Genomic DNA, 55872 nt, shown 5'->3' with positions numbered 1-55872 from the left:
GAACAGCCAGCGGGGAAAGTAGTCCAGGCCCGAGGTCACCAATTGCACGAAGCGCAGGCCGAAGGGCCAGCCCGCAGGCGGCTCTGGAGCATCACGAAAATCGGCATGGGGCGCCGCCAGCAGCACCTGAACATCCCCGGGCAGATCACTGGGCAGTCCTCGGGGCAGGCTCAGCACCTCGACGCCTGGCAGCGACTGGCGCAGTTGCTGGTTGAAGCCCTCGTCGAGCTGGCTGGCAATGCGCGTCACACCTGGGCTCCCCGGCTGGGCAAGGCAAAGGCGGCGCGGCCCACGGCGCCAAGGATCGCGTCGTTCTGCGGCGTGTGAATCCGGCTGCACAGCACATCACGGTAATGCCGCTCGATGGGGTTGCCCCGGGCCAGCCCGGGATTACCGATGGCCTCGATGCCCAGCTCCACGGCGCTGATGGCGTTACTGGTCACCAGGTACTTGATCTGGGTCGCCTCGCCCGGGGCGATCCGCCCTTCGGCGGCGGCATCGAGCAGCACCCGATTATTGAACAGCAAGGCATCGATGCGCCCGATCAGTTCCTGGAAACGCGGCAGGCTCGACAGCGGCGCGCCAAGGTTGGCCGGGACGCGCTGGGCCAGCCAGCCCAGCAGCCAGTCGCGGGCGGCCCGGGCCACGCCGTCATAGATCGCCGACAGCAGCACCGCCAGCCAGAGCACACCCTTGCTGTCCAGTTCGGAAGGACGAGGAACGTTGGCCGGCTGGATGTCCACCGCCTGCTCCAGGGGCACGAACACGTCGTCGAAGATCACGTCGTGGCTGCCGGTGGCGCGCATGCCCAGGTGGTCCCAGGTTTCCTCGACGCGGATGCCGGGGCTGTCGCGGTGCACCAGCCAGGTGCCCACCTGCGGCTCGGCATCGTCGCTACGAGCCCAGACCGCCAGCCAGGTCAGCCCGGGAATGCCGGTGGAGTAGATCTTGCGCCCATTGAGCCGCCAGCCACCTTCGACCCGCTGCGCCAGGGTCGCGGGCAAACCGCCACGGGCCGGGGTGCCGAGGTCCGGCTCGACCCGCAGCGCATTGATCAGGGCGCCCTCTTGCACCGCCTCGCGCGCCACGCGCTGGCGCAGGTGCAGGGGCCAGGCGCTGTTCTGTTGCAGGCGGGTGTGCTGCAGGTACTGCATCACCAGCACCAGCGCGGTGGAAGGTTCGCCCCGGGCCACGGCGCCGATCACCCGCCGCGCCTGGGCCAGGGTCGCCTCGCTGCCACCCAGGGCCCGGGGCACGGTCAGGGCCAGCAGGCCATGCTGGTGCAGGCGCTGCAGGTTAGCGTGGGGAAACTCGCTGTGGCGATCGTAATGGGCCGCGGTGGCGGCGAACTCCTCGCTCAACTGCTGCAGCAGGTCGGCGAACTCGCTGGAGTCCGGATCAGGGACGGGACGGGACACGGACGAAGACGGTTGCACGCTGGAAAGGCTCATCGGCTGGCAGTCCTGCTCAAGGGGTGGGAGATGTCGACGGCCGGCTCGGCCTCGGTTTCCACGCCCAGCAGTTGCAGCAACCGCGCACGCAGCGGCTGGAACCCCGGGGCGGACACCTGGCGCGGACGCGGCAGGCGGATCGGCAGTTGTTCGGCGATTTGCCCGTTGGCCAGCACCAGCACCCGGTCGGCCAGCAGCAGCGCCTCGTCGACATCGTGGGTCACCAGCAGCACCGCCGGGGTGTGCGCCCGCCACAGGCGGATGATCAGTTGATGCATGCGAATCCGGGTCAGGGCATCGAGGGCGGCGAAGGGTTCATCCAGCAGCAACAGCTGCGGCTCGCGCACCAGGGCCCGGGCCAGGGCCACGCGCTGGGCTTCGCCGCCGGACAGGGTGCCGGGCCAGGCGCCCAACCGATGGGCCAGCCCGACCTCGCCCAGCGCCGCCTCGGCCCGCTCGCGGACCCCAGCCCCACGCACGCCCAGGGCAACGTTGCGCCACACGCGCTTCCAGGGCATCAAGCGTGGTTCCTGGAACACTGCGGCCATGGCCGAAGGCACCTGCAACCGGCCCTCATCGATGGGTTCCAGCCCGGCCAGGGCCCGCAGCAAGGTGGTCTTGCCCGACCCGCTGCTGCCCAGCAGGGCGACGAACTCCCCCGGGGCGATGTTCAGGTCCAGGCTGTCGAGTACCGCCTGCCCGGCAAAACGTCGGGTCACCCCACGGCATTCGACGGCGGCGCGCACGGGGCCCGGCTGGGGCAATGACACAGTCATGGTCAGTTCCTGATAAAGGTCGGGCGCCAGGCCAGGGCGCAACGTTCGAGGCCGCGCACCAGCCCGTCGATGCCCAGGCCGAGCACGCTGTAGACCAGGAGGCAGATGACGATCACATCGGTGCGCATGAAGTCCCGGGCGTCATTGACCAGGTAGCCGATGCCGGCGCTGGCGTTGATCTGCTCCACCACCACCAGCCCCAGCCAACTGATGCCGAAGGCGTAGCGCAGGCCGACGAAGAACGCCGGCAAGGCCCCGGGCAGGATCACGTGGACGATCAGTTCCCAGCGCTTGAGGCCGAGCAGGGTCGCCGCCTCCAGCAGCTTGGGGTCCAGGCTGCGGATGCCGGAAAACAGCGTCAGGTAGATGGGAAAGGTGGTGCCCAGGGCAATCAGGGCGATCTTCGGCGTCTCGCCCACGCCGAACCAGAGAATGAACAGCGGCACGATGGCCAGGAACGGCAGGGTGCGCAGCATCTGCATCGGCGAGTCGATGGCGATCTCGCCGCGCCGCGACAGCCCCGCCAGCAGGGCCAGGACAGTGCCCAGGCTGACGCCGATGGCCAGGCCGCTGAGGGCGCGCTTGAGGGACACCCACAGATGCCCGCCCAGCTCGCCACTGCCGAGCATCTGCCACAGGGTGTCGCCGATGGTGCTGGGGGCGGCGATGATCCGCGCCGGCAACAGCCCGCTGCGGGAAGCCAGCTCCCAGAGCAGCAGCAACAACAGCGGGCTGATCAGGCGCAGCGACAGATTGCCGAGGAACTTCACTCCGGGACGCTCGGTCCAGCGGGCATACAAGGAAAGCGGGGCTTGCGCAGGCATTTCAACATCCCTATTTCAGCGCGTTCGAGCCCCATGCTAACTACATAAAAAACGTCCGTGAAATTCGTTTTGGTTCTAACTTAATATACAAAAATTGCATTCAGCAAATAGATATATATGCAAACAAAGGATAAACCCGTAGACGTCGGCTTGCCGGCGAAAAGGCCGTAGAGCCTTGTGCCGCCTTTGCCGGCACCTTCGCTGGCAAGCCAGCTCCTACCGCCGATTTGTGCCGCCCCCGCGGCTAGCCGACGCGAGCGGCGACCATTTCGCCGAACAGACTCACCGGCTCCTGCAGGTTGCCGAGGAAGCGCGGGTGGATCAGCCACAGGTCGATCACCGGCTTGAAGTCGCTGACCGGGACGATCTCCAGCTTGTCCCGGTGGCTGCTGTTTTCCAGCAGCGGCAGCGGCACCAGACCGTAACCCAGGCCATTGGCGATCAGCCCCAGTTGCAGCTCGGTGCCGAAGGTTTCCAGGTTGATCTGCAAGGTCAGGCCCTGGGCGCTCAAGGCCCGTTGCAGGCCGGCCCGGAAACCGCAGCCATCGGGATTCAACACCCAGCCGCGCTGGTAACAGTCGGCCAGCTTGCACGAGCGCTTGCGCACCTCGCCCTTGGCCGCCACCACCACCAGGTTCATGCTGCCCAGGGAGCGCCCCACCACCCCTTCGGGGAACACCTTGCCGGCGGGAAACAGCGCGGCCACCACGTCCAGCTCACCGTTCTCGACCTTGCTCAGCAGGTGGCTGCCCCAGCCGGTGGCCACTGAGGTCTGCAACTGCGGATAGAGGTTCTTCAGCTGGCTCAGGGCATCCAGTAGCACCACGTCGCCAATGGTCTGCGGCACACCGATGCGCAAGGCGCCGCTGGGGGCGCCGTCATTGGCCACCAGCTCGTTCAGGGCATCGATGCTGCGCAGCACTTCCAGGCACTGGCCGTAAACCCGCAAGCCCATGCTGGTGGGCTTGAGCGGCTTGGTGTTGCGGTCCAGCAACTCCACCCCCAGGGCTTCCTCGAAATTCTGCACCCGGCGGGTGATGGCCGGCTGGGTCAATTGCAGAGCATCGGCCGCTTGGCTGATGGTCTGGCAGCGGATCACCGCCACGAACGCGTTCAGATCATCTATCTTCATTCTTTTTTCGCATAATAAATGACTGGAAAAATGTTCGAGAAGAATAATACCTTTTAGCTCGCCCGTGTAGTTCGCGTCATTTGCCTTGTGTCCACGGAGGGAGCCCATGCCCCACAACGCCGCAACAGTCGCTATCGATACACCCAACTTCGCCCGCCTGCGGGACTTCATCGCCGCCCTGGCCGAGCTGCTGGACGGCCATCCCGACGAGGCCCGAATACTGGAGCACGGCGCCGACCTGCTGCAGCGCCTGGTGAGCCAGGACGACTGGCTGCCCGATGATTTCGCCCAGCCGGACCCGCAGCGCTACCAGCAATTCCTGCTGCATGCCGACTCGCGCCAGCGCTTCTCCATCGTCAGCTTTGTCTGGGGTCCGGGGCAGCGCACGCCGATCCACGATCACCGGGTCTGGGGGCTGATCGGCATGCTCCGCGGCGCCGAAGACTCCCAGGGGTTCGAACGCCTGGCGGACGGCCGCCTGCAACCTGCGGGGGCTCCGATTCGCCTGGTACCGGGGCAAGTGGAGGCGGTGTCGCCGCGCATTGGCGACATCCATCAGGTGAGCAACGCCTACGCCGACCAGGTGTCCATCAGCATCCATGTGTACGGCGCCAACATCGGCGCGGTACGACGGGCCGTGTACACCGCCGAAGGTCACGAGAAGCCCTTTGTCTCCGGTTATTCCAACCGCTTGCTGCCTAACCTCTGGGACTTGTCGAAGGAGCCCCTGCAATGACCGATTTCCCTACCCGCAGCCCGGCGCAGATCCGTCAGGCCCTGCTCGAGCGCCAGGAACTGGCGCTGATCGATGTCCGCGAAGAGGCGCCCTTCGCCGAAGCCCACCCGCTGTTCGCGGCCAATATCCCGCTGTCGAAACTGGAGCTGGAGGTCTATGCGCGCATCCCCCGGCGCGACACCCCGATCACCCTCTATGACCAGGGCGAAGGGCTGGCCCAGCGCGCCGCGACCCGCCTGGGGCAACTGGGCTACCGCGACGTCGCCCTGCTCGAAGGCGGCCTGGAGGGCTGGCGCGCCGCCGGTGGCGAGTTGTTCAAGGACGTCAACGTCCCCAGCAAATCCTTTGGCGAACTGGTGGAAGCCGAACGTCATACCCCATCCCTGGCCGCCGAAGAACTCCAGGCGCTGCTCGACCAAGAGGCCGACCTGGTGGTACTGGATGCCCGGCGCTTCGACGAGTACCAGACCATGAGCATCCCCGGCAGCACCAGCGTGCCCGGCGCCGAACTGGTGCTGCGGGTGCGTGAGCTGGCCCCCGATCCACGCACCCGAGTGGTGGTCAACTGTGCCGGACGCACCCGCAGCATCATCGGCACACAGTCCCTGGTGAACGCCGGCATTCCCAATCCGGTGGCGGCACTACGTAACGGCACCATCGGCTGGACCCTGGCCGGACAGAAACTGGAGCACGGCCAGAACCGCCGGTTCAAGGCGGTGAATGAGGACCAGCGGGCGCAGGCGCAAACAGCAGCGCGGGCGGTCGCGGATCGGGCTGACGTGGCACGCATTGACCTCGCCCAATGGCGGCGCTGGCAGGCCGATCCCAAGCGCACCAGCTATCTGTTCGATGTACGCACTCCGGAGGAATTCGCCGCCGGACACCTGCCGGGAGCTCGCTCCACGCCCGGGGGACAACTGGTGCAGGAAACCGATCACTTCGCCAGCGTTCGCGGTGCGCGCCTGGTGCTGGTGGACAACGACGGCGTGCGCGCCAACATGAGCGCGTCCTGGCTGGCCCAGATGGGCTGGCAGGTGGCAGTACTCGACGGCCTGCGCGACAGCGACTTCAGCGTGCGCGGTCCCTGGCAGGCGCCGCTGCCGGATACCTCGCCGGCCGAAGAAATCAGCCCTCGGACCCTCGCCGCCTGGCTAGAGAAACCCGGCACCCTGGTCCTGGATTTCACCGCCAGCGCCAACTACGTGCAACGTCATATCCCCGGCGCCTGGTGGGCCCTGCCCAGCCAACTGCAGGAATCCCTGGCCCGGTTGCCCCAGCCCGAGCGGTTTGTCCTGACCTGCGGCAGCAGTCTGCTGGCGCGCTTTGTGGTGCCACAATTACAGGCCCTGACCCAGCGTCCGGTGTTTCTCCTGAGCGGTGGCACCGCGGCCTGGATCGACGCCGGCCTGCCCTTGGAGGAAAGCCGCCAGCAACTGGCCGCGCCACGGATCGACCGCTACCGCCGGCCCTATGAGGGCACCGACAACCCAAGGGAAGCCATGCAGGGTTACCTGGACTGGGAGTTTGGTCTGGTAGAACAACTGCGGCGCGACGGCACCCACGGTTTTTTCGTGATCTGAGCCTTAGTGGGGGCTTTCGCTGGCACGCCAGCTCCTACAGGCCTGCTTCCCCTTGTAGGAGCCGGCTTGCCGGCGAAGAGGCCGCAAGCCTGGCATCGCTCGCCAGGTCGCCTTCGCTGCAGGCCCGCTCCTGCGAAGAGGGGTATTTCGGACGCGTAGGCGGTGCCGGTTGATCGTCAATCTGCCCAAGTGACAAATAGCAATAATTCTCGATATCATTCGCGACCTTGTGCTCACCGCGTCGTCAAGAAGGATATCCATGTCTCGCTCCAAGACCGACTCTGCGTCGGCGGACTCTGTTCGCGGGTTCTATGCGGACATCCTGCATTTCCTGCGTAAACGCACGGACAACGCCAGCGACGCGGCGGACATGACCCAGGACGTGTTCACCCAATGGCTCGATTACCGTGATCGGGCCCAGGTCGAGCAGCCCCGGGCCTTCCTGTTCCAGATGGCGCGCAATCTGTTGCGCGATCATTGGCGGCGCCAGCAAGTGCGCTCCAAGGTGCACCACGAGGCCCGCCACGAGGAAAATTTCGACAGCGAGCCCCTGGCCGACGAACAGCACGAGCCGCTGCCCGCCGCCCAGCGCCTGCAACGCCTGGAACAATTGAAAGAAGTCCTCGCTCAACTCTCGCCGCGCCGCCGCGAAGCCCTTATGCTGCACCGCTTCGAAGGGCTGAGCCAGGCGCAGATCGCCGAACGCATGGGGATTTCCGTGAGCATGGTGGAGAAACACATCGCCTTTGCCCTGCTGCACTGCAAGCAGCACCTACAACGAGAAAATGGCAAGGAGCAGCCTGAATGACCCGCTTTCCCGGCACTCACGACGACCTCGACAGCGAGCAGATCGATGCCCAGGCCGCCAGCTGGTTCGCCCGTAACCGCAATGATCCGGACCGTGCCACGCGCAAGGCCTTCGAGAGCTGGGTCAGTGAACCGGCCCATGCCCGGGCCTACGCCGAATTCGAGGAGCTGTGGGACGACCTGGCGCAGCTGCAACAACTGAGCCGCCCGGTGCCACTCCCCCGGCGCAAGGCGCCGCTCTGGCGCCCGGCCCTGGCAGTGGCCGCTGCTTTGCTGTGCGCGGTACTGGCGGCCAACCTGGGCACGCCCCAGGCCCCCTACCGGCAGCAGATCGCGGCCCAGGAACAGGGAGCGCGAGCCTTCAAGCTGCCGGACGGCAGCACTTTGTACGTCAATGCCAATACCCAGGTGAGCGTCGATTTCAGCGCCCATCAGCGCAACATCTACTTGCAGGCGGGCCAGTTGTACCTGGAAGTCGCCGCCGACAAGGAGCGTCCGCTGTGGGTGCACAGTGGCGAGGCCAAGGTCCGGGTGGTGGGCACCGCTTTCGACGTGCGGCGCGGCCAGCGCCAACTGGTAGTCAGCGTAGCCCACGGCCAGGTGGCCTTCAGCCCGGACGGCAAGCCCGGGGAGCTGACCCTGCTGGGCGCTCGGCAACAGGCCACCTATGACCTGCAAAAAGGCACCTTGCGCCAACAGACCCTGGACCGCGACGAGGTGGCCGACTGGCGCAGCGGGCGCCTGGCCTTTCGCAACCGCGACCTGGCCAGTCTGGTGGACGAGTTGAACCTGTACCGCCAGCAACCGGTACAACTGGCCGAGGGCCCGCTGGCTGCCTACAAGGTTTCCGGCAACCTCGACGTCAACGATCCGGATGCCCTGGTCAAGGCTCTACCGGCCCTGATCCCGGTGAAAACCCGGGTCCAGGCCAACGGTCAGCTGAAGATCGAAGCCCGCTAATTTTTTATATGAGAATATTTTGCATTCGCATATGAGGTTTTTTTTCACTGCCGCGTCTTCCTCCTGTCTGCGATCTGTCCGCAGCGCCTTTTTGGCCTTTAAGCCGCTCTGGGGGAAGTCATGTTTCGCGCGTTCTTGCCTGTTCCGTTAGTCCGTACCCGCCCGACCCTGCTCGCCGCCTGCCTGGCATTCAGCCTGCAGGCCCATGCCGGGCCGCTGCATTTCCAGTTGCCGGCGCAACCTCTGGCCGCCTCCCTGAGCCAGATCGCCCAGCAGGCGAAAATCCAGCTGCTGTTCGATGAACAACTGCTGCGCAATGCCAAGGCCCCGGCCCTGCAAGGCGACTACAGCCCGGAAGAGGCGATCCGCACCCTGCTGCAGAACGGCCAGTTCAATCTGATGAAGGTCGACAACACCTACATCGTGCGCCCTGCCGAGACCAGCCTCAGCAGCGGTTCGGCCCTGCAGTTGGGGGCCATGAGCGTGATCGGCAACGGCACCGAGGTGGACGCCGCCAGCGTTGGCCGCTCGACCCTGAACCAGGCGGAAATCGATCGCCATCAGTCCAACAACGTGGTCAGCCTGATCGACACCCTGCCCGGGGTCAGCCTGGGCGGCTCGCTGAAACCCGGCGGCCAGACCATCAATATCTGGGGCCTGGGGGATGCCGAAGACGTGCCGATCACCGTCGACGGCGCCACCAAGAGCGGCTTCGAGCGCTACCAGCAGGGAGTGATTTTCATCGAGCCGGAACTGATCCGGCGGGTTGAAGTGGAGAAAGGCCCGCACTCGCCGAAGACCGGCAACGGCGGTTTCGGCGGCACCGTGCACACCGAGACCAAGGATGCCCCGGACCTGTTGCAGGACGGGCGCAATGTCGGCGCCATGGTCAAGTACGGCTACAGCAGCAACGACCATCAACAGGCCTACACCTCGGCCGTGTATGGCCGTTCCGATGACCATCGCTTCGACGCTCTGGCCTACTGGACCAAGCGCGACGGCGACGACATGAAGCTGGCCAGCTCCATTCCCGATCCGCGCAACGAGTACCTGATCAACCCCAAGCGCCAGCCCAACACCGCTCAGGACCTGGATGGCGAACTCTACAAGTTCAACATGCAACTGACCGACGAGCATCGCCTGGGATTCAGCTACATGCGCTCCAACAGCGACATCTGGGCGCCCTTCTCGGCCAAGACCTACCCAGCGCCGCCCAGCAAGGCCAACATCGACAAGTACGGTTATGACGGCGCCACCAAGCGCTACCTGGCCCAGCGCAACACCATCGACACCACCTGGCTGACCAAGTACGAGTACCAGCCGGTGGACAACCCCTGGGTCGACCTCAAGGTCCAGTACTCCAACTCCAAGACCGACCAGACCGACGAGCGCGGCCCGACCGCCTTCTATCAACCGGTCACTGGCGGGCGCAAGATCACCGTGGGCTACGAGGACAAGATCCTCGAAGTGACCAACATCAGCCGCTTCAGCACCGGTCCCCTGGAACACGCCTTCACCACAGGTGCGCAGATCCGCAAGCACACCCGTGAGGTGGACATGTGGATGCCGGGCAAGACCTATGAAGTGCCCAAATACAACTACGGCCACTACCAACCGGGCTTCATGCCCCACGGCAAGGTCGACAACAACGCCTTCTACATCCAGGACGCGATAACCCTGGGGGACTTCACCCTGACTCCATCGCTGCGCTACGACCATGTGCGCAACCGTGGCGAGCAAAACGACGCGCCGCTGTACAACAGCACCAGCCCCAAGGACGGCCATGACTACGGCGACAAGACCTACACCGGCTGGTCGCCGCGCCTCTCGGCGTTCTGGAACGTCAATCCGAACCTGGCGCTGTTCGCCGACTACAGCAAGACCTGGCGCGCACCGGTAATCGACGAGCAGTACGAGGTCCAGGCCCCCGGCAGCACGCGCTCGGCCACCAGCCGCAACCTGGACCCGGAGCGCATCACCGCTTTGCGCGCGGGGACCCTCCACAACTTCTCCAAGGTGCTGACCGACAACGACAACGTGCAGATCCGCACCACGGTGTTCCAGAACAAGATCAGCAACGAGATCCTCAAGGCCACCGGCATCGGCTGCGCGGAACAACTGAGCACCGGCAAGAGCATCGCCCAGGTGTGCAAGGAGTCGCCGATGTCGGTGTATCGCAACATCGGCGACCTGACCATCAAGGGCTTTGAAGTCGAGAGCTACTACGACTCCACCTACCTGTTCGGCGCACTGTCCTACTCGTGGATCACCGGCAAGCACCAAGGCGCCTACACCAACCCCTGGGGGCCGAACGTCTGGGCCCGGGACATTCCGCCGCGCAAATGGGTGGCGACCCTGGGAGTGAAGATTCCCCAGTGGGATGCCCAGGTCGGCTGGCAAGGCCAATGGGTACGCCAGACCGACCGCCTGCCCAGCGACAAATACCCCAGCGGCCCGGCCAGTAGCCTGGGTGATTCCTACTGGGACCAGTACGGCAATGATCGCTACAACGTGCAGGGCCTGTTCGCCAACTGGAAACCCCAGCAGGCCTATCTCAAGGGCACCGAAGTCAACTTCACCCTGGATAACATGTTCAACCGCGACTACCGTCCGGCCCTCAGCGGCGACAACGCCTACAGCGTCGGGCGCAACGCCAAGATCAGCGTGACCCGCTTCTTCTGACGGCCACTGGCTGCGGTGCATCGGACGCACCGCAGCAGGCCAGCCGTTGGCCATCACCGATGTATTGCAAGCCGTTAGCCCGGCCCTGCCGCCCGCGCCTGCCGGGCTAAGATCGACTCCCCCCCTGAACACCGCTGAAAGGCCGTTGGGCGCTTTCAGTCAACGTCCCATTGATTACGTACGACGACTGTCGTACAACCGAGAACGCATCATGGACAGAGGCTTCAGGAAGGTCAGGCGGGACCTGATCAATGCACTACAAAGCGGCAACTATCTGCATGCCGCGCGCGGTTCGATCGAGGTCAAGAACCTGCTGGCCACTGGCGAGGTTTCGGCTGGCCAACTGATCGAGGTCATCGGCGCCTGCAAGGGCTCCGACCACCATTGCAGTGCCCACCACAGCGTCCCGGACCTTGCCGTCCATGTGCTGAAGAAGGCGGGCTGGTACATCAAGTTCTACTTTATCGAGCCAGAAACCTGGTTCATCAGCGTTCACCGATGAGGGCAACCCATGAAACTCTATCTGCAGGGCGACCGGGGCAAGGCGCTTTGTGAGCATTGCCAACAGGTCGTGGGCATCACCTACACCCGCCGCGACGTCCCTTTCAGCGACGGCAACGGCCAGGCCCGGGAGGTCCTGGTGGGGGTCTGCGACCTGTGCGCCACGGTGGTGGCCATCCCGCCCCAGTCGACGCCGGCGATCAAGGAAGCCCGCAAGCAGTCATTGACCTCCATCGAGGCGCGGCTGCCGGCGGTCTACCTCGATGTGCTGGATGCCGCGATGCACTCGGTGGCCGAAGACGCCGGAGTACAGATGCGCAAACTGTTCTTCAGCTACTACTTCAGCGCTCCTCCGGCGTCTTCCCTGGAGCAGGTGCATGAGGGCTTCGCCGCGTACCTGGCCGAACAGGCCGAGGCCCGCCAGTTGCCGGCCGTACCGGCCATGAAACGCCTGTCGCTGAAGGTCAACCACTATGTGGCCGAGGATCTCGCGCGCCTGCTGCAAGCCACCCGTATGACCCAGACCGAGCTGCTGAAATCGCTGATCGCGCAGATGCGCCTGGATGTGCTCGAAGGCGGCAACCCGGCGGTGATCGCCGACCTGCGCCAGCTGGCACGCCTGGGGCTCTAGCCCTCAGCCTTTGCCGCGGCCCTGAACCTTCGCGAACACCTGCAACGCCTCAAAGTGCTGTCGGTGCTCCCTGAACCGGAACCACCTGGCTTCCTCAGCAAAATCAGCCTGTAGCCGCTGCCGAGCCCGCGAGGCTGCGCAAAGGTCCGCAGGACCTTGCTTGGCGATCGCCCGCCAAACCTCCGGCGGCCTTCAGCCCCCCGCGCCCCTGCGGGCCGTTCGCAGCCTACGGCAGCGGCTACACAAATCCCGACCCGGCATCGACCCTGTAGCCGCTGCCGAGCCCGCGAGGCTGCGCAAAGGTCCGCAGGACCTTGCTTGGCGATCGCCCGCCAAACCTCCAGCGGCCTGCAGAACCCCGCGTCCCTGCGGGCCGTTCGCAGCCTGCGGCAGCGGCTACACAAATCCCGACCCGGCATCGACCCTGTAGCCGCTGCCGAGCTCGCGAGGCTGCGCAAAGGTCCGCAGGACCTTGCTTGGCGATCGCCCGCCAAACCTCCAGCGGCCTTCAGCCCCCCCGCGTCCCTGCGGGCCGTTCGCAGCCTGCGGCAGCGGCTACAGTGCGTTGCGCCGCACCAGGCTGAGATCGGGGGCGGTGGTGCGGCGCTGGCTCAGGTAACGGGTGCAGCTGACCCGCAGGAAGGAGGCGAAGTTCACCACTTCGCCGCGATAGTCCATGACCTCTTCATAGAGTTTGGCGATCAGCTGGTTGGTGGTCATGCCATCCACTTCGGCAATTTCGCTGAGGATGTCCCAGAACTGGTTTTCCAGGCGCAAGGTGGTGACCACGCCACAGATGCGCAGCGAGCGGGAACGGGATTCGTAGAGAATCGGGTCGGCCTTGACGTACAGCTCGCACATGGCGTGGTCCTCGCTTACAGGGTGATTTGGGTGCCCAACAGGCCGAGGAAACCCGCCAGCCAGCTGGGGTGCGCCGGCCAGGCCGGAGCGGTGGCCAGATTGCCCTGGACGTGGCCTTCGGTCACCGGGATATCGATGTAGGTGCCACCGGCCAGCCGCACTTCCGGGGCACAGGCCGGGTAGGCGCTGCACTCGCGGCCTTCGAGAATGCCCGCCGCCGCCAGCAGTTGCGCGCCATGGCACACCGCGGCAATCGGCTTGCCGGCCTGGTCGAATTCCTTGACCAGTTGCAGGACCTTTTCGTTCAGCCGCAGGTATTCCGGAGCACGTCCGCCGGGGATCAGCAGGGCGTCGTAATCAGCGGAGCGGACCTGGGCGAAGTCGTGGTTGAGGGTAAACAGGTGACCCGGTTTCTCACTGTAGGTCTGGTCGCCCTCGAAGTCATGGATCGCCGTGCGCACGGTCTGCCCGGCGCTCTTGTCGGGGCACACCGCGTGCACCTGGTGGCCGACCATCAGCAGGGCCTGGAACGGCACCATCGCTTCGTAGTCTTCGACGTAATCGCCAACCAGCATGAGGATCTTTTTCGCGGCCATGGAGTGGACTCCTATCAGGGAAATACATGGGCAGAAGGAGTACTCAAGGTAGCCCCATTCCCGCGGGCCGGGTAATAACCCGGTACTACAGCGGTAAGCTTCAAGCGGTAAGTGGACGCCTTGCAGCCTGTGGCCTGCAACTGCCCCCTCCAACTGTACGGACAACTCTGCCGCCAGCTGTAACAGCCGCACCGGCCGGCTTTATGGCTAGATGCAAGCTCCTGTGTCCCTGTACGAATTCTGGTAGCCCCTCATGTCCTCGCGCGAAAACACCGGCATGGCCCTCGGCCTGCTGGGTGTCATCATTTTCAGCCTGACCCTGCCCTTCACCCGGATCGTGGTGGAGCAGATGCACCCCTTGCTCAACGGCCTGGGCCGCGCGCTGTTCGCGGCGATCCCGGCGGCCTTGCTGCTGCTCTGGCACCGGGAGAAGTGGCCGACCTGGAAACAGGTCAAAGGCCTGAGCGTGGTGATTCTCGGGGTAATCCTCGGTTTTCCGGTGCTTTCGGCCTGGGCCATGCAGACCCTGCCCGCGTCCCACGGCGCCCTGGTCAATGGCCTGCAACCGTTGTGCGTGGCGCTGTATGCGGCGTGGCTGTCCCACGAACGGCCGTCGAAGGCCTTCTGGGCTTGCGCCGCCCTGGGCAGTGCGCTGGTACTGGGTTATGCGCTGCTCAGTGGCGCGGGCAGCATCCAGGCCGGTGATGTGCTGATGCTCGGGGCGATTGCCGTGGGCGGCCTGGGTTATGCCGAAGGTGGCCGGCTGGCGCGGGAGATGGGTGGCTGGCAGGTGATCTGCTGGGCCCTGGTGCTGTCCACGCCGCTGCTGATCGGCCCGGTGTGGTACCTGGCGGCGCAGCACCAGGGAGCGATTTCCATGAGGACCTGGTGGGCCTTCGGCTACGTTGCGCTGTTCTCGCAGTTCCTGGGTTTTTTCGCCTGGTATGCCGGGCTGGCCATGGGCGGAATTGCCCGAGTGAGCCAGATCCAGCTATTGCAGATTTTCTTCACCATCGCCTTTTCCGCGCTGTTCTTCGATGAACAGGTGCAGCCCATTACCTGGGTGTTCGCGGTGGGCGTGATCCTCACCGTGGTCGTGGGGCGCAAGACCGCGGTGCGCCCGGCCGCCCCGCTGCCCACGCCGCTGACCAACCCTCAGCCGAGATAGCCATCGGCCTTGAGCAGGGTTTCCAGGCAGTGTTCGCTGATCTGGTAGAAGGCCTTGAGTTCTTCGATCCTGGCCAGCAACTGGGTCGGGTCAACCGGCTCGGCGCGCTTGACCGCCAGGATCATCTTGTTCTTGTTGGTGTGCTCCAGGGAGATGAACTCGAAGACCTTGGTTTCATAACCACAGGCTTCGAGGAACAGCGCCCGCAGGCTGTCGGTGACCATCTCCGCCTGCTGTCCCAGGTGCAGACCGTATTGCAGCATCGGCTTGAGCAGCGCCGGGCTCTGGATCTGCAGGCGGATCTGCTTGTGGCAGCACGGCGAGCACATGATGATCGCCGCGCCGGAGCGGATGCCGGTGTGAATCGCGTAGTCGGTGGCGATGTCGCAGGCATGCAGGGCGATCATCACGTCCAGCTGGCTGGGGGCTACGCTGCGCACGTCACCGCACTTGAACACCAGGCCCGGGTGTTCCAGGCGCTGCGCCGCGGTGTTGCACAGGGTCACCATGTCCTCGCGTAATTCGACGCCGGTGACTTCGCCCTCGGCCTTGAGGGTGTTGCGCAGGTAATCGTGGATGGCGAACGTCAGGTAGCCCTTGCCGGAGCCGAAGTCCGCGACCCGCACCGGCTGATCGAGCTTGATCGGCGAGCTGCCCAGGGCGTGGCTGAAGACCTCGATGAACTTGTTGATCTGCTTCCACTTGCGCGACATGGCCGGGATCAGTTCGTGCTGCTTGTTGGTCACCCCAAGATCGGCCAGGAAAGGCCGGCTCAGGTCGAGAAAGCGGTTCTTCTCGCGGTTGTGCTCGGCGGACGGCACATCGCGCTGGATTTGCGGCTTGCCCTTGAACAGCGAACTCTTGCCCTTCTTGCTGTATTCCAGCTGCACTTCGTCGGTCAGGGTCAGCAGGTGGGCATTCTTGAACGCAGCCGGCAGCAGCTCGGCGATGGCGGCGCTGCCTTCGTCCAGGGTGAAGTTCTTGGTGATGTCGCGGGTCTTGTAGCGATAGACGAAGGACAGGCACGGCTGCTCCTTGACCGTCAGTTGCTTGATGATCAGGCGTTGCAGGTCCGCCTCCGGGCCCACGTGCTTGGCCAGTACCAGCTTGATAAAGGCGTTCTGCGCAAGGCTGGTGTCGAGCAATTGCAGGAACTGGGCGTGATGATCCGGCGCGGAGCGGGCGGAAGGAGCGGTAACGGACATGGGGGCAGGTGCCTCGGGCGATGCGGGGTGTGAATCAGGGAATGGCGGGTATTTTAGGGAGCAAACCCCGTCGGGGCACGGAGTTATTCACCCGACGGTAAAAAAATCGTCTCCCCAGGGCAGTGCGAGGCTCAGGGGCCATGGGCCGGCAAGCCGGCCCCCAAGGGGCTCAGTTGAGCACCACCAGGCGGTTGGGCAATTCATTGCGCACCTGGGTCAGGGGCACATGGGCCTTGAGCAGTTCGCCGCTGGCCTCAATGCAGTCGAGGAAGCCCTGCAGGGTCTGGCCCTGCCGGACCTGCTGGGTAAAGTTGCGCACGATACCGTTCCACTGCTTGTTATCCAGACGCTTGGAAATGCCTTCGTCCACGAGGATTTCCACGTAGCGCTCGGCTTCGCTGACAAAGATCAGCACCCCGGTGCCGCCCACGGTGTGGTGCAGGTTCTGTTCGAGGAACTGGCGCCGGGCCAGGTTGGAGGCCCGCCAGTGACGTACCGAGCGCGGGATCAGCCGGGTGGTGATCCGCGGCAGGCGAAACACCAGGCACAGCACGATGAAGGTCGCCCATTGCGCCAGCAGCAACAGGTGCATGTTCAGCCAGCCGGTGGCGTAGTGCACCAGCCCCGGCACCACCAGCGCCAGCAGGCTGGCCCAGAGCAGCGGGATATAGGCGTAGTCGTCGGCCCGGGCGGCCAGCACTGTCACCAGTTCGGCGTCGGTCTGCTGCTCCACCCGGGCAATGGCTTCGGCCACTTGCCGTTGTTCGTATTCACTGAGTAATGCCATGTCGTTGGATTTCCGCTTCTTATTTTGAGTTACCAGCCGCCGGAGGAACCGCCGCCGCCAAAACTGCCGCCGCCACCGCTGAAGCCGCCACCGCCGGACCCACCACCAAAACCGCCACCGCCGAAACCACCCCCACCACCGCCACGACCGCTGGTGGTGGTGATGAAACCGAGCGCCTGCGCCACCATCACCACCAGGATGAACAGCAGCACCATGAAGAGGAACAGCCACGGGTGACGCTGGACAAAATCCTCCTGGTCGCTGCTCTCGCCGCCGCTGTCGTAGGCCGTGGCCGGCTCGTCCAGCGGCGTGCCGCCGAGCACCAGGAGCATGGCCGAAACCCCGTCGCTGATGCCCTTGCTGAACTGCCCGGTCTTGAACGCCGGGGTGATCACCTGGTTGATGATCACCGAGGCCTGGGCGTCGGTCAGGCGCTCCTCCAGGCCGTAGCCCACTTCGATGCGCAGCTTGCGCTCGTCCCGAGCGACGATCAGCAGCGCGCCGTTGTTCTTGTCCTTCTGGCCGATGCCCCAGTGGCGCCCCAACTGGTAGCCGAACTCCTCGATGCTGGCGCCTTGCAGGTCCGGCAGGGTCACCACCACCACCTGTTCGCTGGTGGCCTGTTCGTGGGCTTGCAGTTGCCGAGTCAGCTGGGCGCGGACGCTCGGCTCGATCATCTGCGCGTCGTCCACCACCCGCCCGGTCAGGGCCGGGAACCTGAGTTCGGCCTGGGCCGAGACCGCGAAGACCCAGAGCAACAGCACCAGGCCGATTTTATAGAGTCGCATCAGCACCTCATCCTTAATGTTTGTCCGCGTGTACTACCAACTGCCAGACGCCCCGCCACCGCCAAAACTGCCACCGCCGCCCCTGAAACTGTCCGAATCCGAGCTGGAACTGGAGCTGGAGCTGGAGCTGCTGGAGTCGAACCAGTCGAATGAACCGCTGCTCGCACGGCTGTCGCGCTCGGCCCTGGGCTCGCGCCTGGACGAGTCATCGCCGGTGTCCCGCCGCCCGGCGCTTGCCGCTTCACCGTCGTCGCGCGTGTAGAGCAAGAGCCCGACCAGCGGCACGCCGACGAACACCGAGAAAAACACCAGCTTGAACCACCACAGCCATTCGATCTGCTGGTACCAGCTCTGCACCACCCAGCGATGCTCCAGCATCCGCGTGCTGTTGGGCTCCAGCAGACGCACGATGGAGGTGGTGCCGGTAATGATCCCGGAGGAGTACAGCTCATCCTTGAAGTACGGAATGATCGAGTCGTTGATGATCAGGTGCGCCCAGATATCGTCGATCCGCCCTTCCAGCCCGTAGCCCACCTCGATCCGCACCTGGCGCTCGTCCTTGGCCACCAGCAGCAGGACACCGTTGTTCCTGTCCTTGCGGCCGATGCCCCAGTGCCGGCCCAGTTGCAGGCCGAACTCCTCGATGCTGTAGCCGCCCAGGCTCGGCACCGTGACCACCACCACCTGGTCGCTGGTGCTTTGTTCAAGCCGTTCGAGCATCTGCGTCAGGTAGACCTGCGCCGAAGGCGTCAGCAACTGGGCGGTGTCCACCACACGCCCGGTCAACGGGGGGAACAGGCTTGCAATCGGTGCCGCTGTCGCCGTGGCCGTGGCCGGTGCAGGCCCGACCTGGACAGAGGGCTGCGTCGCACGCAACGGCACCCCATCCATGGGTGTTGAACCTGAGGGTTGCGCCAGTACGGCGCCACTCACCAGCCCCAGCCACAGCAGCGCGCCTCGTAGCACGCGCTGCCCGAGGGCCATCAGAATTTCACTTGCGGCGCTTTGTCGGCGTCAGGGCTGGTGGCCTCGAAGGTTTCACGCACCGGCAGGTCGCTGTACATCAGGCTGTGCCACAGGCGACCGGGGAAGGTGCGGATCTCGGTGTTGTACTTCTGCACCGCGAGGATGAAGTCGCGGCGGGCCACGGCGATGCGGTTCTCGGTGCCTTCCAGCTGAGATTGCAGGGCCAGGAAGTTCTGGTTGGCCTTCAGATCCGGATAACGCTCGGAGACCACCATCAGACGGCTCAGGGCACCACTCAACTGATCCTGGGCCTGCTGGAACTGCTTGAGTTTTTCCGGGTTGTCCAGGGTGCTGGCGTCCACCTGGATCGAAGTGGCCTTGGCCCGCGCCTCGATCACCGCGGTCAGGGTGGCTTCCTCGTGCTTGGCGTAGCCCTTGACGGTCTCCACCAGGTTGGGGATCAGATCGGCGCGGCGCTGATACTGGTTCTGCACCTGGCCCCAGTCGGCCTTGACCTGCTCGTCCAGGGTCGGAATGTTGTTGATGCCGCAGCCGCTGAGCAGGCTGGCAAGCAACAACAGGGCAGCGACGGGCCAGCTCAAGCGCAGGCTTTGGGTGATGTTCATGGGTGGAGCTCCTTGCACAACCTGATGGAAAAGAATCTTTTGCCCGTTTTCACACATCCTGTGGGGCAAAATCTGCCTGCGCCACTGGAATGCATCGGGCTGATGGGCTAAAAGATGCCCAGCGCGAAAAAGAGTTCAGAAATAAGGCGGTGTGAAAACGTCGCGAGTGAAGGCAAGACAAAGCAAAAACAGGCGAGAACGCGAAGTGTAGGAGCCTACATGAGCATTCCGATCGGACTCGCGCACGAGCCTGTTTTTAACGCCGTATTGCCGAACGCAGTGGTTTTCACACGGCCTGAAGTGTGCTGGATTTATCTGAACAACAATAGTCGCTCCCTAAATTTTGGCTGTTCGACGCGTCACTCATGCGTCGGTCTTGAGCCCTTGAGAACACTATTCATGAATAAGCTGTGTTTGCTGGGCCTGCTGGTCAGCCTGGCCAGTCACCCTGTATTGGCCGAATCTGCCCCGGTCCCCCTGGAAAACAAAGACGCCTTTATCAACGACCTGCTCAAGCGCATGACCCTGGAAGAGAAGATCGGCCAGTTGCGCCTGATCAGCATCGGCCCGGAAATGCCCCGCGAGCTGATCCGCAAGGAAATCGCCGCGGGCAATATCGGCGGCACTTTCAACTCCATCACCCGCCCGGAAAACCGGCCGATGCAGGACGCGGCCATGCGCAGCCGGCTGAAGATCCCGATGTTCTTCGCCTATGACGTGATCCACGGCCACCGGACCATCTTCCCCATCAGCCTGGCCCTGGCGTCCAGCTGGGATATGGACGCCATCGGTCGCTCCGGGCGCATCGCCGCCAAGGAGGCCAGCGCCGACAGCCTGGACATCACCTTCGCGCCGATGGTGGACATCTCCCGCGATCCTCGCTGGGGCCGTACCTCCGAAGGCTTCGGCGAAGACACCTACCTGGTCTCGCGCATCGCCAAGGTCATGGTCAATGCCTACCAGGGCCAGAGCCCGGCCTTGCCGGACAGCATCATGGCCAGCGTCAAGCACTTCGCCCTGTATGGCGCAGTAGAGGGCGGTCGCGACTACAACATCGTCGACATGAGCCCGGTGAAGATGTACCAGGACTACCTGCCGCCCTACCGCGCAGCCATTGACGCCGGTGCCGGCGGAGTGATGGTGGCCCTGAACTCCATCAACGGCGTGCCGGCCACCTCCAACACCTGGCTGATGAACGACCTGTTGCGCAAGGAATGGGGCTTCAAGGGCCTGGCGGTGAGCGACCACGGGGCGATCATCGAGCTGATCCGCCACGGCGTCGCCAAGGACGGTCGCGAGGCCGCCAAGCTGGCAATCAAGGCCGGCATCGACATGAGCATGAACGACTCGCTGTACGGCAAGGAACTGCCGGGGCTGCTCAAGTCCGGCGAGATCGAGCAGAAGGACATCGACAACGCGGTGCGTGAAGTGCTGGCGGCCAAGTACGACATGGGCCTGTTCAAGGACCCTTATGTGCGCATCGGCAAGGCCGAGGACGACCCGGCCGACACCAACGCCGAAAGCCGCCTGCACCGCAGCGACGCCCGGGACATCGCCCGCCGCAGCCTGGTGCTGCTGAAGAACCACAACGACACCTTGCCGCTGAAGAAAACCGCGAAGATCGCCCTGGTCGGCCCCCTGGCCAAGGCCCCCATCGACATGATGGGCAGCTGGGCCGCCGCTGGCGTACCGGCACAGTCGGTGACGCTGTACGACGGCATGCGCAACGTCCTGGGTGACAAGGCCCAACTGGTGTACGCCCGGGGCTCGAACATCACCGCCGACAAGAAGGTGGTGGACTACCTGAACTTCCTCAACTTCGATGCCCCGGAAGTGGTGGACGACCCGCGTCCGGCGCAGCAGATGATCGACGAAGCGGTCAAGGCGGCCAAGCAGGCGGACGTGATCGTGGCCGCTGTGGGCGAGTCCCGTGGCATGTCCCACGAGTCTTCGAGCCGCACCGACCTGCACATCCCCGCCAGCCAGCGCGAGCTGATCAAGGCCCTCAAGGCCACCGGCAAGCCTCTGGTGCTGGTGTTGATGAATGGCCGGCCGCTGTCACTGTTGGAAGAAAACCAGCAAGCCGACGCCATCCTGGAAACCTGGTTCAGCGGCACCGAGGGCGGCAACGCCATTGCCGACGTGCTGTTCGGCGACTACAACCCGTCGGGCAAGCTGCCGATCACCTTCCCTCGCTCCGTGGGCCAGATTCCCACCTACTACAACCACCTGACCATTGGCCGGCCGTTCACGCCGGGCAAGCCGGGCAACTACACCTCGCAGTACTTCGACGACACCACCGGCCCGCTGTATCCGTTCGGCTATGGCTTGAGCTACACCAGCTTCAGCCTGTCGGACATGGCACTGTCCTCCACCACCCTGAACAAGAGCGGCAAGCTCGATGCCAGCGTGACTGTGAAGAACACCGGCAAGCGTGACGGCGAAACCGTGGTGCAGCTGTATATCCAGGACGTGGCCGGCTCAATGATCCGCCCGATCAAGGAATTGAAGAACTTCCAGAAAGTCATGCTCAAGGCCGGCGAAGAGAAGTCCATTCACTTCACCATCACCGAGGATGACCTGAAGTTCTACAACGCCCAGCTCAAGTACGCCGCAGAACCGGGCGACTTCAATGTACAGATCGGCCTGGATTCCCAGGACGTCAAGCAACAGAGCTTCGAACTGCTCTGATGCCTGTCAGTGGCCGGCGCAGGACCTGCGCCGGCCGCCTCCTTCTGCAATCCCAGCAATCCCCACAATCGCTGCAATATCTGTAGCCGCTGCCGAGCCTGCGAGGCTGCGCAAAGGTCCGCAGGGCCTTGCTTGTCGATCTACCGCCAAACCTCCATCGGACTCACGACCGCCGCGACCGCTTCGCGCTCGTTCGCAGCCTCCGGCAGCGGCTACAGCCAGCCATGTCAGCCGTGACGGTCAGCCGCGCCGGTCCAGCAGGTTGACCACCAAGCGGTCGACCCAACCCCAGATCCGCTGCTTGACCCGCCGCCACAACGGCCGGTTGCGCCACTGCGCCAGGCTGATCTCTTCACTCTGGGCGAAGTCCGCCTCAAAGCTCGCCGCCACGGAGTGGGTCAGGGGCGGGTCCAGGGCCTCCAGGTTGGCTTCCAGGTTGAAACGCAGGTTCCAGTGGTCGAAATTGCACGACCCCACACTGACCCAGTCGTCCACCAGCACCATCTTCAAATGCAGGAAACGCGGCTGATACTCGAAAATCCGCACGCCGGCCTTGAGCAACCGCGGGTAGTAACGGTGCCCGGCATAGCGCACGGCCGGGTGATCGGTGTGCGGCCCGGTCAGCAACAGGCGCACGTCGACGCCCCGGGCGGCGGCCTTGCGCAATGAGCGCCGCACCGACCACGTCGGCAAGAAGTAAGGCGTGGCCAGCCAGATGCGCTGCTGGCCGCTGTGCAGGGCACGAATCAGTGAATGCAGGATGTCGCGATGCTGACGCGAGTCGGCATAAGCCACCCGGCCCATGCCCGCCCCCGAGTCAGGCACACGGGGCAGATGGGGCAGGCCGAAATCCACGTCGGGCCGCCAGGCGCCCTTGCGCAGGTTGGCGCTCCACTGGCGGTCGAACAGCCTTTGCCAGTCCAGCACCGCGGGCCCGGCGATCTCCACCATCACTTCATGCCAGTCGCAGCTGTTGTCCTCGGGCTGCCAGAACTCATCGGTAACCCCTGTACCGCCCACCACGGCCAGGGACTGGTCCACCAACAACAGTTTTCGATGGTCGCGATACAGATTGAGAAAGCCCTGGCGCCACTTCAGGCGGTTGTAGAAACGCAGCTCGACACCGGCCGTGGTCAAGCGCAGGCGCAAGGCCTGGGTAAAAGCCAGGCTGCCATAGTCATCGAACAGACAGCGCACCCGCACCCCGCGCTCGGCAGCCTGGACCAGGGACTGGACCAGAGCGTCGGCACAGGCGCCGGCTTCCACCAGATACAGCTCCAGCTCCACCTGCTGCCGGGCGCGGGCAATGGCCACCAGCATGCGCGGAAAGAACTGGGGACCGTCGATCAACAGCTCGAAGCGGTTGCCTTCACGCCAGGGGAACACCGCTCCGCGCATTTCAGCGCGCCGTGAAGATCAGTACCGCACCCACCGGTACCGAGAAACTGATGGCCGACAAGCCAGCCACTTTGCGCAGGCTATCGAGGCCCGGTGCCAGGTTGAAGTCTTCGGCATTGAGAACCAGCGGTTCCAAGGTCACCACCTGGAAACGCCGCTCATCCAGGCGAGTGGCCAGCAGCTCGGCGTTGTAGGTGTGTTCCTGGCCGTGCAGGGCCACGGTGACCGGCAACAGCAGCTCGATCTGCGCCCCGGGGGCCAGGTCGTTGATCGGCCGCAGGTTGATCTGCGTCGTGATCTGCGCTTCGGGAAACTGCTGGACCTGGAACAGCTCCTGACGCATGCGCTCATCGCGCAGGGGAATGCCGCTGCTGACCGAGTCCAGCTCGATCTGCAACCGGGCCTGGCCCTTGGCGTCGACCTTGCCGTGCAACACCAGGAAGCGCTGGACCTCGGAAATACTGGCGTTCTTGGTGGTCACGAAGGACACCCGGGAAGACTCGTTGTCCAGGTACCAGTTGGCCTGGGCCGGCAGGGCAAGTACCCCGAGCAGGCTGATAAGAAGGCGGATCGGCGTACGCATGCAAGCTCCCGTGAACAGAAGGCGCCACCTTAACCGGCTGCCAGGGGGCTGGCAAACACCGCGCTCAAGTGGGGCCCAGCCGTTGCAGACGGGGAATGGTTCAGGCAATGGACTTCTGCAATTGCTCGATGGTGTCGGCCAGCAACCCCAAGTGACGATTGCGCACCTGCTCGACACAGCTCAGGTCCATCGGCCAATGCAGAGCGATGCTGCCGATCACCCGGCCTTCGGCCTGCAACGGCAGGGCCACGGCACGAATCAGAAAAGGCAGTCGTACCGGATATTCCCAGTGGCCCTCGGTACGCTGACCGAAGCCCAGATGCTGGGACTGGGCGCAAGCTTGTTGCTGGTCTTCGGCCGGTACTCGCTCACGCTCGGCCAGACGCTCGACTTCATCACTGGCCAGGGCCCCCAGGCAGGCCTTGCCCATGGCCGAATGAAACAGGCTGGCATGCTGGCCGACAATCCGGCTGTTGTTCGGGTAGCGCTTGCGCAACACCGCAGGCACCGCACTTTCCAGGACCTCAAGGTGCTCACCGTCAAAACTCGACAGGTCGCTGACCAGTCCGGTGCGTGCACTTAACTCCAGCATCCAGGGCGCCGCCTGCTCCACCAGATGGCGCTTGAAGCGTTGCCGGCTGTCGCCGAACAGGCTGCGGGCGCTCAGGCGATAACGCCTGTCGCTCAGTCCACGGTAGATCCAGCCCTGCTCCTGCAGGGTCAGCAACATGCGCGACACCGTGGCCTTGGCTAGGCCCGTCAGGTAGTGCAGCTCCTCCAGGCCCAAGGCCTGGTGCTGACCCAGCAACTCGACGATGGCCAGGGCCCGTTCCACGGAACGCACGCTGCCGGTTTCTACCTTGCTGGCCATAGTCCGAACTCCCTGACTGAAGATGGGTAAAGGTTTTTCCCAGCAAGATGCGGGCCTCAGAACCCTATCAACAGCATTTGCCTGGTTACAGCAGGTTACCCGGAGGGCGTTGCCGCACCCAGTGCGTCAGTTGTTCGTGGGCATAGGCCAGTTGCAGCACGGCGTGGTCGGCCTGGGCCGGCCCGATGATCTGCAAGCCCATGGGCAGGCCCGCCAGATTGAACCCCACCGGAATGCTGATACTGGGCAGGCCCGCCAGGGTCGGACCGATCACCACCTCCATCCAGCGGTGATAGGTGTCCATTTCCTGCCCATCGATCTGCCTTGGCCAGGCCTGCCGTGCATCGAAAGGGAACACCTGGGCCGTGGGCAGCAGCAGAAAATCGTAACGTTCGAACAGCCGCAGCAAGGCGCGATACCAATCGCTGCGACTCTGGGAAGCGCGGTACACGTCCGCGGCACTGAGGCTGGCCGCGCCCTCCACTTCCCAACGCGCCTCGGGCTTGAGCCAGCGGCGCTGGTCCGGGTCGTTGTGCAACAGCCCCAGGGAACCCTGGACCAGCCAGTGCCGGTGCACCAGCCAGCAGTCCCACAACTGCGCCATGGAAAACTCCGGCTGGCAGCTTTCCACTTCACAGCCCAGATGGGTGAAATCGGCCAGGGCCTTTTCGCACAGGCTCAGGACGCCCTGCTCCATGGCCAGGTAGCCGTTGTAGTCACCCAGCCAGCCCAGGCGCAGGCCACGTACATCCCGTTGCAGAGGCGCCTGCAACAGCGCCGGATCGTCCTTGAGGGACAAGGGCACTCGCGGATCATATCCGGCCTGGGTGCTCAACAACCGCGCCACATCAGCCACCGTGCGCCCCATCGGCCCTTCGGTAGCCAGTTGCTGCACGAACAGCTCAGGGGTCGGGCCGAATGGCACCCGCCCCTGGGAGGGGCGCATGCCGAACACGTTGTTGAAGGCCGCCGGATTGCGCAGCGAGCCCATCATGTCGCTGCCATCGGCCACCGGCAGCATGCGCAAGGCCAGGGCCACCGCCGCCCCGCCGCTGCTGCCGCCCGCGCTCAGGCTGCTGTCATAGGCATTGCCGGTGGTGCCGAACAACTGGTTGTAGGTATGGGAGCCCAGGCCGAACTCCGGCACGTTGCTCTTGCCGACAATGATCGCGCCGCTGGCACGGACCCGGGCCACGCTGATGGCATCCACCTGGGGTACCTGATCGGCGAACAGCGGCGAGCCCATGCTGGTGGCCAGCCCTGCGGTGGCTGCCAGATCCTTGATCGCCTGGGGCATGCCATGCATCCAGCCCATGGACTGCCCCCGGTCCAGTTGCCGGTCACGCTCATCGGCCTGGGCCAGCAGATCCTGCGGATCGCACAGAGAGACCAGGGCATTGACGCCCGGGTTGTAACGCTCGATCTGCTGCAGATAAGCCTGCATCACCTCGCGACAGGACAGCTCGCGCGCATGGATCGCCCGGGATAGTGCCAAGGCATCCAACTCGACGATGGACTCGTTGGCCATTGCTTCGCTGTGCTTGATCAAGACTCGCCTCCCAGGGTCACGGCATCTTGTTTGTCGTCTCTGACCGCGTCATGCATGCAGTAGATACCCAGCAGGCTGAGGATCGAGGTCAGCAAGACATAGAAGGATGGCGCCACCGGCGTGGCCATGACCTTGCTCAGCCAGGTCACGATCAAGGGCGCAAAGCCACCGAACAACATCACCGTGACGTTATACGCCACCGACACCCCGGTGGAACGCACCTCGATGGGAAACTGCTCGGCCAGGGCCGTAGGACCGGGACCGAAAAAGCCGCCAATGGCACCGCACAGCAACATTTGCATCACCAGCAGGCGCTCAATGGACGGCGCCGCGGCGACCCACACATACAAGGGATAGACCATGACGAAAAACGCCAGGGTGAAGGCCATCAGCACTGGGCGCCGGCCGATGCGGTCCGACAGCGCCCCGGCAAAGGGAATCACCAGGGTCATCAGGGCCACGGCGAACATCTGCACCAGCAGCACCTGATCCAGGGGCAGGCCGAGGTTGGTGTGGGCGAAGGTCGGCATGTTCACCAGCACCACATAGAAAGACACAGTGCTGCCGCAGCACAGGCCCATGGAGACCAGGATCGCCCGGCGATGGGCCGACACCACCTGCCACAGCCCCGGCCCCTTGCCACCTGCCTGCTTGCGCGCCTCGATGAAGGCCTCCGGCTCCTCCATGTACTTGCGAATCCACAGTCCCACCGGACCGATCAGCAGGCCGATCACGAACGGCAGGCGCCAGCCCCAGAGATCCAGGGTCTGCGGCGAAAAGAGGTGGGTCACCGCCGCCGCCATTGCCGCTCCGCTGAACACCGCCAGGCACTGTCCTACCAACTGCCAGGAGCCATACAACCCCTTCTTGTCCACCGGGGCACTTTCCACCAGGTAGGCCGTGGCGCTGGCGTATTCCCCCCCGGTGGCAAAGCCCTGGAGCATCCGCGCCACCACGATCAGCAACGGCGCGCCCAGGCCAATGGCCGCGTAGTTGGGGGCAAAGACGATCATCGCAATGGCCACGGTCATCAGCTGGATGATCACCAGCATCGCCGCCTTGCGGCCTTTGCGGTCGGAATACATGCCCAGCAGCACGCCGCCCACCGGGCGCATGAAAAAACCCACGCCGAAGGTGGCCAGGGCCATCAGCAGCGAGGTGTACTCGTCTTCAGCCGGGAAAAACTGGCGGGCGATAAAGCTGGCGAGAAAGCCATAGACGATGAAGTCGTACCATTCCAGGGCGTTGCCAACCACGGCGGCAACCACTTGCCGGGTCTTGGAAACAGCAGGTATCGAGACGCTCATGGGAGGTTCCTTGATACTTTTGAGCCTTCTTGCGGGCTCGAAAAAGTGCCGGACGCATGGCACGCCCGGGCCGCACAGCACTACAGGAACAGGAGGGTTCAGACGGGCTTGAGCCAGCTCTCCGCCAGCGCGCTCCAATAGGCCGCACCGGTGAGCAGGATGTCGTCGTTGAAGTCGTAACCCGGGTTGTGCACCATCGGTTGCGCTATGCCATTGCCGATGAACAGGTAGCTGCCGGGGCAGCGCTGCAGCATCCAGCCGAAGTCTTCGCTGCCCATCAGCTTCGGCGTTTGGCCATTGACCGCCTCGGCCCCCACCAGCTCGACACCGACCCGCCGGGCAAACTCGGTTTCTTCAGGACTGTTGACCAGCACCGGATAAGCCGGGCGGTGGTCGATGCTGGCGCTGCAGCCAAAACTCTCGGCCTGGGTGCGGATGATCGACTTGACCCGCTCCAGCATCTGCTCGCGCACCGGTGCGTTGAGGGCCCTGAGGCTCAGGCGCAGTAACGCCTGCTGGGGAATCACGTTGGCCGCCTCACCCGCCTGCAAGGCCCCCACCGTCACCACCGCCGCTTCCTGCGCGTCGATATTGCGCGCCACCACCGTCTGCAAGGCCATGACCATGCTGGCCGCGGCCACCAAGGGGTCCACCGCCAGGTGGGGCATGGAGCCGTGACCGCCGACACCTTCGACAATCACCTCAAGCAGGTCCTGGGACGCCATCATCGGCCCCTCGCGAAAGCCCAGGTGACCGGCCGGCAGCCCAGGCATGTTGTGCAGGCCGAACAGTGCATCACAGGGGAAGCGTTCCAGCAGGCCATCGGCAAGCATCGCCTCGGCACCGCCCTGGCCCTCTTCCGCGGGCTGGAAGATCAGGTTCAGGGTGCCGTCGAACGCTCGGGTCGCCGCCAGGTAGCGCGCCGCCCCCAGCAGGATGGTGGTGTGGCCGTCATGCCCGCAGGCGTGCATGCAACCGCCATGGCGGCTGCTGTAGGGAACCCCGGTGTTCTCGATGATCGGCAAGGCGTCCATGTCCGCCCGCAGGCCCAGGGTGCGCGTGCCCGTGCCGTTGCGTAGAACACCCACGACCCCGGTTCGGCCGACGCCGGTGTGCACTTCATAACCCCACTCCTGCAGACAGCGAGCCACCAGCGCCGAAGTGCGTTGCTCTTCGAAACCCAGTTCCGGGTGGGCATGAATATCCTGGCGGATGGCCCGCAGATCGCTGGCAATGTCGTTGAGCCAGGCAAGGATGTGCTGGTGTCGGGTCATGGCGAATCTCCTCTGGGCCGGGTGGCTTCCCGTTCTTTTTTTTCGGAGCGTTGCACGAGGCGCCGGAGCGTGCTCGAAGCTCGGCGTCAGATAACCGCGAGCCGGAGCACAGGACAATCAAATGTGGTTCCACTGGATGGAACACATAATCTGCAGCGCTGCCTGATCCAGGGATCAGGGGGCGAGGCGACAGCCTTCCCGGGGACCTAGCCAGAGTGCGCTGTGGGTACGCCCCAGGGCGCTGGCGGTGACACGTCGGCTCTGCGGCTCATCGCTAAAGCCGCTGATGGGCAGGTACTGGCGCACATAGGCGCGGCAGTAGTCGGCAGGTTGTTGCATCACGTAACGGCAGGAGCAGTACTCCTTGGCGGTGTAGGCACCGAGGATATCCGGGAAGGCTTGCAGGGCCACCCGGTGCTGCAAGCTCCAGCCCAGCAGCAGGAGCAGCGCCACCAACACCAGGCCGAGCAGCGGATGACGGCGGAAAAAGGCCCGACGCTTCATGGCTGCCCCTGGCTGGAAAACGCCGCCACGACTCGCTTGAGCAACTCATTGTGCCGATAGCTGCCATCGCGATCGTCGCCGTAACGCACGATCACCAGGCGCTGCGCCGGCAGGACATACAGCGCCTGTCCCCAGTGCCCCAGGGCCGCATAGGTATCCGCTGGAGCATCGGGCCAGGGCTGAGGAGCACCGTCCACCGAGCGGTTGAGCCACCAGTGCCCGCCCGCCACCGCCTCATCCTGGTTGGCCCGATAGCCGGCAAAGGGCGTGCGGCTGAACTCGACCCAGGCCCTGGGCAGCAACTGCCGGTCATGCCAGCGCCCCTCGCGCAGCATCAACAGGCCGACACGGGCCAGATCGCGGGCCGTCAGGTAGAGGTAGGAAGACGCCACGAAGGTGCCGGCGGCGTCGCGTTCCCACACCGCCTGGGTGATGCCCAGCGGTTCGAACAGGGCACGCCAGGGATAGTCCGCGTACTGGTCTGCCCCGACCATCCCCCGCAGGCTGGCCGCCAGCAGGTTGCTATCGCCGCTGGAATAACGGAAGACCTGCCCCGGTGGGGTGGAGCGCGCCTGCTGTGCAGCAAATGCCGCCATGTCCCGATGCCCGCGGGTATAGAGCATGGCCACCACTGAGGAATTGAGGGGGGCGTATTCGTAGTCTTCCTGCCAATCCAGACCCGAGGCCCAATGCAACAAATCCTCCAGGCTGATAGCCGGATGCGGCTGCAGCGCGGGGTAATATTTTGCCGCGGGGTCCTGGAGCTGGAAGCGGCCTTCACCGTAGGCAACGCCCAACACCACCGCCAACAGGCTTTTGCTGGCAGACCAGATGAGATGGGGCGTCTGTGGTCCGGTGGCGCCGGCGTAGCGTTCGTAAAGCACCTGGCCATCGCGGATCACCAGCAAGGCGTCAGTGCGAATGCCTTTGTGGGACTGGTCGTCCCTGGGCACAAAGGCATAGTCCTCCAGAGCCTTGAGCGCCGGACCACTGACAGTCGGCCCCCGACTCCATTGCTGCGCCGGCCACTCCTCGGCCCAGGCCGGCAAGCAGAGGTACACCAGTAACGCCAGCAGAATCGGAGCCTTGGCCATGGATGACACTCGAACAACGTCAGTGGCCGAGCCTAGTCCAGGCTGATGACAGTTTCACTGCAAGTGCCCCCGTTTGTTGGAGCTGGCTGGCCAGCGCAGACGTCATCGAGCCTTGTGCGAGGCTCTCGGGCCCTTTCGCCGGCAAGCCGGTTCCTAGGCAAGGGGACGCCGTTGCTGAAACGAGGCCAGGGCTTTGGCCAGGCGTTGTTCCCGGGCGCTGGCCGCCAGGTCCAGCAGGGCCTGGTCACGGGACCATTGGTTGCGCCAATGCTCGGGGCCATTGGCGAATGCGGCGTCGATTTCAGGCCGCAATACCTGGAACTGCGTGAACAAACCAGCCAATAGAATGTGCCCGCCACTCAAGGAGGGATTCTGCCGACTGACTTCGGCACAACCTGCAAGCAACCCCAGTACCTGCAACTGCAAGGGCTGCGGCCAGCCGCTGTCCTGCCCCACGCCATACAGCCAGGCGAGCATGGCGCTCAGGACATAGATGTCCTCCAGGGTGCGGAAGGGTTTGACATAGGCGTCCCAGCCATCGCCGGCCAGCAGTTCGCAGGCGGCGTTTTCCAGCAACAGGCAGCCGTGGCTGATCTCCGGCATCAGGGCGATGGCGGGCAGGGTCTGGACCTTGACCCCAGGCTCCCCGGCATAGACCACGGTCAGGCGCAAGGCTGCCCGCTCACCCGGGGCCTCGCTGCGGGCCGCCACCAACAGCCAGTCGGCGGCATCGCCAGCGGTCACGAAATCCTTGCGCCCCTGCAGGCGCAGATCCTCCAGCCGGGTCTGCATGTCCGCCGGACGCAGGCTGCGGCGCTCAGTCGCGCACATAGCCCCCAGGCTTTGCGGCGCACTGGGCCACAACATGCGCAACGCCGCCTGGTAGCCCACCAGGAACGCCAGCCCCGGAGTCTCCATCAGACGGCCGCCGAGCACCGCCAGTTCGAAGGGCGTAACACTGCCCAAATGGGCCAGCAAAGCCCCGTAGCCCTCGGCCAGATCGGGGTTGACGGGCAGTCGGTCACGGCTCTCGAGCAGGGCTTGCCAGGGCATTCGAAGATCCTCAGGGGCTGTCATATAAGCATCACCAAAGCTTCATGGCGATGACACCGGGGCTACATAGCCTGACTTTGCACAACAAAGTCGATTGGCTGCAACCCAAGGCGGGTCGGTAGCCCGCACGGAGATTCACGATGACTCAGATCGCCCGCATCAGCGACACCGGCACTGAACGCCGCCTGCAAGCCGAACGCCTGATCGGCGCCCAGGCCCTGCAAGAAGCCCAGGCCCTGCGTTTCAACGTCTTCAGCGGCGAGTTCAACGCCAAGCTCAAGGGCGCGGAATGGGGTCTGGACATGGATGACTATGATGTTCACTGCAGCCACATCGGTGTACGCGACTTGAACACCGGGCGTCTGGTGGCCACCACCCGCCTGCTGGACCATCAGGCCGCCAGCAGCCTGGGACGCTTCTACAGCGAGGAAGAGTTCAGCCTGCACGGCCTGGCGCACCTCAAGGGCCCCATCCTGGAAATCGGCCGCACCTGTGTCGACCCGGCCTATCGCAACGGCGGCACCATCGCCGTGCTCTGGGGCGAGCTGGCGGAAGTGCTCAATCAGGGCGGCTACAGCTACCTGATGGGGTGCGCCAGCATCCCCATGCAGGACGGCGGCATCCAGGCCCAGGCCATCATGCAACGGCTGCGCGAGCGCTACCTGAGTACCGAACACCTGCGGGCCGAGCCGAAGCACCCGCTGCCCAGCCTGGATATTCCTTCCAATGTCATCGCCGAGATGCCGCCACTGCTCAAGGCCTACATGCGCCTGGGGGCGAAGATCTGCGGCGAACCCTGCTGGGACCAGGACTTCCAGGTCGCCGACGTGTTCATCCTGCTCAAGCGCGACGAGTTGTGCCCGCGTTATGCACGGCACTTCAAGGCGGCGGTCTGATGCGCCGGCTGCGGGTCTACGGGCGCATCGCCCGGGTACTGCTGGTGGTCGCGCTGGGCCTGAGCATGGCCAGTATCTTCGGCTTGCTGGAACGCCTGGGGGTCGCCAACTCCATGGTTCGGCGCCAGCGCTGGTCGCGGTTCTTCATGGCTCGCCTGAGCAATGCCCTGCCGTTTCGGGTCACGGTGCACGGCGAGTTGCCTCGCCAGCCGATGCTCTGGGTCAGCAATCACGTGTCCTGGACCGATATTCCACTGCTGGGCATGTTGACACCGCTGTCGTTCCTGTCCAAGGCCGAGGTGCGCACCTGGCCGGTGGCGGGCTGGCTGGCGGCCAAGGCCGGCAGCCTGTTCATCCGTCGTGGGGCCGGTGACAGCCAACTGATCCGCAAGCAGATGACCCGACACCTGCAGGAGCAGCACCCGCTGCTGCTGTTTCCTGAAGGCACCACCACCGACGGCCGTGCCCTGCGCACCTTCCACGGCCGCCTGCTGGCCAGCGCCATCGATGCCGAGGTGTCCCTGCAACCGGTGGCGATCCGTTACTTGCGCGATGGCCAGATCGATACCCTGGCTCCTTTCATTGGCGACGACGACCTGCTCTCGCACCTGATGCGGCTGTTTGCCAACGACCGGGGCCAGGTGGAGATTCATGTGCTCAAGCCGATTGCCTGCCAGGGCCAGGAACGTGCGGCGCTGGCCTTTCAGGCCCAGCAAGCCGTACAGAAAGCCCTGTTCGGTGAGGTCATACAGCCCGCCGAACCACGCCGCAACGGCGAACTGGTCGCGGCCTGAAACTCGCTGTAGGAACCGGCTTGCCGGCGAAAAGGCCTTCAAGCCTGGCGCCACTCATGAAGGCGCCTTCGCTGGCAAGCCAGCGCCTCCCGGTGGAACGTTCGTCAGGGCAACTGGGTGTGCTGCGCGGCGAATGCCTGCAACTGCGGGTAGAAGGCTCGGAAATCTTCGCTCAAGGGCTGATACAGCCGCTCCAGCTCGATCATCGCTGCAGTCAATTCCTCTGGCCGTGACAGGCGTCGGGCAATGCCCCGCAAGACCTGCTCCAACACCGCGAAATCCCGATAGGAACCCAGCCAATCATCAGCAGCCATGTACGGCGCAATCTGCGCCAGACGCGCCGGCAGTTGCGGCTCGGCCGCCAGCACCCGGTACACCTCGGCGGTGAACAGCGGCAAGGGACGATCGGCGTAATGAGCCCAGTCACGGGCCAGGCAGTGGTCGAAGAACACGTCGATGACGATGCCGGCATAGCGCCGCCGGGTCAGGGAGAAACGCGACAGTGCCGCCGTCACCCGAGGATGGCTGTCGGTGTAGGTATCGATGCGCCGATGCAGCTGGATCGCCGCCTCGACCTCGGGGGCAAACTGCCCTTGCAGGCGGCCTTTGACGAAATCGCCATACAGGCTGCCGAGTAATTGACCCGGACGCTGGCCGCCAAGGTGTAGATGTGCGAGATAATTCATTCGCGCAGCTTAGCACCGCGCCCAACATATCGTTATAACCCGATATACCGATAAGTGATGATTTAAGATCAAAATCATATTGGTATATCGCGAAATAACGATTTAAATTTCGCCTCATCGCGATACAACGTTTTATGGAAAACGAGCACCGCCATGTCCCTCGACCTCGACGAAATAATAAAAGCCCTGGCACATCCGGTTCGCAGGGAAATCCTGCACTGGCTGAAAGACCCGACAGTCGAATTTCCCGATCAGGCTCACAGCAATGAGCACGGCGTCTGTGCCGGACAGATCGATCAACGCTGCGGCCTGTCGCAGTCGACCGTGTCCGCCCACCTCGCCACGTTGCAACGCGCAGGCCTGATCAGCAGCCGGAAAGTCGGCCAATGGCATTTTTTCAAACGCAACGAGGAAGTCATCCAGCAGTTCCTCACGCAAATGAGCCAACAGCTCTGATCTGACAAGGACCCGACAATGCCCCTTTCACTCATCATCCTGGCCTTGAGTGCCTTCGCCATCGGCACCACCGAGTTCGTCATCATGGGGCTTTTGCCCGATGTGGCGGCGGACCTCGGGGTGTCGATTCCCGGTGCCGGCTGGCTGGTGACCGGCTACGCCCTGGGCGTGGCCATCGGCGCGCCGTTCATGGCCCTGGCCACCGCACGGCTGCCACGCAAGGCAGCCCTGGTAGCACTGATGGGGATCTTCATTGTCGGCAACCTGCTGTGTGCACTGGCCAGTGATTACAACGTGCTGATGTTCGCCCGGGTAATCACGGCGCTGTGCCACGGTGCCTTCTTCGGCATCGGTTCAGTGGTGGCCGCCGGCCTGGTGCCCGCCAACAAGCGCGCCTCGGCCGTGGCCCTGATGTTCACCGGCCTGACCCTGGCCAACGTACTCGGCGTGCCCCTGGGTACTGCCCTGGGCCAGGCAGCCGGCTGGCGTTCGACCTTCTGGGCGGTGACGGTCATCGGTGTGGTGGCGCTGATCGGCCTGCTGCGCTTTTTGCCGGCCAAGCGCGATGAGGAAAAACTCGACATGGGTGCGGAACTGGCGGCCCTCAAGGGCGCGGGGATCTGGCTATCCCTGAGCATGACCGCACTGTTCGCCGCGTCGATGTTCACCCTCTTCACCTACGTTGCGCCGCTGCTCGGCGACGTCACCGGCGTCTCGCCCCGGGGCGTGACCTGGACCCTGCTGCTGATCGGCCTGGGCCTGACCCTGGGCAACATCATCGGCGGCAAGCTGGCGGACAAGCGCCTGGGCGCCACCCTGATCGGCGTGTTCGCGGCCATGGCCGTGGTCTCCACCGTACTGACCTGGACCAGCGTGGCGTTGATTCCCACCGAGATCACTCTGTTCCTCTGGGCCACCGCTTCGTTTGCTGCGGTGCCGGCCTTGCAGGTCAATGTGGTGACCTTCGGCAAAGCCGCACCCAACCTGGTTTCGACCCTGAACATCGGCGCTTTCAACATCGGCAACGCCCTGGGCGCCTGGGTCGGCGGCAGCGTCATCGCCCACGGTTTCGGCCTGACCAGCGTGCCCCTGGCGGCGGCGGTCCTGGCGATCCTGGCCCTGCTGGTGACGCTGATTACCTTTCGCCAGGGCGGCAACGCCGAACTGGCTGCTGCAACCCACTGATCCGTTCCTTTCCTATATAGAAGGCTGTATTCCATGACCACTCTCTTTGATCCGATCAAGATCGGCGACCTCGAGCTGTCCAACCGCATCATCATGGCCCCACTGACCCGCTGCCGCGCCGACGCCGGCCGCGTACCCAATGCGCTGATGGCCGAGTACTACGTGCAGCGGGCCTCCGCTGGCCTGATCCTCAGCGAGGCCACCTCGGTGACCCCAATGGGGGTGGGCTACCCGGACACCCCCGGCATCTGGTCCAACGACCAGGTGCGTGGCTGGGCCAATGTAACCAAGGCCGTGCACGGCGCTGGCGGCAAGATCTTCCTGCAGCTGTGGCACGTGGGGCGGATTTCCCACCCGTCCTACCTGGACGGTGAAACGCCAGTGGCGCCAAGCGCCATCCAGCCCAAGGGCCATGTCAGCCTGGTGCGTCCACTGGCCGACTACCCAACCCCGCGAGCCCTGGAAACCGCTGAGATCGCCGACATCGTCGACGCTTACCGGGTCGGTGCGGAAAACGCCAAGGCCGCCGGTTTCGACGGTGTGGAAATCCACGGCGCCAACGGTTACCTGCTGGATCAGTTCCTGCAAAGCAGCACCAACCAGCGTACCGACCAGTACGGCGGTTCTCTGGAGAACCGTGCCCGCCTGCTGCTGGAAGTCACCGACGCCGCCATCGAGGTCTGGGGCGCTGGCCGAGTGGGCGTGCACCTGGCACCCCGTGCCGACTCCCATGACATGGGCGACGACAACCTGGCAGAGACGTTCACCTACGTAGCCCGCGAGTTGGGCAAACGCGGCATCGCCTTTATCTGCTCCCGCGAGAAAGAAGGCGCCGACAGCCTGGGCCCGCAGTTGAAAGCGGCTTTCGGTGGCCCCTACATCGCCAACGAGCGCTTCACCAAGGACAGTGCCAATGCCTGGCTGGCCGCCGGCAAGGCTGACGCCGTTGCGTTCGGTGTACCTTTCATCGCCAACCCGGACCTGCCTGCCCGCTTGAAGGCCGATGCGCCCTTGAATGAGGCGCATCCGGAAACCTTCTACGGCAAGGGCCCAGTGGGCTACATCGACTACCCGGCGCTGTAAGCCTGCCTCTGTAAATAGAAAGCCCCGACTCTCGCGAGCCGGGGCTTTTCTTTGAGTGCCAGGATTAACGCTTGCGTTGAGTCCAGGCCACCGCCAGGCCGCTCAGGCAGATCACCGCAATCCCGATAAGGCCGTAGCGGTCCGGGGTATGGTCGAAGATCAGGTAGCCATACAGGCCAGCGAACAGTATCTGTCCGTAGCTGAAAGGCGCCAGCATCGCCGGCGCGGCATGACGGAAGGCCTGGGTCAGCAGCATATGGCCAAGCATGCCGCAGGTGCCGAGGCCGATCATGAACAGGCCGTGAATAAAGCTTGGCGTGCTCCAGAAAAACGGCAACAACGCGCTCATGATCAGGCTGTTGAAGATCCCGGTCAGGAAGTTGCTGGTAGTCGGGCTGTCGATGCCGCTGAGCTTGCGGGTGAGCAACTGATAAAAGCCGAAGCACAGCGCCGACCCCAGGGGCAGCAGGATCGCCGGAGTGAAGAGAACGCCACCAGGGCGCACCACGATCAGCACCCCGACGAAGCCCGCGAGCACCGCCAGCCATTGCCCACGGCTGACCCGCTCGCCCAGGAACGGCACAGACAAGGCCGTGACCAGCAAGGGCGCAAGAAAGTTGACCGCGGTAGCTTCCGCCAGGGGGATATAGCGCAGGCCAGTGGTGAACAGCAGGCTGGTGCCGATCAGGCACAAGGCCCGGAGCAGTTGCAGGCCGGGACGCTTGGTTCGTACCACCGCGGAAAAACCGCTGCGAGGCACGAACACCACCAGCATCAGCAAGGTATGAACCACGTAACGAGCCCAGACCACCATGACGATGGGGTAAAAGGCCGAGAGATATTTGGACAGCGTGTCGTGACTGGCGAAGAGCAGAACCGCCAGACAAATCAGGGCGATCCCCTTGATTGGCTGTTCTGCGCCTTTGAACGGTGAAGGGTTCACACTCATTCACACACCCGCAACAAAATCACTACAAAATACGTAGCTCGCTATCTATCAAGATGCAGCCAGCCCGTATATAAAAGCACCCCATCGCGATCCGGCGAGCGCGGTAATGAATCTCCCTCGCCGTAAATCTTGACATAACTGGACTCAATTACGCATTTTGTCTTAATGACGCAGGTTCGGGCTCAAGCGCAGCATGTCCAGCCCGATGTCGATCCAGCGCTCTGCCTCGGTGTGCAGAGCGAAGCTGTCAGGGGCCAGCAGCCATTGATAAAGGATGCCATCGATAAAGGCCCGCATGCTGATAGCCGCTCGCATAGTGTCGAGATTTTCGGGCAATTGCCCACGATTCACTGCATTGGTCAGCGCCAACTCGATACGCAGGTTGCAGTCCAGGCTGGCGGCACGACGCTGGCGACGCAGGTCGCACATTTCATCGGTGAATTCGCACTTATGAAACAGAATTTCATTAATGCGTCGGGTTTTCGGGTCCAGGGCAACTTGATGAAACAAATGAATGAGCAACTTGCGCATCCAGCCCAACGGATCCATTTCATCTACATTTTCACTGGCGGCAGCCATCTCATCCAAGGGTTCACGCAGGCTGTCGAGCATGGCCTGCACCAGATCGGCCTTATTGCTGAAGTGCCAATAGATGGCACCCCGAGTCACCCCTGCCAGCGCCGCGATATCGGCCAGGGTGGTACGCGCCACGCCACGCTCGTAAAAGGCCTTTTCGGCGGCCTCGAGTATCTGGCTGCGAGTTTCTTGAGCTTCCTCTTTGGTACGACGGACCATGGCAGTAAAACCTCGATCAGGATCTTTCAGCGATGCGTGAAGACCTTCTGAATAAATATGGAACGGCATCTCGAGTGCCGTTTGCCCAACCTACAATTCAACACCTACAGGGGCTTTTGTAACCGGATGGGTACGCCGCCAGGGTATTTACAAACAACCATGAACGTAAGTATATTCCTTAGCAAGCTACTAATCCACTCAGCCAACTCTTTTTACCCTTCCACTTTTCTTGTGCGCATCTTGCGTGCCTGACCCGAGGATCTTCATGCAACTCAAGCCAGCTGTTACCGCTCTGGTCACTGCCGTCGCCCTGGCATCGCTGCTCAGCGGATGTAAAAAGGAAGAGGCGGCGCCAGCCCCTCAAGCCCCTCAGGTCGGCGTCGTTACCCTGCAACCACAAGCCTTTACCTTGACTTCCGAACTCCCGGGCCGGACCACCGCTTTCCGCATCGCCGAAGTTCGCCCACAGGTAAACGGGATCATTCTCAAGCGCCTGTTCAAAGAAGGCGGAGATGTTAAGGAAGGTCAGCAGCTTTATCAGATCGACCCATCGGTCTATGAGGCAACGCTGAAGAGCGCCGAGGCCAATCTGCAATCGACCAAGTCGATTGCAGATCGCTACAAGCAATTGGTCGATGAGCAGGCCGTGAGCCGCCAGGAATACGACACCGCCGTGGCCAACCGTCTGCAATCGGAAGCCTCCCTGCAAAGTGCCCAGATCAACCTGCGCTTCACCAAAGTGCTGTCGCCCTTGACCGGCCGCATTGGCCGCTCCTCGGTAACCGAAGGCGCCTTGGTCAGCAACGGCCAGGCCAATGCCATGGCAGTGATCCAGCAGTTGGACCCGATCTACGTCGACGTCACCCAGTCCTCGGTTGAGCTGCTGGAACTGCGCCGCGAGCTGGAAAGCGGTCGCCTGCAGAAAGTGGGCGACAACGCCGCCAAGGTCAAACTGACTCTGGAAGACGGCAGCCAGTACAAGCTCGACGGCAAGCTGGAGTTCTCCGAAGTCTCGGTGGATGAAACCACCGGTTCGGTGACCCTGCGCGCCGTGTTCCCCAACCCCCAGCACACCCTGTTGCCGGGCATGTTCGTCCACGCCCAGCTGCAAGCTGGGGTCAACAGTGCAGCGATCCTGGCCCCACAACAAGGCGTGACCCGCGACCTGAAAGGCACCCCGACCGCCCTGGTGGTTGGCCCGGACAACAAGGTCGAGCTGCGCCAGCTCAAGGCCAGCCGCACCGTCGGTAGCCAGTGGCTGGTGGAAGATGGCCTGAAAGCTGGTGATCGGCTGATCACCGAAGGCCTGCAATTCGTCAAGCCGGGCATTGAAGTCAAGGCCAGCGAAGCGACCAATGTAGCAACCAAGAACCCGGCCCCTGCACAGGCAACTGACAAAGCTGCAGGCGGCAAAGGGGAGTAAACCATGTCGAAATTTTTTATCGACCGTCCGATTTTCGCCTGGGTAATTGCCCTGGTGATCATGTTGGTCGGGGCTCTATCGATCCTCAAATTGCCGATCAACCAGTACCCGAGCATCGCCCCTCCGGCGATTGCGATCTCCGTGACCTACCCAGGCGCTTCTGCACAGACCGTGCAGGACACCGTGGTCCAGGTGATCGAGCAACAGCTCAACGGTATCGACAACCTGCGTTACGTGTCCTCGGAAAGTAACTCCGACGGCAGCATGACCATCACCGCCACCTTCGAGCAGGGCACCAACTCGGACACCGCGCAGGTCCAGGTACAGAACAAGCTCAACCTGGCCACCCCGCTGCTGCCGCAGGAAGTGCAGCAACAGGGTATCCGCGTAACCAAGGCAGTGAAGAACTTCCTGCTGGTGATCGGCGTGGTTTCCGAGGACGGCAGCATGTCCAAGGACGACCTGTCAAACTACATCGTGTCGAACATGCAGGACCCGATCTCGCGGACCGCGGGTGTGGGTGACTTCCAGGTGTTCGGTGCCCAGTACGCCATGCGGATCTGGCTCGACCCGGCCAAGCTGAACAACTTCAACCTGACCCCGGTGGACGTGAAGACCGCGGTTGCCGCGCAGAACGTCCAGGTGTCCTCCGGCCAGCTCGGTGGCCTGCCCGCCCTGCCCGGCCAGCAGCTGAACGCCACCATCATCGGCAAGACTCGCCTGCAGACGGCCGAGCAGTTCAAGGCAATCCTGCTCAAGGTCAACAAGGACGGTTCGCAAGTACGCCTGGGTGATGTTGCCGATGTAGCGCTGGGCGGCGAAAACTACGCCATCAGCGCCCAGTTCAACGGCAAGCCGGCTTCCGGTCTGGCGGTGAAACTGGCCAACGGCGCCAACGCCCTGGACACCGCCAAGGCGCTGCGCAAGACCATCAGCGACCTGGAACCCTTCTTCCCGCAAGGCATGAAGGTGGTGTTCCCGTACGACACCACGCCAGTGGTGACCGAATCCATCAAGGGTGTGGTTGAAACCCTGGTGGAAGCGATTGTCCTGGTGTTCCTGGTGATGTTCCTGTTCCTGCAGAACTTCCGCGCCACGGTGATCACCACCATGACGGTGCCGGTGGTCCTGCTGGGGACCTTCGGCATCCTCGCGGCGGCCGGCTTCAGCATTAACACCCTGACCATGTTCGGTATGGTGCTGGCCATCGGCTTGCTGGTGGACGACGCCATCGTCGTGGTGGAAAACGTCGAGCGGGTGATGCACGAGGAAGGTCTGTCACCCAAGGAAGCGACGAAGAAATCCATGGGCCAGATCCAGGGCGCCCTGGTGGGTATCGCCCTGGTGCTGTCTGCGGTACTGCTGCCGATGGCGTTCTTCAGCGGCTCCACGGGCGTGATCTACAAACAGTTCTCGATCACCGTGGTGTCGGCCATGGCCCTGTCGGTGCTGGTGGCCCTGATCTTCACCCCGGCCCTGTGCGCCACCATGCTCAAGCCTGTGGTTGCGGGGCAGAATCACGAGAAGCGCGGCTTCTTCGGCTGGTTCAACCGCACCTTCGATCGCAGCGTGAAAAGCTACGAGCGCGGCGTCGGCAACATGCTGCGCCACAAGGTCCCGTACCTGCTGGCCTACGTATTGATCGTCCTGGGCATGATCTGGCTGTTCACCCGCATCCCGACCGCGTTCCTGCCGGAAGAAGACCAGGGCGTTCTGTTCGCCCAGGTACAGACCCCAGCCGGCTCCAGTGCCGAACGGACCCAAGTGGTGGTGGACGAGATGCGCGCCTACCTGCTGGACAAGGAAAAGGACACCGTGGCTTCGGTGTTCACCGTGAACGGCTTCAACTTCGCCGGTCGCGGCCAGAGCTCGGGCATGGCCTTCATCATGCTCAAGCCCTGGGGCGAGCGCTCCGCAGAAAACAGCGTGTTCAACCTGGCGGCCCGCGCCCAGCAGCACTTCTTCAGCTTCCGTGACGCGATGGTGTTCGCCTTCGCCCCTCCGGCGGTACTGGAGTTGGGTAACGCCACCGGTTTCGACGTGTTCCTCCAGGACCGCGCCGGTATCGGCCACGAGAAACTCATGGCGGCACGCAACCAGTTCCTCGGCATGGCCGCCCAGAGCAAGGTGCTGTCCCAGGTGCGTCCGAACGGCCTGAACGATGAACCGCAGTACCAGTTGACCATCGATGACGAGCGCGCCAGTGCCTTGGGCGTGACCCTCACCGATATCAACAACACCCTGTCGATTGCCCTGGGCAGTAGCTACGTCAACGACTTCATCGACCGCGGTCGGGTGAAGAAGGTCTACATCCAGGGTCAGGCCGGTGCTCGCATGAGCCCTGAAGACCTGAAGAAGTGGTACGTACGCAACAGCGCCGGGACCATGGTGCCGTTCTCCGCCTTCGCCAAGGGCGAGTGGATCTACGGTTCGCCGAAACTGGCCCGTTACAACGGCGTGGAAGCCATGGAAGTCCTCGGTGCTCCAGCCCCTGGCTACAGTACCGGTGAGGCCATGGCCGAAGTCGAAGCCATTGCCGCCAAGCTGCCACCGGGTGTGGGCATCTCCTGGACCGGCCTGTCCTATGAGGAACGCCTGTCGGGTTCCCAGGCTCCAGCGCTGTACGCCTTGTCCCTGCTGATGGTGTTCCTGTGTCTGGCAGCCCTGTATGAAAGCTGGTCGATTCCGATCGCGGTCATGCTGGTGGTGCCTCTGGGGATCATCGGTGCACTGATGGCCACCAGCCTGCGGGGTCTGTCCAACGACGTGTACTTCCAGGTGGGGCTGTTGGTGACCATCGGCCTGGCGGCGAAAAACGCCATTCTGATCGTCGAGTTCGCCAAGGAACTGCACGAGCAGGGCCGCTCCCTGGTGGACGCGGCGGTGGAAGCCTGCCGCATGCGTCTGCGGCCGATCATCATGACCTCCCTGGCCTTCGTCCTCGGGGTTGTGCCTCTGGCCATCTCCACCGGCGCCGGCTCGGGCAGCCAGCATGCGATCGGTACCGGGGTGATTGGCGGTATGCTCACCGCGACGATCCTGGCGATCTTCTGGGTGCCATTGTTCTTCGTCACTGTGTCGTCCATGGGCCGCAGGAAAGCGGACCAATCAGAAACTACTGCAACTGCTAATGAGGCTGGCCAATGAGCAAGTCGCTACTCTCCCTGGCAATCACCGCCATCGCGCTAAGTGGTTGCTCGCTGATACCGGATTATCAGCGACCGCAAGCGCCGGTGGCGGCGCAATTCCCCCAAGGCCCTGCCTACTCGCCCAAGGAGGCCGCCAACGTGGCGGCCGCCGAACAGGGCTGGCGGCAGTTCTTCCATGACCCGGCGTTGCAGCAGCTGATCCAGACTGCACTGGAAAACAACCGCGACCTCAAAGTCGCGGCGCTGAACATCGATGCCTATGCCGCGCAGTACCAGATCCAGCGGGCTGACCTGTTCCCTGCGGTTTCGGCCAACGCCAGCGGTAGCCGCCAGCGTACTCCAGCACGCATGTCGCAGACCGGCGAAGCCGGGATCACCAGCCAGTACTCGGCCACCGTGGGCGTCAGCGCCTATGAGCTGGACCTGTTCGGCCGGGTTCGCAGCCTGAGCGAACAAGCCCTGCAGACCTACTTCTCCAGCGAAGAGGCCCGGCGCAGCACCCAGATCAGCCTGGTGGCCAGCGTGGCCAATGCCTACATGACCTGGCAGGCCGACAAGGAACTGCTGAAACTGACCCAGGACACCCTCGGTGCCTACGAGGAAAGCTACCGGCTGACCTCCCGCAGCAACGAAGTGGGCGTGGCCTCGGCACTGGACCTGAGTCAGGCGCGAACCTCGGTGGAAAACGCCCGGGTGCAACTGGCCCGTTACACCCGCCAGGTGGCCCAGGATGAAAACAGCCTGACGCTGCTGCTGGGCACGGCGATTCCGAGCAATCTGCCGGCGGCCCAGCCGCTGTCGGCCAATCTGTTGAGCGAGCTGCCGGCCGGCCTGCCGTCGGAACTGCTGCAACGGCGTCCGGACATCCTCGAAGCCGAGTACAAGCTCAAAGCAGCCAACGCCAATATCGGCGCGGCGCGGGCGGCGTTCTTCCCGAGCATCAGCCTGACGGCCAACGCCGGCACCTTGAGCCCGGACCTTTCCGGGCTGTTCAAGGGTGGTTCGGGAACCTGGCTGTTCCAGCCGCAGATCAATCTGCCAATCTTCAACGCCGGCAGCCTGCGGGCCAGCCTGGACTACTCGAAGATCCAGAAAGACATCACCGTGGCCCAGTACGAAAAATCCATCCAGACCGCCTTCCAGGAAGTCTCCGATGGCTTGGCCGCACGCCAGACCTACAACCAGCAGTTGCAGGCCCAGCGTGACTTCGTCAACGCCAACCAGGACTACTACCGCCTGGCCGAGCGTCGCTATCGCATCGGGGTCGACAGCAACCTGACCTTCCTCGACGCCCAGCGCTCGCTGTTCAGTGCCCAGCAGGCCTTGATCACCGATCGCCTGTCGCAGCTGACCAGCGAGGTCAACCTGTACAAAGCCCTCGGCGGCGGCTGGAGCGAACAGACCGCGAAGAACGAGCCAGTGGCTGAGAAGGCCCCGGCGCTGCACCTGTTCTGAAGCACAGTCTGTGCGTATGAAAAACCCACCTGACGGTGGGTTTTTTTATGCCTCGCGCGCCCTCCCCTCAGCCGCCGGCACCATTGAGCAGGAACACCGGCTCGCGCAGGTAATCCAGGCCCAGTCGGGTTTCGAAGGTCTCGTCGCGCAAGGCTGCCGTGGTGCAGCTCTTGAGCCCCAGCGCCGTGGCCACCAAGGCGAAGCTCTGGCTCAGGTGGCCGCAGTCCATCAAGGCCACGCGCAAGGCCCGGCTGCCCGGGTATTTCCAGGCCAGGCGCTCAAGCCGCGCGGTGGACAGAAACACCACGGCGGCCTTGCTGATCCAGTCCTGCTCGCCACAGGCTGCGCCAATCCACTCCCCGGGGTCCTCTCGCGACAGCAGTTCAAGCCCGTGCCGACGCACCGAATAGTGGTACAACCCTGCCTCGAAGCCCTGCACATTGAGCAAGATCGGATAGACCTCGATGGCATGCAGAGAGCCGCCGGACGCCGAGGTTTTCTTCAGGAAGAAGTCGCCCATGGGGTTGCGGCGCATCTGGGTAGCGCCCCAGGTGTAATACAGCAGCAGGGACAACTGCCGGGCGCTCAAGGGCGAACCGTCGAAGGTCCGGCAAGTCTCGCGATCGCTCAAGGTATCCATCAGGCCCTGCTGACCCAACGCCGGTGCAGATGCCAACAGAGGATTGTCCAGGGCAAGGAACGGGTGAGAAAAGTAGTCCTTGAACGCCGATGGCTGACGCTGCTGCAACGCCTTGCCAGCCAGCTGTTCTTCCATCTGCGCCACACTGATGTAGGGCGTAGCGGTTTGAGTGCGAGTCCCCAGGTAGAAATCCAGGGCGTCCTGCCAATGGGCCCAGATATCGCCGGCGTCCTCGGGCTCGGCAAGGCCCTGGGACTGCCCGGGCTGCAACAGGCCCAACTCAATCAGCTCCTGGAGCACCGCCAGGCTCTCGCCCTGCAACGCGCCGGGTAGCAAGAGTGCGCTGTCCAGGGTCCGCGGGCAGAGAAAATGCCGTACCAGCGGCAAAAACTCCGTCGACAACTCCAGGTCCAGGCCGCGCCGACGATCGCGCAGGGAAAAGGCCTGATGGGCGAAACCGAGCCAGGTCCCCGGCCGCAGTTCGAACAAGCTCTGGCCATCCACCGCGCCAACCGTCGGGGCCGGCACACTGGCAACAGGCGCGGCCTGCCAGAACAGAGGTTCGGGCCGCAGGGCCTTGATCTCCTTGATCAGCGCCGACAACTGCGGGTCCTCGGCTCGATCGGCAATGTCCCACTCGATGGTGACCGCCTTGAGCGGCGCACACTGCAAGAGTTGGCGCAATATGTCCCAGTCCCGGCGCGGATCGCCGATATGCACCTCAATCAGACGTTGCAGCGGCAATGAGCGCAGGTAATCGCGCAAGTCGTAGCCCAGGGCCCTGGCCGTGCTGATGGCGCTATCCAGGTCCAGAAGAAAGCCACTGTCACTGCGCTCGACCACACTGCAAATGAACCCGCCTTCGGAGAGTTCCTGGCCAATGTCCATGGAAAACAGCCGGGGGGCGTTCTCCAGCACCAGGGGGGTCCGGGTGAAGGCCTGCAGCTCGATGGCATTGGCCACCACCGTATCGGCCACTTCACGGGCCAGGCTCGGCAGAATGAAATGCTGGGTATCACCCCCCTGAAACCGTGACCAGGAAATATGCTCCGCCAGCCAGGGGGATGAGGTTCGGTCGCACAGACGACGGGTCATGCGCAAAAACTCCCGATCCATCTCAATACCGACGCTACCCAGGGACAGGCTGGAAGAATGCAGCAGCACCGGCACCCGTCCGCCCAGCTCATTCAGCCGCGGCTGCAGAATGCAGTGGGTGGGCTGGAATTCCAGGTAATCGAAGTACGGCAGCCCTTCATCCAGAATCCGCTCGATGGTGGGATCGAGCCCTGCTGAGCCGGCCCCGGCGCCATGTGGCAAATGATATTCCAGCCCCACCCCGGCCTCGGGGAAACGCGAAGAATCGAAGTTTTGCATGTCCGCCTCCCTGGCTCAGGCCGTCAGGTGCAGGGGCGCGGCAACGGTGCTGGCACCTTCGCCTCGACTCAGCAACCCGGCATGACGACGCTCCAGCCGATGCACTTCCTGCATCAGGTTACCCAGCAGTTCCCGCCCTTGCGCGGTGAAGCCCGGTGCGGTTTCAAAATCCGCCAGCGCCTTGCTCAAGCCCCGCAGGATAAACAGCATGCGCTGCTCGGCCCGGCGCATTTCCTCTGCCGGACGGGCCTGGACCCGCTCCAGGTACTTGACCAGGGCGATGTAGACGTAGAAGGCATGGAAGTAGCCATACAAGTCACGCTGCTGCCCCGACCAGGGCAAGGAATACAGGGCTTCTTTGGAGGCGTGGGGCTCCACCACCGCAGCGACTTCAACGATGTTGTACAGCAGCTGATGGGTCGCTTCATGCACCAGCGACTCTTCCATATCGAGTATCGAGTTGTCCCGGCTCGACAGCAGGATCACCCCGGTATAACGGGACGCCGAGCAACTGCGAAAACTGCCGTCGGGCAAATAGCACACGGCCTTGACCAGCACTTGCCACTGTTCATGACAGGCCGGCCAGGTGTGCTTGATCCGCAGCAGGGCAAGCTGCATGACGTCCTTGAAAAAGGCTTTGGAATAACCCGCCCGCTCCAGCTGACGCCGGGTTTGCTCATCTGGCGGATAGTCATAACTGGGCGGCGTGACCTGGGTGATCAACGGGTCGACATCGAATCGATAAACCGGCGGGTATTGCTCATCGACCTGTGCATCCTGCGAAGCTTCGATCCGTTGCAGAACTTGCGCAAACTCCAGCAGCCTGGCTTTAACTTCAGCATCATCCAGCGTCTTTCCGGTCAACAGATAGTTAACATCACGAAACGTCAGAATACTCCAGATCTGAAACACTGGATGGGCGATAAGTTTGGCGCGAGCACTGGGCGGAGACAGAATAATATCCAGCGCCTGTTTAAAAAAAAGATTCAACGCAGAGTCGGCGACAAACAACTTTGACAGCTCGGCATATAACGCGACAAACATCGTATAACGATTCTTTTCGACTTGCTCCTGTAACTTTAAAAAACGTTCCGGCTCGCTGTCCGGGAGAAAAGTAGTGCCCTGAAATAGCTCATCAATGGAAAGTTCTGGTTGCTGACTGTTAACGCTGTCCATGGTTCAACCTTCCCTTAAGGTCACGGCAAGGGCTTGCTCATCGTCAGGCTGGCGACTTCATAGCCCAGCAGTTCATAAAGACGACGCGCCCCTAGGTTGTGCCCGAAGACATGCAAACGCATCTCGTCACACCCCCACTCACGCGCCGCCGACTCACCGGCCAGCAGCGTCTGCCTGGCGTAACCCCGGCGACGTTCGATCGGTTCGATATAAAGATCGAGGATGAAGGCAATCCGTCGAGAGCCCACCTGGCGCTCAGCGATCCACAACTCGCCCACCGCCCGTCCCGCACACAGCGCCCGCCACAAGTGATTGTGCGTACTCAGACGCCCCTGCGGCAGCAACTGGCGGAACACCTCTGCCGCCTGGAGCGACGCCTGCTCCGGCAACCACTCACCGGCCGCCACCATGCCGGCGGCGTATTCATCCAGGGCTCGCTGGGCGAAACGACTGAAGTCGGCTTCCTGCATCGACACCAGGGTGATGGACACGGACAGACACTCCACGATGACCTTGAATCCCGGTTCCGGTGTGCCGCACTGATGAAAACTTGAGCGCGGCACACCGGACTGCACACGCCTGGCTCAGTCCATGCGCGCCTGTTGCTGTTGAGTGTCAAAGATTGCCGCGACACCAATTTTGTCGCGAATCGCCGAACCGGCGCTGGTCAGTTTTGCCGTATCGATACTTTTCACTGCACCCACTTCGGTAACACTCAGGTGCACACCGATACCTTTGGCCGCTGCTTCTGGGTCCTTTTGCAACTGTGCGGCGAACTCCTTATCCAGAAGTGCGCGACCGACTACCGACGCCAAGCGTTCCTGATTGACTCTCGTACTCATGGTATTTCTCCTTGTATATTCACAACACGATAAAAAGCCCTCTCCCGACGAAACTTTAAACTTATCCTTGTCCGCCTTGAGGAACTTCAATATAGCAAGGCAAACCTGCTTTTCCAGCGAACACAAACCTTTCACTTAAACCTTTTTACGATAATCGATAACACCGAATATCAAGTTTAACTGGCGATTAGCCCTATATCCTTTTATATAAGAACAACATCCAACAACAAGGATTTACTACTAAAGCAATAAGTCCTTTTTATTAACTAGTTGATAGCGCCCGCAGCGTCATGGAAATAGCGCAACTTCCAGCATTGATCGATCAGCGAGGACAAGCTCAGGATTCATCAGGGATATATCCCCTGGCAGCCCACCCCACCCGGCCCGATAACTGTTCGTTAATCGCCCAGAACCCGCATTCGCCAATTGATCGGCCCTGATCCGCGACGCACCATTCCCGGCACCCGAACACACCAATAACAACAGGTTCGATGCCATGCCCTCACGTCCTGCCCGCTCCGGCTGATCCTGCAAGCACCTCCTCCCACACCTTGAAAGCTGTCCGCATGGGCTTTTTGCGGCAGTGGATAGTTGCACCCCTAACAATTAGAGAGACCGACGAATGAAGCCAATCACCCCGCCGCAATACCTTCTGCCCAGCCTTCTGGCCCTGGCGCTGACCAGCGCCGCCCTGCCGGTCATGGCCGCAGAGTCGGGCTTTCTCGAAGATGCCCAGGCCAACCTGAACCTGCGCAACTTCTACATCAACCGCAACTTCACCAACCCGAGCAAGGTCCAGGGCAAGGCTGAAGAGTGGACCCAGAGCTTCATCCTCGACGCCAAGTCAGGATTCACCCAGGGCACGGTAGGCTTCGGCATGGATGTATTGGGCCTGTACTCGCTGAAGCTCGACGGTGGCAAGGGCACCGGTGGCACCCAGCTGCTGCCCCTGGACCACGACGGGCGCCCGGCGGACAACTTCGGGCGCCTGGGAGTGGCCTTCAAGGCCCGGCTGTCGCAGACCGAGGTCAAGGTTGGCGAATGGATGCCAGTGCTGCCAATCCTGCGTTCGGATGACGGTCGCTCGCTGCCGCAGACCTTCCGCGGCGGCCAGATCACCTCGAAGGAAATCGCCGGCCTGACCCTCTACGGCGGTCAGTTCCGTGGCAACAGCCCCCGCGACGACAGCAGCATGAGCGACATGACAATGTTCGGCAAAGCGGCCTTTACCTCGGATCGCTTCAACTTCCAGGGAGCCGAATACGCCTTCAATGACAAGCGCACCCAGATCGGCCTGTGGAATGCCGAGCTCAAGGACATCTACAACCAGCAGTTCGTCAACCTGATCCACACCCAGCCGCTGGGCGACTGGACCCTGGGGGCCAACCTGGGCTTCTTCTACGGCAAGGAAGACGGCAGCGCCCGGGCCGGCGATCTGGAAAACCGCACCTGGTCCGGCCTGTTCTCGGCCAAATACGGCGGCAACACCTTCTACGTCGGCCTGCAGAAACTCACTGGCGACAGCGGCTGGATGCGGGTCAATGGCACCAGCGGCGGGACCCTGGCCAACGACAGCTACAACGCCAGCTACGACAACGCCAAGGAAAAATCCTGGCAACTGCGCCATGACTACAACTTCGCCGCCCTGGGCGTGCCTGGTTTGACCCTGATGAACCGCTACATCAGCGGCAGCAACGTACACACCGCTACGGTCAGCGATGGCAAGGAGTGGGGCCGGGAAAGCGAGCTTGGGTACACGGTGCAGAGCGGCACCTTGAAGAACCTCAACCTGAAATGGCGCAACTCCACCATGCGCCGTGATTTCAGCAACAACGAGTTCGACGAGAACCGCCTGATCGTCAGCTATCCGCTGAGCCTGCTGTAACCGCGCAACGCCCAACAAAAAGGCCAGCCCGGTGATCGGGCTGGCCTTTTTATTGGGCCATGGAACGGATTACACACGCGATTCGGTGCCCAACTCGTCCCAAACCGATTCGGCCAGGTGGAAGGTGGCATTGGCTGCCGGGATGCCGCAGTAGATCGCGCTCTGCATGATCACTTCCTTGATCTCGGCTCGGCTCACACCGTTGTTGGCCGCTGCCCGCAGGTGCAGCTTGAGTTCTTCGTTGCGGTTCATGCCGATCAGCATGGCGATGGTGATCAGGCTGCGGGTATGCCGCGGCAGGCCCGGACGGGTCCAGATATCACCCCAGGCATGGCGGGTGATCATTTCCTGGAACTCCGAGTTGAACTCGTTCAGGGCATTCAGGCTGCGGTCCACATGGGCGTCGCCCAGTACGGCGCGGCGGACCTGCATACCTTCGTCATAACGTTGTTTCTCGTCCACAAAGGGCTCCTTGAATCCGAGGTCAGGCCAGCAGGAATTCCACGACACGGTCGCTGAACGCGTCACCGGCCTGGACGTTGGACAGGTGCGCGGCATAGAACTCGGCGTACTCGGCGCCGGCCACGTGCTGCTGGATGAAGTGACTGCCAGACGGCGGTGTCACCGCGTCTTCGCTGCCGGCGATCACCAGGGTCGGCACCTTGATTGCTGCCAGTTGCTCACGGAAATCCGCATCCCGCACCGCTGCGCAGTTGGCGGCATAACCCTGGGGCGAGGTGGCGGCGAGCATGTCGGTGATCAGTTTGGCCTGATCAGGACGCGCGGCGGCAAAGTCCTCGGTGAACCAGCGGGCAATGGAGGCATCGCGCAACGCCACCATGGCAGCCTGGCCGTCACGCAGCACGGTCTCGATCCGTGGGTTCCAGATGGAAGGGTCGCCGATCTTCGCCGCGGTGTTGCACACCACCAGCTTGTGCAGACGCTCGCCGGCATTGATCCCCAGCCACTGGCCGATCAGGCCGCCCATGGACAGACCGCAGAAATGCGCCCGGCGGATATCCAGGGCATCCAGCAGTGCCAGCACATCCTGGCCCAGTTGTTGGATGCTGTAAGGCCCCTCGGTCACCAGCGAACGGCCATGGCCGCGAGTGTCCATGCGCAACACCCGAAAGTGCCGGGTGAACGCCGCGATCTGCTTGTCCCACATGTGCAGATCGGTGCCCAGGGAGTTGGACAGCACCAGTACCGGCGCGCCCTCTGGTCCTTCGAGTTGATAGTGCAGATCGCCCTCGGCGAGTTTCACGAATCCCACAGCAGTCTCCTTCAGGCCTTCAAGGCAAAATGTTCAGCCACGGCACGCTCGACCCAGGCCTGGGCCTGACCGAGGTAATGCGCCGGGTCCATCAGACGATCCAGCTCTGGCGCCGACAGCTCGGCGCTGACCTGGGCATCGTCCGCCAATACCTCGCGCAAATGGCGTCGTTCAGCCACCGCACGCTTGCAGCATTGTTCCAACAGGTGATGGGCCGTCTCCCGCCCCAGGCGCTGGGCCAGCTCAATGCTCACCGCTTCCGCCAGAACCAGGCCCTGGGTCAGGTCAAGGTTGCGCGCCATGCGTGCGCTGTCGACCTCCAGGCCCTCGGCGACCAGCAAGGCTTGTTGCAGGGCTCCGGACACCAGGCAGCAGATCTCCGGCAGGGTTTCCCATTCGGCGTGCCACAGGCCGAGGCTGCGCTCGTGCTCCTGGGGCATGGCGGCAAACATCGTCGCCAAGAGGCCCGGAACCCGGGTCGCGGCGCTGATCAATACCGCCGCGCCCACCGGATTGCGCTTGTGCGGCATGGTGGACGAACCGCCCTTGCCCGGCGCCGAAGGCTCGAAGACTTCCGCCGCCTCGGTCTGCATCAACAGGCTGATATCCCGCCCCAGCTTGCCCAGGCTGCCGGCCAGCAGGCCCAGCACCGAGGCGAACTCCACCAGACGGTCGCGCTGGGTGTGCCAGGGCTGTTCCGGCAGGCTCAGTTGCAGTTCTTGCGCCAGGGCCTGGGCAATCGGCAGGGCCTGTTCGCCCAGGGCCGCCAGGGTTCCGGAGGCACCGCCGAACTGCAGCACCAGCAGACGCGGCTTGAGTTGCTGCAGCCGTTCGCGGCTGCGGGTCACGGCCCCCAGCCAACCGGCGATCTTCATGCCCAGGGTCACCGGCGTGGCATGTTGCAGCCAGGTACGGCCGGCTAGGGGCGTGTCGGCATAGCGCTGGGCCTGGGCCGCGAGTATGCCGCCCAGACGGTTCAGGTCCTGCTCCAGCAAGTCCACGGCGCGGCGCAATTGCAGCACCAGCCCGCTGTCCATCACGTCCTGGCTGGTGGCGCCCAGGTGCACATAACGCTCGGCCTCGGCATCGGTCCGGGCGATTTGCTTGCCCAGGGCCTTGACCAGAGGAATCGCCGAATTGCCGGCCGTGGCGATCGCTTCACCCAGGGCCTGGAAGTCATAGAGATGGGCGTGGCAAGCCGCCTCGATGGGGGCAACCGCCGCGCTTGGAATCAACCCGGTCCGCGCCTCGGCCCGGGCCAGGGCAGCCTCGAAGTCGAGCATGGCCTGGACCCGTCCCTGGTCACAGAACACCCCACGCATTTCCCGGGCAGTAAAGTAGGCATCGAACAACTGGTTGCTCGCAGGTAAGGTCATAAACAGTCCTTGGTGCGCCTGTGCCCTGGGCGGGCACAGGCGTACGGGTCAAAGGTCATGGTGCAAGTATGCAGCCTGTTTCGGCAGACGCAGGCTGAACAGGAAAGCAATCGCCATCATCGCCGTGACATACCAGTAGAAGGTGTTTTCCATGCCCATGTTCTTGAAGTTCAGGGCCACCCATTCTGCCGAGCCACCGAAGATCGCATTGGCCACCGCATAAGCCAAGCCTACCCCCAGCGCCCGCACTTGTGGCGGGAACATCTCCGCCTTCACCAGGCCGCTGATGGAGGTGTAGAAACTGACGATGGCCAGGGCCAGGGTGATCAGTACAAAGGCCAGGAACGGACTGGTGACGGTCTTGAGGGTCATCAGGATCGGCACCGTGAACAGGGTGCCCAGGGCGCCGAACCAGAGCATCGAGTTACGCCGGCCAATCCTGTCCGCGAGCATTCCGAACAGCGGCTGCATGCACATATAAAGGAACAGCGCGCCGGTCATGATGTAGCTGGCGGTCTTGGCGTGCATGCCCGCGGTGTTCACCAGGTACTTCTGCATGTAGGTGGTGAAGGTGTAGAAAATCAGCGAGCCGCCAGCAGTGTAGCCCAGCACGGTGATAAAGGCCGCCGAGTGATGCTTGAACAGCGCGGCGATGCTGCCGGCGTCCTTGTTATCACGCATTTCCTTGCTGGTGGTTTCCTTCAGCGAACGCCGCAGCAGCAACGAGATCACCGCCGCGATGGCGCCGATCACGAAGGGAATGCGCCAACCCCAGGCCTTGAGCTCGGCCTCATCGAGAAACTGCTGGAGGATCACCACCACCGACACCGCCAGCAGTTGTCCGCCGATCAGGGTCACGTACTGGAAGGACGCGAAGAAACCGCGCTGGCCCTTGAGCGCCACTTCACTCATGTAGGTGGCGGTGGTGCCGTACTCGCCGCCCACCGACAACCCCTGGAACAGGCGCGCCACCAGCAGCAGGAACGGCGCCCAGGCACCGATGCTGGCGTAGGTTGGCAGGAAGGCGATGACCAGGGAGCCGGCGCACATCATCAGCACCGAGATCATCATCGAGTTCTTGCGCCCATGACGATCGGCAACCCGGCCGAACAGCCAGCCGCCGATGGGACGCATCAGGAACCCCGCAGCGAATACCCCGGCCGTGTTGAGCAGTTGCACGGTGGGATCGTCAGAGGGGAAGAACGCCGGAGCGAAGTAGATGGCGCAAAAGGCATAGACGTAGAAGTCGAACCACTCCACCAGGTTGCCGGAGGAAGCACCGACAATGGCAAAGATCCTTTTGCTGCGCTCCTCTGCGGTGTAGTGACTTGTCGTTGTAGTCATGGTTTTTCACTCATGGGGGACAGTGCGAATCTAGACACACTTTGCAACAACCCCGTTCCCTACGGGACGTGGGCCCTGTGGTTCTGCCCTGTAGCCGCTGCCGAGCCACGGCGAGGCTGCGAAAGGCCGGGCCGCGTTCGGTACGCAGGGCCTTGCTCGGCAATCTCTCGCCAAACTCGCCGCAACCTTGAGAACCCCGCGCCCCTTCGGGTCGTTCGCAGCCTGCGGCAGCGGCTACACAGTGCTCCGGCTCAGTAGTCGAAGAACACGGTTTCGGCGTCGGTACCCTGGAGGATCACGTTCCACTGATAGCGGCCCTCGGCGTCGGACTTGGCCAGCAAGGTGCTGCGGCGCTCCTCGGGTACACAGGCCAGCAAGGGGTCGGTGGCATTGGCCGGTTCACCCTCGAAATAGATCCGGGTCAGCAAGTGCTTGACCAGGCCCCGAGCGAACACCAGCACCACCAGGTGCGGCGCCTGGGTCGTGCCCTTCAGACCCGGCACCGCGCCCGGCTTGATGGTGGTGAAGCGGAAGCGCCCTTCGCCATCCACCGGGACTCGGCCAAAACCCTGGAAGCTCGGGTCCAGAGGTTTGTCCTGGTCGTCCTCGCAGTGGCGGTACTTGCCGGCAGCGTTGGCTTGCCAGACTTCCAGCATGGCGTCGTTGACGAAGTTGCCGTTGCCGTCCACCACCTGGCCGGTGATTGCCACTCGCTCGCCCAGAGTGCCTTCCTCGGTGAGGTCTTCGCGGTTCAGCCAGGTCAGGCCGATGTGGTAGTAGGGGCCGACGGTGTGGGAGGTAGTCGCGGTCAGGCTCATGTTATTTCTCCATCGGCGTGGCATCGCGGCCGCGCAGGACGATGTCCCAACGGTAACCGAGGGCGTAGGAAGGAATGGTTTTCTCCAGGTCGAAGCGGGCGATCAGGCGTTCCTTGGCACGGGTGTCCGGCACGCAGTTGTAGATCGGGTCATATTCCAGCAGCGGGTCCCCGGGGAAATACATCTGGGTCACCAGACGGGTGAGGATGCTCGGGCCGAACAGCGAAAAATGGATATGCGCCGGACGCCAGGCATTGTGGTGGTTGCCCCAGGGGTAGGCGCCGGGCTTGATGGTCTGGAACTGATACCAGCCCTCAGCATCGGTGACGGTGCGCCCGGTGCCGGTGAAGTTCGGGTCCAGGGGCGCGTCGTGCAGGTCGCGGTCGTGGTTGTAGCGACCGGCGGCGTTGGCCTGCCAGATCTCCACCAGGATGCCCGGCACCGGCAGGCCGTTCTCGTCCAGCACCCGGCCGTGGATGATGATCCGCTCGCCCTGGGGCTGGCCTTGGTGCTGGGCCGTCAGGTCGTTGTCCCGCTCCTGGATCGACTCGGCGCCGATGCTCGGGCCGGTGATTTCCGACAGCGAATGGGGCAGGAACACCAGCGGCTTGGACGGCGAGCGGGTGTTGGTCGACTGGTAGGCCGGGTGCAGGTAATCAGGCTGAGTACCCGCTTGCGGGCGCCGGTAACCGGGCTTGTCACTCATGGTGGTTCCTCGTTCTCTTCTTATATAGGGCAGGCATTCAAACCCGCTCGATGGCCAGTGCCAGCCCTTGGCCGACGCCCACGCACATGGTGGCCAGGCCTTTTTTACCGCCGCTCTTTTCCAGCTGATGCAGAGCTGTCAGCACCAGGCGCTGCGCCACTCATGC

52 protein-coding genes and 1 pseudogene (2 of these 53 cut by a window edge) are annotated in these 55872 nt (G+C 63.4%); 18 read left to right on the top strand and 35 right to left on the bottom strand.

What is annotated here, in order from left to right:
- The 5 genes from ACMGF8_RS12235 to ACMGF8_RS12215 all read right to left on the bottom strand — a co-directional run.
- On the bottom strand, nt 1-249 hold the beginning of the coding sequence (locus tag ACMGF8_RS12235; RefSeq protein WP_207167194.1) for a D-isomer specific 2-hydroxyacid dehydrogenase family protein. It extends 690 nt beyond the left edge of the window; 249 of the gene's 939 nt are visible here — the first part of the coding sequence; the start codon lies at nt 247-249; the stop codon falls past the left edge of the window.
- Nucleotides 246-1451: an acyl-CoA dehydrogenase family protein gene (locus ACMGF8_RS12230; RefSeq protein ID WP_207167193.1), complete on the bottom strand. Its 1206-nt coding sequence runs from the start codon at nt 1449-1451 to the stop codon at nt 246-248. The genes ACMGF8_RS12235 and ACMGF8_RS12230 overlap by 4 nt, the downstream gene beginning before the upstream one ends.
- A complete protein-coding gene (locus ACMGF8_RS12225) occupies nt 1448-2227 on the bottom strand; it encodes an ABC transporter ATP-binding protein (RefSeq protein ID WP_115581763.1) in 780 nt (259 codons plus the stop codon). The genes ACMGF8_RS12230 and ACMGF8_RS12225 overlap by 4 nt, the downstream gene beginning before the upstream one ends.
- A 2-nt stretch (nt 2228-2229) precedes the next feature.
- Nucleotides 2230-3051 carry an ABC transporter permease gene (locus ACMGF8_RS12220; protein WP_207167192.1) on the bottom strand — a complete coding sequence of 274 codons (822 nt, stop codon included), beginning with the start codon at nt 3049-3051 and terminating at the stop codon, nt 2230-2232.
- Nucleotides 3052-3295: 244 nt separating this feature from the next.
- On the bottom strand, nt 3296-4183 hold the full coding sequence (locus ACMGF8_RS12215) for a LysR family transcriptional regulator (protein WP_092320280.1): 888 nt from the start codon (nt 4181-4183) through the stop codon (nt 3296-3298).
- A 106-nt stretch (nt 4184-4289) separates the two neighbouring features.
- Between ACMGF8_RS12215 and ACMGF8_RS12210 the strand changes: the two genes are divergently transcribed.
- The 7 genes from ACMGF8_RS12210 to ACMGF8_RS12180 all read left to right on the top strand — a co-directional run bounded on the left by ACMGF8_RS12210 (nt 4290) and on the right by ACMGF8_RS12180 (nt 12080).
- Nucleotides 4290-4919: a cysteine dioxygenase gene (locus tag ACMGF8_RS12210; protein ID WP_102861539.1), complete on the top strand. Its 630-nt coding sequence runs from the start codon at nt 4290-4292 to the stop codon at nt 4917-4919.
- A complete protein-coding gene (locus ACMGF8_RS12205) occupies nt 4916-6499 on the top strand; it encodes a rhodanese-related sulfurtransferase (protein WP_250329243.1) in 1584 nt (527 codons plus the stop codon). The genes ACMGF8_RS12210 and ACMGF8_RS12205 overlap by 4 nt, the downstream gene beginning before the upstream one ends.
- A 259-nt stretch (nt 6500-6758) precedes the next feature.
- Complete coding sequence (locus ACMGF8_RS12200) at nt 6759-7307, top strand: RNA polymerase sigma factor (protein ID WP_102861537.1); 549 nt, start codon at nt 6759-6761, stop codon at nt 7305-7307.
- The gene (locus tag ACMGF8_RS12195) at nt 7304-8266 is read left to right on the top strand and encodes a FecR family protein (protein ID WP_416759771.1); all 963 of its coding nucleotides are present in this window, start codon (nt 7304-7306) and stop codon (nt 8264-8266) included. Before ACMGF8_RS12200 ends, ACMGF8_RS12195 begins: the two co-directional genes overlap by 4 nt.
- A gap of 120 nt (nt 8267-8386) precedes the next feature.
- Nucleotides 8387-10948, top strand: a complete 2562-nt coding sequence (locus ACMGF8_RS12190; protein WP_115581759.1) for a TonB-dependent receptor — start codon at nt 8387-8389, stop codon at nt 10946-10948.
- Between the two features lie 46 nt (nt 10949-10994).
- Nucleotides 10995-11450: a hypothetical protein gene (locus tag ACMGF8_RS12185; RefSeq protein ID WP_416759769.1), complete on the top strand. Its 456-nt coding sequence runs from the start codon at nt 10995-10997 to the stop codon at nt 11448-11450.
- Nucleotides 11451-11459: 9 nt separating this feature from the next.
- A complete protein-coding gene (locus ACMGF8_RS12180; RefSeq protein WP_060842687.1) occupies nt 11460-12080 on the top strand; it encodes a hypothetical protein in 621 nt (206 codons plus the stop codon).
- A gap of 555 nt (nt 12081-12635) precedes the next feature.
- Here the strand turns inward: ACMGF8_RS12180 and ACMGF8_RS12175 are convergent.
- Entirely contained in the window at nt 12636-12941 is a 306-nt protein-coding gene (locus ACMGF8_RS12175) for a ribbon-helix-helix domain-containing protein (protein ID WP_102861531.1), read from the bottom strand.
- A 14-nt stretch (nt 12942-12955) separates the two neighbouring features.
- Complete coding sequence (locus ACMGF8_RS12170; protein WP_115581755.1) at nt 12956-13537, bottom strand: DJ-1/PfpI family protein; 582 nt, start codon at nt 13535-13537, stop codon at nt 12956-12958.
- Nucleotides 13538-13790: 253 nt separating this feature from the next.
- On the opposite strand from ACMGF8_RS12170, the gene ACMGF8_RS12165 reads away from it, so the two are divergent.
- Entirely contained in the window at nt 13791-14705 is a 915-nt protein-coding gene (locus ACMGF8_RS12165; RefSeq protein ID WP_102861529.1) for a DMT family transporter, read from the top strand.
- On the opposite strand, the gene ACMGF8_RS12160 is transcribed toward ACMGF8_RS12165, so the two are convergent.
- The 5 genes from ACMGF8_RS12160 to ACMGF8_RS12140 all read right to left on the bottom strand — a co-directional run bounded on the left by ACMGF8_RS12160 (nt 14693) and on the right by ACMGF8_RS12140 (nt 19077).
- The gene (locus ACMGF8_RS12160) at nt 14693-15910 is read right to left on the bottom strand and encodes a class I SAM-dependent methyltransferase (RefSeq protein WP_416759766.1); all 1218 of its coding nucleotides are present in this window, start codon (nt 15908-15910) and stop codon (nt 14693-14695) included. The two genes, ACMGF8_RS12165 and ACMGF8_RS12160, sit on opposite strands and share 13 nt — an antisense overlap.
- 169 nt (nt 15911-16079) lie before the next feature.
- A complete protein-coding gene (locus tag ACMGF8_RS12155) occupies nt 16080-16697 on the bottom strand; it encodes a TPM domain-containing protein (protein WP_060837908.1) in 618 nt (205 codons plus the stop codon).
- Nucleotides 16698-16726: 29 nt separating this feature from the next.
- On the bottom strand, nt 16727-17485 hold the full coding sequence (locus ACMGF8_RS12150; protein ID WP_207816688.1) for a TPM domain-containing protein: 759 nt from the start codon (nt 17483-17485) through the stop codon (nt 16727-16729).
- Between the two features lie 33 nt (nt 17486-17518).
- Complete coding sequence (locus ACMGF8_RS12145) at nt 17519-18469, bottom strand: TPM domain-containing protein (protein ID WP_102861526.1); 951 nt, start codon at nt 18467-18469, stop codon at nt 17519-17521.
- A complete protein-coding gene (locus ACMGF8_RS12140; RefSeq protein ID WP_115581752.1) occupies nt 18469-19077 on the bottom strand; it encodes a LemA family protein in 609 nt (202 codons plus the stop codon). Before ACMGF8_RS12140 ends, ACMGF8_RS12145 begins: the two co-directional genes overlap by 1 nt.
- A gap of 399 nt (nt 19078-19476) precedes the next feature.
- On the opposite strand from ACMGF8_RS12140, the gene bglX reads away from it, so the two are divergent.
- Nucleotides 19477-21768, top strand: coding sequence for a beta-glucosidase BglX (bglX, locus tag ACMGF8_RS12135; protein ID WP_102861524.1), 2292 nt, complete (start codon nt 19477-19479; stop codon nt 21766-21768).
- A gap of 240 nt (nt 21769-22008) precedes the next feature.
- On the opposite strand, the gene ACMGF8_RS12130 is transcribed toward bglX, so the two are convergent.
- The 9 genes from ACMGF8_RS12130 to ACMGF8_RS12090 form a co-directional block, all read right to left on the bottom strand.
- Entirely contained in the window at nt 22009-23166 is a 1158-nt protein-coding gene (locus ACMGF8_RS12130) for a phospholipase D-like domain-containing protein (protein WP_102861523.1), read from the bottom strand.
- A gap of 1 nt (nt 23167) precedes the next feature.
- Nucleotides 23168-23749 carry a YceI family protein gene (locus ACMGF8_RS12125; protein ID WP_416759762.1) on the bottom strand — a complete coding sequence of 194 codons (582 nt, stop codon included), beginning with the start codon at nt 23747-23749 and terminating at the stop codon, nt 23168-23170.
- Nucleotides 23750-23849: 100 nt separating this feature from the next.
- Nucleotides 23850-24620 carry an IclR family transcriptional regulator gene (locus tag ACMGF8_RS12120; RefSeq protein WP_102861521.1) on the bottom strand — a complete coding sequence of 257 codons (771 nt, stop codon included), beginning with the start codon at nt 24618-24620 and terminating at the stop codon, nt 23850-23852.
- 85 nt (nt 24621-24705) lie between these two features.
- Entirely contained in the window at nt 24706-26148 is a 1443-nt protein-coding gene (locus ACMGF8_RS12115; protein ID WP_102861724.1) for an amidase, read from the bottom strand.
- A gap of 17 nt (nt 26149-26165) precedes the next feature.
- Nucleotides 26166-27476 carry an MFS transporter gene (locus ACMGF8_RS12110; RefSeq protein WP_102861520.1) on the bottom strand — a complete coding sequence of 437 codons (1311 nt, stop codon included), beginning with the start codon at nt 27474-27476 and terminating at the stop codon, nt 26166-26168.
- Nucleotides 27477-27574: 98 nt separating this feature from the next.
- Nucleotides 27575-28750: a M20 aminoacylase family protein gene (locus ACMGF8_RS12105; RefSeq protein ID WP_102861519.1), complete on the bottom strand. Its 1176-nt coding sequence runs from the start codon at nt 28748-28750 to the stop codon at nt 27575-27577.
- A 174-nt stretch (nt 28751-28924) separates the two neighbouring features.
- A complete protein-coding gene (locus ACMGF8_RS12100; protein ID WP_102861518.1) occupies nt 28925-29254 on the bottom strand; it encodes an amidase in 330 nt (109 codons plus the stop codon).
- A complete protein-coding gene (locus ACMGF8_RS12095) occupies nt 29251-30348 on the bottom strand; it encodes a serine hydrolase domain-containing protein (protein WP_102861517.1) in 1098 nt (365 codons plus the stop codon). The genes ACMGF8_RS12100 and ACMGF8_RS12095 overlap by 4 nt, the downstream gene beginning before the upstream one ends.
- A gap of 153 nt (nt 30349-30501) precedes the next feature.
- Nucleotides 30502-31401 carry an acyl-CoA dehydrogenase gene (locus ACMGF8_RS12090; protein WP_110651864.1) on the bottom strand — a complete coding sequence of 300 codons (900 nt, stop codon included), beginning with the start codon at nt 31399-31401 and terminating at the stop codon, nt 30502-30504.
- A 140-nt stretch (nt 31402-31541) separates the two neighbouring features.
- On the opposite strand from ACMGF8_RS12090, the gene olsB reads away from it, so the two are divergent.
- Together olsB and ACMGF8_RS12080 are read left to right on the top strand one after the other, a co-directional pair.
- Nucleotides 31542-32297: an L-ornithine N(alpha)-acyltransferase gene (gene olsB, locus ACMGF8_RS12085; protein WP_102861515.1), complete on the top strand. Its 756-nt coding sequence runs from the start codon at nt 31542-31544 to the stop codon at nt 32295-32297.
- Nucleotides 32297-33091 (top strand): lysophospholipid acyltransferase family protein, encoded by a 795-nt coding sequence (locus ACMGF8_RS12080; RefSeq protein ID WP_102861514.1) that lies wholly within the window; start codon nt 32297-32299, stop codon nt 33089-33091. Before olsB ends, ACMGF8_RS12080 begins: the two co-directional genes overlap by 1 nt.
- 104 nt (nt 33092-33195) lie before the next feature.
- Here ACMGF8_RS12080 and ACMGF8_RS12075 read toward each other — a convergent pair whose 3' ends face one another.
- Nucleotides 33196-33777: an ACP phosphodiesterase gene (locus ACMGF8_RS12075; protein WP_102861513.1), complete on the bottom strand. Its 582-nt coding sequence runs from the start codon at nt 33775-33777 to the stop codon at nt 33196-33198.
- A 153-nt stretch (nt 33778-33930) separates the two neighbouring features.
- Here ACMGF8_RS12075 and ACMGF8_RS12070 point away from each other — a divergent pair, with 153 nt between their 5' ends.
- The 3 genes from ACMGF8_RS12070 to ACMGF8_RS12060 are packed head-to-tail and all read left to right on the top strand — an operon-like array spanning nt 33931 to nt 36501.
- Nucleotides 33931-34233: an ArsR/SmtB family transcription factor gene (locus ACMGF8_RS12070; protein ID WP_016965050.1), complete on the top strand. Its 303-nt coding sequence runs from the start codon at nt 33931-33933 to the stop codon at nt 34231-34233.
- 18 nt (nt 34234-34251) lie between these two features.
- Nucleotides 34252-35418: an MFS transporter gene (locus tag ACMGF8_RS12065; RefSeq protein ID WP_102861512.1), complete on the top strand. Its 1167-nt coding sequence runs from the start codon at nt 34252-34254 to the stop codon at nt 35416-35418.
- 33 nt (nt 35419-35451) lie between these two features.
- Entirely contained in the window at nt 35452-36501 is a 1050-nt protein-coding gene (locus ACMGF8_RS12060; RefSeq protein ID WP_102878651.1) for an alkene reductase, read from the top strand.
- Nucleotides 36502-36565: 64 nt separating this feature from the next.
- On the opposite strand, the gene ACMGF8_RS12055 is transcribed toward ACMGF8_RS12060, so the two are convergent.
- Both ACMGF8_RS12055 and emhR read right to left on the bottom strand, forming a co-directional pair.
- A complete protein-coding gene (locus tag ACMGF8_RS12055) occupies nt 36566-37450 on the bottom strand; it encodes a DMT family transporter (RefSeq protein WP_102861510.1) in 885 nt (294 codons plus the stop codon).
- A gap of 162 nt (nt 37451-37612) precedes the next feature.
- Nucleotides 37613-38245, bottom strand: coding sequence for an efflux system transcriptional repressor EmhR (gene emhR / locus ACMGF8_RS12050; protein WP_102861509.1), 633 nt, complete (start codon nt 38243-38245; stop codon nt 37613-37615).
- Nucleotides 38246-38510: 265 nt separating this feature from the next.
- On the opposite strand from emhR, the gene emhA reads away from it, so the two are divergent.
- Genes emhA through adeC form a run of 3 tightly spaced genes read left to right on the top strand, consistent with a single transcriptional unit; the run spans nt 38511 to nt 44272 of the window.
- A complete protein-coding gene (gene emhA, locus ACMGF8_RS12045) occupies nt 38511-39668 on the top strand; it encodes an efflux RND transporter periplasmic adaptor subunit EmhA (RefSeq protein WP_102861508.1) in 1158 nt (385 codons plus the stop codon).
- Nucleotides 39669-39671: 3 nt separating this feature from the next.
- The gene (locus ACMGF8_RS12040; protein ID WP_102861507.1) at nt 39672-42815 is read left to right on the top strand and encodes an efflux RND transporter permease subunit; all 3144 of its coding nucleotides are present in this window, start codon (nt 39672-39674) and stop codon (nt 42813-42815) included.
- Nucleotides 42812-44272 (top strand): AdeC/AdeK/OprM family multidrug efflux complex outer membrane factor, encoded by a 1461-nt coding sequence (gene adeC, locus ACMGF8_RS12035; RefSeq protein WP_416759754.1) that lies wholly within the window; start codon nt 42812-42814, stop codon nt 44270-44272. The genes ACMGF8_RS12040 and adeC overlap by 4 nt, the downstream gene beginning before the upstream one ends.
- Before the next feature lie 67 nt (nt 44273-44339).
- On the opposite strand, the gene ACMGF8_RS12030 is transcribed toward adeC, so the two are convergent.
- From ACMGF8_RS12030 to ACMGF8_RS12015, 4 genes are all read right to left on the bottom strand, one after another.
- Nucleotides 44340-46286 carry a DUF692 family multinuclear iron-containing protein gene (locus tag ACMGF8_RS12030; RefSeq protein ID WP_416759752.1) on the bottom strand — a complete coding sequence of 649 codons (1947 nt, stop codon included), beginning with the start codon at nt 46284-46286 and terminating at the stop codon, nt 44340-44342.
- A 15-nt stretch (nt 46287-46301) separates the two neighbouring features.
- Nucleotides 46302-47462: an aKG-HExxH-type peptide beta-hydroxylase gene (locus ACMGF8_RS12025; RefSeq protein WP_115581746.1), complete on the bottom strand. Its 1161-nt coding sequence runs from the start codon at nt 47460-47462 to the stop codon at nt 46302-46304.
- 20 nt (nt 47463-47482) lie between these two features.
- A complete protein-coding gene (locus tag ACMGF8_RS12020; protein ID WP_240321954.1) occupies nt 47483-47953 on the bottom strand; it encodes a GNAT family N-acetyltransferase in 471 nt (156 codons plus the stop codon).
- 93 nt (nt 47954-48046) lie between these two features.
- A complete protein-coding gene (locus ACMGF8_RS12015; RefSeq protein WP_102861503.1) occupies nt 48047-48304 on the bottom strand; it encodes an Os1348 family RiPP precursor in 258 nt (85 codons plus the stop codon).
- 622 nt (nt 48305-48926) lie between these two features.
- Between ACMGF8_RS12015 and ACMGF8_RS12010 the strand changes: the two genes are divergently transcribed.
- Complete coding sequence (locus ACMGF8_RS12010) at nt 48927-50189, top strand: OprD family porin (protein WP_102861502.1); 1263 nt, start codon at nt 48927-48929, stop codon at nt 50187-50189.
- 69 nt (nt 50190-50258) lie between these two features.
- On the opposite strand, the gene pcaC is transcribed toward ACMGF8_RS12010, so the two are convergent.
- The 7 genes and pseudogenes from pcaC to pcaF all read right to left on the bottom strand — a co-directional run.
- Nucleotides 50259-50651: a 4-carboxymuconolactone decarboxylase gene (gene pcaC, locus ACMGF8_RS12005; protein WP_102861501.1), complete on the bottom strand. Its 393-nt coding sequence runs from the start codon at nt 50649-50651 to the stop codon at nt 50259-50261.
- Nucleotides 50652-50673: 22 nt separating this feature from the next.
- Nucleotides 50674-51462 (bottom strand): 3-oxoadipate enol-lactonase, encoded by a 789-nt coding sequence (gene pcaD, locus ACMGF8_RS12000; protein WP_102861500.1) that lies wholly within the window; start codon nt 51460-51462, stop codon nt 50674-50676.
- Between the two features lie 11 nt (nt 51463-51473).
- Nucleotides 51474-52838, bottom strand: a complete 1365-nt coding sequence (locus ACMGF8_RS11995) for a 3-carboxy-cis,cis-muconate cycloisomerase (RefSeq protein WP_102878645.1) — start codon at nt 52836-52838, stop codon at nt 51474-51476.
- 48 nt (nt 52839-52886) lie between these two features.
- The gene (locus tag ACMGF8_RS11990; RefSeq protein ID WP_102861498.1) at nt 52887-54182 is read right to left on the bottom strand and encodes an MFS family transporter; all 1296 of its coding nucleotides are present in this window, start codon (nt 54180-54182) and stop codon (nt 52887-52889) included.
- 251 nt (nt 54183-54433) lie between these two features.
- Nucleotides 54434-55000 (bottom strand): protocatechuate 3,4-dioxygenase subunit alpha, encoded by a 567-nt coding sequence (gene pcaG, locus ACMGF8_RS11985; protein ID WP_102861497.1) that lies wholly within the window; start codon nt 54998-55000, stop codon nt 54434-54436.
- A 1-nt stretch (nt 55001) separates the two neighbouring features.
- Nucleotides 55002-55706: a protocatechuate 3,4-dioxygenase subunit beta gene (gene pcaH, locus ACMGF8_RS11980; protein ID WP_102861496.1), complete on the bottom strand. Its 705-nt coding sequence runs from the start codon at nt 55704-55706 to the stop codon at nt 55002-55004.
- A 37-nt stretch (nt 55707-55743) separates the two neighbouring features.
- Nucleotides 55744-55872, bottom strand: a pseudogene (gene pcaF / locus ACMGF8_RS11975) (3-oxoadipyl-CoA thiolase) (it continues 1078 nt past the right edge of the window).

The organism is Pseudomonas sp. BNK-7, assembly GCF_048072025.1.
GTDB classification, from domain to species: Bacteria; Pseudomonadota; Gammaproteobacteria; order Pseudomonadales; family Pseudomonadaceae; genus Aquipseudomonas; species Aquipseudomonas danubii.
This window is presented reverse-complemented; position numbering and strand designations above follow the sequence as displayed.

Excerpts from the sequence above, each read along its gene's own strand:
- ACMGF8_RS12210 (WP_102861539.1), top strand. The coding sequence starts at position 4,290 with ATGCCCCACAACGCCGCAACAGTCGCTATCGATACACCCAACTTCGCC.
- ACMGF8_RS12110 (WP_102861520.1), bottom strand. The coding sequence starts at position 27,476 with ATGAGCGTCTCGATACCTGCTGTTTCCAAGACCCGGCAAGTGGTTGCC.
- ACMGF8_RS12080 (WP_102861514.1), top strand. The coding sequence starts at position 32,297 with ATGCGCCGGCTGCGGGTCTACGGGCGCATCGCCCGGGTACTGCTGGTG.
- ACMGF8_RS12115 (WP_102861724.1), bottom strand. The coding sequence starts at position 26,148 with ATGGCCAACGAGTCCATCGTCGAGTTGGATGCCTTGGCACTATCCCGG.
- ACMGF8_RS12105 (WP_102861519.1), bottom strand. The coding sequence starts at position 28,750 with ATGACCCGACACCAGCACATCCTTGCCTGGCTCAACGACATTGCCAGC.
- ACMGF8_RS12060 (WP_102878651.1), top strand. The coding sequence starts at position 35,452 with ATGACCACTCTCTTTGATCCGATCAAGATCGGCGACCTCGAGCTGTCC.
- ACMGF8_RS12195 (WP_416759771.1), top strand. The coding sequence starts at position 7,304 with ATGACCCGCTTTCCCGGCACTCACGACGACCTCGACAGCGAGCAGATC.
- pcaH (WP_102861496.1), bottom strand. The coding sequence starts at position 55,706 with ATGAGTGACAAGCCCGGTTACCGGCGCCCGCAAGCGGGTACTCAGCCT.
- ACMGF8_RS12230 (WP_207167193.1), bottom strand. The coding sequence starts at position 1,451 with ATGAGCCTTTCCAGCGTGCAACCGTCTTCGTCCGTGTCCCGTCCCGTC.
- ACMGF8_RS12175 (WP_102861531.1), bottom strand. The coding sequence starts at position 12,941 with ATGTGCGAGCTGTACGTCAAGGCCGACCCGATTCTCTACGAATCCCGT.
- ACMGF8_RS12215 (WP_092320280.1), bottom strand. The coding sequence starts at position 4,183 with ATGAAGATAGATGATCTGAACGCGTTCGTGGCGGTGATCCGCTGCCAG.
- emhA (WP_102861508.1), top strand. The coding sequence starts at position 38,511 with ATGCAACTCAAGCCAGCTGTTACCGCTCTGGTCACTGCCGTCGCCCTG.
- ACMGF8_RS12220 (WP_207167192.1), bottom strand. The coding sequence starts at position 3,051 with ATGCCTGCGCAAGCCCCGCTTTCCTTGTATGCCCGCTGGACCGAGCGT.
- olsB (WP_102861515.1), top strand. The coding sequence starts at position 31,542 with ATGACTCAGATCGCCCGCATCAGCGACACCGGCACTGAACGCCGCCTG.
- ACMGF8_RS12200 (WP_102861537.1), top strand. The coding sequence starts at position 6,759 with ATGTCTCGCTCCAAGACCGACTCTGCGTCGGCGGACTCTGTTCGCGGG.
- ACMGF8_RS12140 (WP_115581752.1), bottom strand. The coding sequence starts at position 19,077 with ATGAACATCACCCAAAGCCTGCGCTTGAGCTGGCCCGTCGCTGCCCTG.
- ACMGF8_RS12120 (WP_102861521.1), bottom strand. The coding sequence starts at position 24,620 with ATGGCCAGCAAGGTAGAAACCGGCAGCGTGCGTTCCGTGGAACGGGCC.
- ACMGF8_RS12225 (WP_115581763.1), bottom strand. The coding sequence starts at position 2,227 with ATGACTGTGTCATTGCCCCAGCCGGGCCCCGTGCGCGCCGCCGTCGAA.
- adeC (WP_416759754.1), top strand. The coding sequence starts at position 42,812 with ATGAGCAAGTCGCTACTCTCCCTGGCAATCACCGCCATCGCGCTAAGT.
- ACMGF8_RS12070 (WP_016965050.1), top strand. The coding sequence starts at position 33,931 with ATGTCCCTCGACCTCGACGAAATAATAAAAGCCCTGGCACATCCGGTT.
- ACMGF8_RS12015 (WP_102861503.1), bottom strand. The coding sequence starts at position 48,304 with ATGAGTACGAGAGTCAATCAGGAACGCTTGGCGTCGGTAGTCGGTCGC.
- ACMGF8_RS12030 (WP_416759752.1), bottom strand. The coding sequence starts at position 46,286 with ATGCAAAACTTCGATTCTTCGCGTTTCCCCGAGGCCGGGGTGGGGCTG.
- ACMGF8_RS12055 (WP_102861510.1), bottom strand. The coding sequence starts at position 37,450 with ATGAGTGTGAACCCTTCACCGTTCAAAGGCGCAGAACAGCCAATCAAG.
- ACMGF8_RS12145 (WP_102861526.1), bottom strand. The coding sequence starts at position 18,469 with ATGGCCCTCGGGCAGCGCGTGCTACGAGGCGCGCTGCTGTGGCTGGGG.
- ACMGF8_RS12155 (WP_060837908.1), bottom strand. The coding sequence starts at position 16,697 with ATGGCATTACTCAGTGAATACGAACAACGGCAAGTGGCCGAAGCCATT.
- ACMGF8_RS11995 (WP_102878645.1), bottom strand. The coding sequence starts at position 52,838 with ATGACCTTACCTGCGAGCAACCAGTTGTTCGATGCCTACTTTACTGCC.
- ACMGF8_RS12170 (WP_115581755.1), bottom strand. The coding sequence starts at position 13,537 with ATGGCCGCGAAAAAGATCCTCATGCTGGTTGGCGATTACGTCGAAGAC.
- ACMGF8_RS12010 (WP_102861502.1), top strand. The coding sequence starts at position 48,927 with ATGAAGCCAATCACCCCGCCGCAATACCTTCTGCCCAGCCTTCTGGCC.
- ACMGF8_RS12130 (WP_102861523.1), bottom strand. The coding sequence starts at position 23,166 with ATGCGCGGAGCGGTGTTCCCCTGGCGTGAAGGCAACCGCTTCGAGCTG.
- ACMGF8_RS12165 (WP_102861529.1), top strand. The coding sequence starts at position 13,791 with ATGTCCTCGCGCGAAAACACCGGCATGGCCCTCGGCCTGCTGGGTGTC.
- ACMGF8_RS12190 (WP_115581759.1), top strand. The coding sequence starts at position 8,387 with ATGTTTCGCGCGTTCTTGCCTGTTCCGTTAGTCCGTACCCGCCCGACC.
- ACMGF8_RS12025 (WP_115581746.1), bottom strand. The coding sequence starts at position 47,462 with ATGGACAGCGTTAACAGTCAGCAACCAGAACTTTCCATTGATGAGCTA.
- ACMGF8_RS12040 (WP_102861507.1), top strand. The coding sequence starts at position 39,672 with ATGTCGAAATTTTTTATCGACCGTCCGATTTTCGCCTGGGTAATTGCC.
- ACMGF8_RS12065 (WP_102861512.1), top strand. The coding sequence starts at position 34,252 with ATGCCCCTTTCACTCATCATCCTGGCCTTGAGTGCCTTCGCCATCGGC.
- ACMGF8_RS12075 (WP_102861513.1), bottom strand. The coding sequence starts at position 33,777 with ATGAATTATCTCGCACATCTACACCTTGGCGGCCAGCGTCCGGGTCAA.
- ACMGF8_RS12205 (WP_250329243.1), top strand. The coding sequence starts at position 4,916 with ATGACCGATTTCCCTACCCGCAGCCCGGCGCAGATCCGTCAGGCCCTG.
- ACMGF8_RS12150 (WP_207816688.1), bottom strand. The coding sequence starts at position 17,485 with ATGCGACTCTATAAAATCGGCCTGGTGCTGTTGCTCTGGGTCTTCGCG.
- ACMGF8_RS12180 (WP_060842687.1), top strand. The coding sequence starts at position 11,460 with ATGAAACTCTATCTGCAGGGCGACCGGGGCAAGGCGCTTTGTGAGCAT.
- ACMGF8_RS12100 (WP_102861518.1), bottom strand. The coding sequence starts at position 29,254 with ATGAAGCGTCGGGCCTTTTTCCGCCGTCATCCGCTGCTCGGCCTGGTG.
- ACMGF8_RS12095 (WP_102861517.1), bottom strand. The coding sequence starts at position 30,348 with ATGGCCAAGGCTCCGATTCTGCTGGCGTTACTGGTGTACCTCTGCTTG.
- ACMGF8_RS11990 (WP_102861498.1), bottom strand. The coding sequence starts at position 54,182 with ATGACTACAACGACAAGTCACTACACCGCAGAGGAGCGCAGCAAAAGG.
- bglX (WP_102861524.1), top strand. The coding sequence starts at position 19,477 with ATGAATAAGCTGTGTTTGCTGGGCCTGCTGGTCAGCCTGGCCAGTCAC.
- ACMGF8_RS12160 (WP_416759766.1), bottom strand. The coding sequence starts at position 15,910 with ATGTCCGTTACCGCTCCTTCCGCCCGCTCCGCGCCGGATCATCACGCC.
- ACMGF8_RS12090 (WP_110651864.1), bottom strand. The coding sequence starts at position 31,401 with ATGCCCTGGCAAGCCCTGCTCGAGAGCCGTGACCGACTGCCCGTCAAC.
- ACMGF8_RS12125 (WP_416759762.1), bottom strand. The coding sequence starts at position 23,749 with ATGCGTACGCCGATCCGCCTTCTTATCAGCCTGCTCGGGGTACTTGCC.
- pcaG (WP_102861497.1), bottom strand. The coding sequence starts at position 55,000 with ATGAGCCTGACCGCGACTACCTCCCACACCGTCGGCCCCTACTACCAC.
- emhR (WP_102861509.1), bottom strand. The coding sequence starts at position 38,245 with ATGGTCCGTCGTACCAAAGAGGAAGCTCAAGAAACTCGCAGCCAGATA.